The sequence below is a fragment of the Anaerococcus obesiensis ph10 genome, from assembly GCF_000311745.1.
Classification (GTDB): Bacteria; Bacillota; Clostridia; order Tissierellales; family Peptoniphilaceae; genus Anaerococcus; species Anaerococcus vaginalis.
This window is the reverse complement of the sequence record NZ_HE978531.1, coordinates 817,356-862,115: the sequence shown is the minus strand read 5'-3', so window position 1 is coordinate 862,115 and position 44,760 is coordinate 817,356. Positions and strand designations below refer to the sequence as shown.

Below are 44,760 nucleotides of genomic sequence, written 5' to 3'. Positions count from 1 at the left end.
CCTAGCCTTGGCACTAGGAGTAAGCTTATTAATTCCTAATGCAAAAGCAAATGAAGAAAAATCAGTAGAAAATGCCTTAAAAGAGCCAGTAAAAACAAGTGAAAATGTAAAAGCAGAAGAAAAATCAGCTGTAGTAAATGAAAAAATCACTATAAAGAAAGCTCCAGTAAATGAAAACGGAGAAGAAAAGCCAGATGACGAAACAGAAAAACCAGATGGCGAAACAGAAAAACCAGATGGCGAAACAGAAAAACCAGACGGCGAAACAGAAAAACCAGATGGCGAAACAGAAAAACCAGACGGCGAAACAGAAAAACCAGATGACAAAAAAGAAAATCCAGAAACTGATGAAGAAAAACCAAAAGACGAAAAGAAAGTAAAACCTAAAGAATTCAAAATGAGTGAAGTTTATAAAAATAAAGACTCTTTTGAAGTAATAAAAACTTGGATTATGTACTCTATTAGAGAGACACTTGGATTTGAACTAACACCCGAAAATGAAAAAAATTTAAAAGCAGAATTGGATAGAGTTGGAAAAGCAAAAAATTTAGAAGAGCTTATGGAAGCAACTAAACGAGATAAGGCATTTTTAGCAAAAGTATACTTATTTGCAAAAGATAAAATAACTTTTGATGAACTTTATAGTGATTTAGTAAAAATCATAGACGATATGGCAAATCAAAAACCACAAAATCCAAGCCAAAAAAATCCTAACAGAAAAAATAAAAAAACTGGTACAACAAATACAACAAATACAACAAACACAGCAAATACAGGCAATAAAGTAAATAATGCTGGAGAAAATGTACAAACAGGAGTTGGTAGCCTTTCAGCAATTTTGGGCTTATTAGGAGCATCAAGCCTAGGCTTATTTAAAAGCAAAAGAAAATAATAAAATTTAATATTTTAAAAAATTAAAAATTCAAAAATGAGTATCAAACTTGTCTTTGTGACTTGGTTTGATACTCATTTTTTTATCGAAATTATTGAATTTTAAATAAGAGCCTACTTTAAAGGAAAAATTAATTGATAATTTTTTTTAGAAAGTTCAATTTTAAATATAAATTCTTAGCTTAAAATTTCTGTGAAAAAATAATAGCTAATTTTGTAGTCTTATTTATTTTCTTTTATATACAAAATTAAATCTTCAATCAATTCTTCTTTTTTCTTATAAATTCTTGGTTTTTTGAATTTATTTCCATTTTTATCTACGTAAGAAAGTCCTGTTATGAGTTTGTTTATATATAAAAAATCATTTTGAAATATGTCTTTTTTCATTGGTGGAAATTTATCTTCTTTGTCATTTCCTCCAAGTCTTATATCTGTGTAGAGTTGAAAAATTTGAAGACCTTTTTCAAATGCAATTCCCATCTCTGCTGCAAGGCCTAAATCTTGTGTGTCCATCAATCCTACTAATATATCTGCATTTTTAAGTCTTTCGTAGTCTGCTAATAGTATATCGTAATTTGATGTAAAGCCTGCATCTTTATCATTTATTTCTAAATTTTGAGCGGGATTATAAATTTCTATATCTGAAAATTCATTTTGAAGTGCCTTTTGAATTTCTAGTGCTTGCCATCTTTGTCCTTCTGTAAATAAATCACAACCTAAATATATTTTCATATTACCACCTTTCATAAGTATATTATAGCACAAAAAAATAAGGGCGAACCCTTATTTAAATTGTATATTTATTGTATAATCTTCAAGACTATTGTCTATGTTGATTATATCTTTTATTGCTTTTTCACATTTTTTGTTGGCTTCTATCAAGATTCCTTTGTCTATTGCTCTTTTTTCTACTGATTTTTTTTGATTTTTGGCAAAGTCATTGTAGTCTTCAACTTTAATTGGATTAAAAATTGATGTTTTTTGGTCGAAAATTTTTAGGGAATCTTCGTAAATTTCGTGGGATAAAATTTTTGATTTTGGTAATTTTATATTTATTGTTTTTCCTGAAACCTTTACGTCCATTTTTTCAAGGTCTACTCCACAAGAAATCATTCCATCATAAGAAACTATAAATTTCTTTTGGGTAAATGGTATATCGTAGCCATAAAATTTATTTGAATTTTCAAATTGTCCCATATTTGTGTAGGAATATTTTAAACTTGTTAGCTCTTTTGCATTTTCTATTCTATTTTCTATTAATTTGTTGTCTATTTTATTTTCATTTTTTGAAGAAAAATAATTGAATGAAAACAATAAACAAACGGCTAAAAGAATTGCTATAATAATATTTTTTATTTTTGACATTTTTGCTCCTTTATTCATAATTAATATTATCTTATTATAAATATAATGAATTACAAGTCGTAAATGAAAAATATTAAAATTTATCAAAAAACTTTCTTGACAATTAAAATTTACCTTGGTATTATGAATTTGAACGAAGAATAGGCTCATTGAAATGGGCGAAAGTGTACCTAGGGATCTGTTTTTTTCAAGACCGAGCGGTACGGATATTTTTTAGTATTACACCAGAGGGACAAAAGCCCAGGAGGATAGGTTTCGTAGCCTGTCCTTCTGGGCTTATTTTTTGTAAAAATTTTTAAGGAGAAAAAAATGCATACAATCTACGAAGGTAAGACAAAAAATTTGGTTGAAAATGATGGAAAATATTTTTGTTTATTTAAGGATACTATGACTGGTACTGATGGAGTATTTGATACTGGTGGAAATCAAGTTGCTGGAGAAAAAGAAGGCGCTGGTCAAGAGTGTCTAAAAGTTTCTAAATTTTTCTTTGAAAAAATAAATGAGGCTGGTGTAAAAACTCATTATCTTGGAGCGGACCTTGATAAAAATCTTATGGAAATTGAAAAATGTACAGTTTTTGGAAAAGGTTTAGAAGTTATTACAAGATTTAAAGCAGTTGGATCTTTTATGAGAAGATATGGTCTTTATGCAAGTGAAGGACAAGATCTTGATGCTTATTCTGAAATTACTTTAAAAGATGATGACCGTGAAGATCCACTTATTACAGAAGACGCTTTAGTTGAATTAAATATTTTATCTCATGATGAATATAAAGAAATTATTAAAGAAAATAAAAAAGTTGCAAAACTTGTAAAGGATATCTTAGCAGAATATGGTCTTGATTTATACGATATAAAATTTGAATGGGGAAGACTTGCTTCAACTGGAGAAGTTGTTTTGATTGATGAAGTTTCTGGTGGAAATATGAGAGTTTATAAAGATGGAACTTATATTGAACCAATGGAATTGTCAAAATATTTAGGACTTTAATAAGGAGTTTATATGAAAGTATCTATAATCATGGGTTCTTTATCTGATAGCCCGATAGCTGATAAGGTTGTTTCAAAATTAAATGAATTTGGAATTGATTATGAAGTTAAGGTTATTTCTGCTCATAGAGCTTTAAAAAGTTTAGAAGAATATGTAGAAAAAAGCGAAAATGAAAGCGAAGTTTATATTGGAATTGCAGGAAAAGCTGCTCACTTATCTGGAGTTATTGCAGCGTTAACAACAAGACCTGTAATTGGAATTCCTGCAAAATCATCTCATCTTGGTGGACTTGAAGCTTTACTTTCTACAGTTGAAATGCCAAGTGGAGTTCCTGTTGCAACTGTTGCAATCGGAGGAGGAGAAAATGCTGCAATTTTGGCTACAGAAATTCTTGCAATAAAATATGATTCTTTAAGAGAAAAATTAAAGGATATGAGAATAAAAATGAAAGAAACTATAGATAATTCTGAATATGAATATAAGGCAAATAAATGAGTGGAATTGTAGGAATATTTTCAAAAAAGAAATATAAAAATGTTTTTCCCGAATTATACTCTGGCCTCTATGCAATCCAACATAGAGGTCAAGAGTCAATGGGAATATCACTTCTTGCTCATGAAAAATTATCAGAAATTAGAGGTAAGGGAGAAATTGCCAATAATATTAGCCTAGATAATATTTCAACTCTTGCAGGAAATGTTGGTCTTGGTTATGTAAAATATAGATTTGCTGAAGATGATAAATCTCTTATGCCTATGCCATGGTTATTTTATCCTGAAAATTCAAATTTTAAAAATTTGATTGCAATTGATGGAAAATTTCTTGATGAAACAAGTCCTGAAGATGTTGTAAATAAATTAAATTCAAATAATATAGATGAAATTATACAATTTATAAATAATTTAAAGGGAGCATATTCTATTATTCTCGTAAATGGAAATAGGATGATTGCGATTAGAGATCCTTATGGAATTAAAAATCTTTGCGTTGGTAAAAAAGAAGATTCTTATATAGTTGCAAGCGAATCTTGTGTGATTGAATCAATTGATGGGCAACTTTGTCACGAATTAAAACCAGGAGAAATTTATATAGTTGACGATAATGGAGAAGAATCCTATTTTGCAAAAGAGCTTTCTAATTCTCCTTGCATTTTTGATTTTGTTTATACTGCAAGACCTGACTCTTCAATAAATGGGGTTAGCGTCTATGATGCAAGAATTAAAATGGGAGAAATTCTTTACAAAGAACATCCTGTAGATGCAGATATAGTTGTTGGAAGTCCTGATAGTGGATTAATTTCAGCTGTTGGATTTTCGCGTGCATCAAATATAAAATACGAAAGAGCAATAGTAAGAAATAGATATATAAATAGAACATTTATTCTTCCAACAAATTCAATGAGAAAAAAAGGAATAAGAATAAAATTAAATCCAATAAAACATCTTATTGAAGGAAAAAGAGTTGTTCTTGTGGATGATTCTATTGTAAGAGGCAATACTATAAAAAGAGTAATAGAAATTTTGAGAGAATCAGGAGCAAAGGAAGTCCACATTAGGATTGCATCTCCTCAAGTGATAAAAGAAGAAACTTTTACTTTTGATGTGCCAGACAAAGATCATTTAATTAGCAACAACAGAAGTGTAGAAGAAGTTAGAAAAATTATAGGAGCAGATTCTTTGGGATTTATTTCCCTAGAAGGATTAAGACAAGCTTGTGGAAATAAAACATATTACGAAAATTGTTTTAATGGATATAACCCTTTAGAAAGGATATAAAATGCCAATAAATTATAAAGACGCTGGAGTTGATGTAGCTAACGGTCAAAAAGAAGTCGAACTTATAAAAAAATTAGTAGAAAAAACTCAATCAGAAAATGTTTTGAGCAAACTTGGAGGATTTTCTGGTCTATTTAGTTTGGAAAATTTAAATATAAAAAATCCAGTTTTGGTTTCAGGGACAGATGGAGTTGGAACTAAAGTTATGCTTGCTCAGATGATGGACAAGCACGATACAATTGGAATTGATTGCGTGGCAATGTGCATAAATGATATTCTTTGCCAAGGAGCAAAGCCCTTATTTTTTCTAGATTATATAGCATGTGGCAAACTTGTTCCAGAAAAAATGGAAAAAATTGTAAAAGGAGTAGCTGATGGCTGTCTTCAAGCTAATTCTTCTTTGATTGGCGGAGAAACTGCAGAAATGCCAGGTCTTTATAAGGAAAATGACTATGACCTTGCAGGATTTTGTGTGGGAATAGTTGATAAAGAAAAAATAATTACTGGACAAAAAATTAAAAAAGGCGATCATATTTTTGGTTTAAAATCTTCAGGAATTCATTCAAATGGATATTCTCTTGTAAGAAAAATTGTTTTAGAAAAAGAAAAATTATCTTTAGATGAAAAAATTGAAGGACTTGATACAAGTCTTGGAGAAGAATTATTAAAACCAACCAAAATTTATGTGAAAGAAATTTTAGATCTTCTTGAAAAAATTGAAATAAATGGCCTAAGCCATATTACTGGTGGTGGATTTTATGAAAATATTCCAAGAATGATTCCAGATGGACTTTGTGCAAAAATTGATGTGAGAAATATTCCTCTTCCAAAAATATTTTCACTATTAGAAAAATGGGGAGAGCTTGACAAAAAAGATATGTACGAAACCTTCAACATGGGCGTTGGACTTGTTTTTGCAGTCGATAAAAATGATATTGAAAAAGTTAAAGAAATAATTGATGAAGATGAGCTTTTAGATCTTGGAGAGGTTATAGAAAATGATGAAAAAATCGACCTCAAATTCTAAAAAAATTGCAGTTTTGATCTCAGGCTCAGGAACAAATCTTCAAGCTATAATTGATTCGTGCCAAAATAAAATTATTAATGGGAAAATATCTATAGTAATTTCAAATAAAGAAAATGCTTACGGGCTTACAAGAGCAAAAAATGCTTCAATTAAAACATTGGTTTGCAAAGATAATGATATTTTGCTCGATACTTTAATAAAAGAAAAAATCGATCTTGTTGTTCTTGCAGGCTACCTTAAAATTTTACCTCAAAAAATAATTGACAAGTTTGAGTCAAGAATTATTAATATCCACCCATCCCTTATACCATCATTTTGTGGGATGGGATTTTATGGAAGAAAGGTTCATGAAAAAGTCTATGAAAAAGGAGTGAAATTTACTGGAGCAAGTACTCATTTTGTTACAAAAGATGCAGATGATGGCCCAATAATTTATCAAGAAATTGTAAAAATTAATCAAGAAGATACAATCGATGATATAGCAAAAAATGTTTTGGAAAAAGAACACGAAATTTTGATAAAATCAGTAAAAGATTTTTGTGATGATTTATTTTACATAAAAAATAATAAGGTTTTCGTAAAAAAATAGGAGTTTTTGATGAAAGTTTTAATAATTGGAAATGGTGGAAGAGAACATGCACTTGCTTGGAAAATTTCACAATCAAAAAAAGTAGACCAAATATTTATGGCAAAAGGAAATGCTGGCACTAATTCTTTTTGCAAAAATATAAATATCGAACCAACAGATATAAAATCCTTGGTTGATTTTTCTAAAAAAGAAAAAATTGACCTTACAATTGTAGGACCAGAAGATCCTTTATGTATGGGAATTGTAGATGAATTTGAAAAAAATAATCTTAAAATATTTGGACCAAACAAAGAATGTGCAAAATTTGAAAAATCAAAAAAATTTACCAAAAATTTCCTAGAAAAATATAAGATACCAACAGCACAATATAAATCTTTTGAAAATTTTGACAATGCCTTAAATTCCCTAAAAGATTTTTCCTATCCTTTAGTTATAAAAGCTGATGGGCTTTGTCTTGGAAAAGGTGTTATAATTTGCGAAGATGAAAAAAAAGCTATAGAAAGTCTTGATGATATTTTTAATAAAAAAATATTTGGAGATGAGGGAAAAACTGTTGTAATCGAAGAATTTTTGAAAGGCGAAGAAGCTTCACTTTTGTGTTTGGTCTCAAACAATAAATTATTTCCGTTAGAAACTTGCAAAGACCACAAGCAAATTTATGATGGAAACAAGGGTCCAAATACTGGAGGAGTTGGAACATATTCTCCAAGTAAATTTTCACAAAAAACAGGGGAAAATATAGAAATAATTTTAAGGCAAATTGAAAAAGGACTTGATGATTCAAAACTTTCTTATAATGGAATTTTGTTTATTGGATTTATGATCGATGAAGATAAACCAAAAATATTAGAATTTAACGTAAGATTTGGAGATCCAGAAACAGAAACCCTAATGCCAAGACTTGAATCAGACCTTGTAGAAATTATAGAAAAAACTCTTGATAATAGTTTAAAGAAAGACGATATAAAATGGTCTAGTGATTATTCTCTATCATTAATTCTTGTTTCAGATGGTTATCCATTAAAATATGAAAAAAATAAAGAAATAAGTGGACTTGAAGATGTAAAAAATTCAATTATTTTTCATAATGGAACAAAATTAGAAGATGGAAAAATTTTAACAAATGGCGGACGAGTTCTTACAATAAACGCAAAAGCAAAAACTTTAGAACTTGCAAGAAAAATCGCCTATAATGATTGCGAAAAAATAAAATACGAAAATAAATATTATAGAAAAGATATTGGATTAAATTAGCTAGTTTAACTAGCTTTTTTTATTTGCTTAATTTATTTATTAATTTTTATGTAAGATAAAGAACAAACAAAAATGAAAAATAATTTGCAATATGTTATAATAAAACATATAATTGTTTTTTTAAAAAAAATATAGAAAGGAAAATTTATGAGAATTAATACAATTTGGATTACAGGAGCTCATGGAAGACTTGGATCGACTCTTGTAAGATATTTAGATCCTTTGGAAGCTGAAATAATTGCAACTGACAAAGATGAAGTTGATATTACAAAACAAGAAGAAGTAAATTTGTTTGTAGATAGAAATAGACCAAAAATAATTATCAATTGTTCGGGCATTACCAATAGATTAAAATGCGAAAATGATCCTGATAAAGCATATTTGTTAAATGCTTTGGGAGCAAAAAATATTGCCATTGCGTCAAATAGGGTTAGAGCAAAACTTGTTCAGTTATCTACAGCAGATGTTTTTGATGGACAAACAATTCATCCATACAAAGAAATTGATAAGGCAAATCCAAATACAGTTTATGGAAAAAGTAAATTTTTGGGGGAAGAATTTGTAAAAAATTTTGCTGATAGATATTTTATAGTTAGGGTTTCAAGACTTTATTCAAAAGAAAATAATTTGGTTGAATCAATTATTGAACAAGCAAAAAATGGTATTGTTAAAGTGCCAAAATCAAGATATGGTTCTCCAACATCAGCCTATGAGCTTTCAAAATTTTTGATTTCAATAATGGGAACTAATGCTTATGGAATTTATCATGCTTCATGTGAGGGGACTTGTTCCTTTAGAGCTTTTGCTCAAAAAATTATTGATATTACAAAAATTGATGCAAAGGTAGAAGAAGTTAGAGATTCTGATAGAATTGATTTTGAACCAGCCTTTAGGGGAATAGATAATTATTTTTTAAATCTTTTGGACAAAAATACTTTTTCAACTTGGGAAGATGCCTTAAAAGATTACCTGAGAAGGGAGTATGGTTATGAAAGCTAAATCTAATAAAAAATTAGGCTTAACTTCTAAAATTTTTATTGCCCTAATTTGTGGAATGATTCTTGGAATTGTAATGCATTATTTTGTTCCAAAAGGTCATATTAAAGATGACATTATAATTGATGGAATTTTTTATTTATTAGGTCAAATGTTTATAAGAGCTATGCAAATGCTAGTTGTTCCATTGGTATTTTTTTCAATAGCTGATGGCTGCAGAAATATGGGAGATACAAAAACTCTTGGAAAAGTTGGAATAAGAATTGTATTATTTTATCTTTTGACAACAGCCCTTGCAATAATTATTGCTCTTTCTTTGGCGTCAATTATAAATCCTGGAAAAGGAATGAATATGAAGTTGGGTTCAAATGAATTTAATATGGATGCTGGAGAAAAAACTTCAATGAAAGATACGCTTTTAAATATGATTCCAACAAATCCTATTGAAGCTTTGGCAAAAGGCGATATGCTACAAATAATTATTTTTGCAGTTATAGTTGGACTTTTGATTGCAGGAATGGAAGATAGGATGGAAACTTTGGGAAATATAATTACAGAAATGAATGATTTGATGATGAGTATGACAATGGCTGTAATGAAACTTGCACCAATTGGAGTATTTTTCTTAATAGCAAGAACATTTTCAAATCTTGGTTACGATGTAATTTTGTCTATGCTTTCATATATGATTTCTGTAATTTTGGGACTTGCTTTCCAACTTCTGATAGTTTATATGCTGCTTTTGACGATATTTGTAAGAGTAAATCCATTTGCTTTTCTAAAAAAATATTTTCCAGTTATGACTTTTGCATTTTCAACCGCATCATCAAATGCGACAGTTCCATTAAATATTCAAACTCTAGAAGATATTGGAGTTGATAAAAAAATTTCTTCATTTACAATTCCTTTGGGAGCGACAATAAATATGGATGGAACTGCAATAATGCAAGGAGTAGCTGTAGTATTTATTGCTAATGCTTATGGAATTGATTTAACGTTGAATGATTATTTAACTGTAATATTAACAGCAACAATTGCCTCCGTTGGTACAGCAGGAATTCCATCAGTAGGACTTGTTACTTTGTCAATGGTCTTGTCATCAGTTGGACTTCCAGTAGAAGGAATTGCTATGATAATGGGAATAGATAGAATTTTGGATATGGCAAGAACAGCAATAAACACAACAGGAGATGCATCTGGAACAATTATAGTTGCAAATTCTGTAAATGCATTTAATAAAGAAAAATTTAATAAAAGAGTTTAAAATAAAAAAAGTTGGTAAAGAATTTTCTTTATCAACTTTTTTGTTTATTTAATTTTTTTTGACACTGTGGGCAAATTCCTGTAAATTCAAAACTGTGTCCTTTAATTACAAAGCCAGTATCTTTTTCTATCTCTTCTTCAATTTCATGGATTGGGCAATTTTCTATTATAAATTTTTTATTACAAGAAATACACCTTATAAAATGTTTGTGATTGTTAGAATTTAATTGAAAATAAGAAATGCCATCTGTATTTGTATTTTTTAAAAGGAGATTTATCTCTTCCAAGGTATTTAAATTTCTATAAATTGTTGAAAGATCCATATTGATATTCTCTTCTTTTAAATTTTCTAAAATTTCTTCTGCAGAAATTGGATCATCATTTTCAATTATCTTTTCTAAAATTATTTTTCTTTTTTCAGTAACACGAATCTTATTTTGCTTTAGTAAATCTTCTGCTTTCACAATCTCACCTCTATAAATATATTACCATATTGACAAAAAATGAAACAGCTATATAATATTCTTTGCAAATGATTTGCAATAAAAGGGGGAAAAATGAAAAAGAAAATATTAGCAATGATTTTGGTTTTCGGAATTTTTGTTACAGGATGTGCAAAAAATAATGAAAAATCAAATATAAATTCAAATAATTCAAATCAAACAAGTCAAAGTGAAAATAAAGATAAAGAAACAATTTATGCTTCTTTTTATCCAATTTATAATTTAACAAAACAAATTGCAGGAGATAAATTTAATGTAAAATCTTTTACAAATTTAAATACAGAAGTTCATGATTTTGAACCATCTGCAAAAGATATGGCAGATTTGTCAAAGGCAAAAGTATTATTTTTAAATGGAGCAGGGCTTGAATCTTGGCAAGAAAAAATATCAGAATCTTCAAAAGTTGAAATTGTGGATACTTCTAAAGGAATTAATTTAATAGAAAATACGCATGAAGATGAAAAAGAACATGATAAAAAACGTGAAGATAGACCTAAATCTTGTTGTGATGCTCCTCATTATCACGAATCTTTAGATGAAGATGAAAAAGAGGACAAAGATAATCATGAAGATAATGAAAAACATGAAGATAGCGAAAAAGAAGAACACGAACATGAAGATGGAGAAGAACACCACCATCATGGAGCATATGATCCTCACGTTTGGTTATCTCCAAAAAATGGAATAATTCAAGCAAAAAATATAGCAGAAAAACTTTCAGAAATTGATCCGGAAAATAAAGATTATTATGAGAAAAATTTTGAAAAAATAAAAAAAGAGCTTGAAGAAATTGATAAAGAATATGAAAAAAAATTAGAAAATAAAGAAAATAAAAAATTCTTAGTAGACCACGAGGCATTTTCTTATCTTGCTCGTGATTATGGTTTAATTCAAGTTCCGCTTACATCAATAACTTCAACAAGTGAAACTGATGCAAAAACTATGAAAAATGCAATTGATTATGTAAAAAAAGAAAAAATTACTGCAATTTTTTATGAAAAAGGCGAGTCTGATAAAAATGTAAAGACTTTGGCAGATGAATTATCTCTTGACGCAAAAGCTATAAATACTATAGAATATGCAAGTGATGATGATTTAAAAAATGAAAAAACTTATCAAGAATTGATAAGAGAAAATTTTGAAATAATGGAAAGTAGTTTAAAATAAATTAAAGATATAGAAGTTAAAGATGTAGTCTTTTCTTATGGCAAGGATGAAGTATTAAACAAAGTTAGTTTTGATTTGAATAAGGGCGATTTTTTGACTATTCAAGGAGAAAATGGCTCTGGCAAATCAACTCTAATAAAATTAATTTTAAAGGATTTGAAAAAAGATTCGGGAGAGATTAAATTATTTGGGATAAATATAGAAGATTTTAATGCTTATTCAAAAATTGGCTATGTACCACAAGTAAATGATTTAAACAAACTTGCCTTTCCAGTAACGGGAGAAGAATTTGTAATTTTAAATTTGTATAAGAAATTTAATATTTTTAACAGACCAAGCAAAAAATGTTATCAAAAGGTTCGTGATATTTTTGAAATTTTAAATATAAAAAATCTTTTGCATATTCCTTTCAATCAACTTTCAGGAGGGCAGGCTCAAAAAGTTATGATAGCAAGGGCAATGGTAAATAATCCAGAGGTTTTGCTTTTGGATGAGCCAACAGTTGGCGTTGATGAAAAATCAAAAAGAGACTTTCTTAAACTTCTAGCTCACTTAAATGATAAACACAAAATTTCAATTTTGATGATAAGTCATGAAATGGATGTTGTTAGAGAATTTTCTAAAAGAGAAATAAGGATAAAAAATGGAAGGATAGTTGATGCTTAGTTATGAATTTATGCAAAGGGCAATTTTAGTTGGGCTTATGCTTGCAATAATAATTCCTATGATTGGAATTGTTATGGTAAACAGGAGAACTTCTATGATTGGAGATGCCTTATCTCACACAGCTCTTTCTGGAGTTGCTCTAGGTTTAATTATTGGAATAAATCCTGTTTTTACTTCAATAATAATTTGTATTGTTGCAAGTTTTGCAATTGAAATAATTAGGAAAAAATTTAAAAGTTTTGGCGATATGGCAACGGCTATCATTATGAGTCTTGGAATTGGACTTGCAGGAATTTTGTCAGATTTCACACCGGGTGGCACAAGTTTTGAATCATTTTTATTTGGTTCAATAACAAGTGTTACGAGTGATGATGTAATTATTGTAAGTGTAATTTTCATTCTTGTTCTATTTTTTAGCCTTTATTTATATTATCCGCTTTTGTATAATTCAATTAGCCCTTTGATGGCAAATCTTGCTGGAATTAATTCAAAATTAATTTCTAGCATTTTTACATTTTTGACAGCTATTACCGTGGCAATTTCTACAAAAACTGTGGGAGCTTTGATGATTTCGTCATTAATGGTTTTGCCAGTTGCAAGTGGGCTTTTGATTTCAAAATCTTATAAAGAAACTTTTATAAAATCAATTATAATCGCAATAATTTATATGATGGCAGGAATTAGTGCAAGTTTTTATCTTGGAATAAAACCAGGTGGTGCCATAGTGGTTATTGCAGTTTTTGGAATGATAATTTCTCTAATAATTCAAAAAATTTTAAAAAGATAGGTTCGCCTGTCTTTTTTTTGTGGAAATTTTCTATGATATAATTAATTTAGAATGAAAAATAGAAAGGTTTGATATGAAAATTATAATTTCGCCTGCAAAAAGGTTTAAACATTTTGAAAATGAAAAAACAGAGGGGCTTTTGTTTGAAGACGAAACAAAACAATTAGTTGAAAATTTAAAAAAATATTCAATAAATGATTTAGCAAATATGTTTTTTTGCAATGATGATCTTGCTATAAAAGCTTATTATGATTACAAGGATTTCGATTTTAAAAATTTAAAAAATCCAGCGATTTTTTCTTATGATGGACTCGTTTTTAAGCAATTTAAAAAAGAAGATTTTAATGACTTAGCTTATTTGAATGATCATGTTTATATTATTTCTGCCTTATATGGTTTGTGCAAGCCTTTTACAGGAATTTCTGATTATAGACTTTATATGGATTCAAAAGGAATCAATATGCACGAATTTTGGGCTGACAAAATTTACAAAAAAGCCTTTGAGGATGAAAATTTTATTATAAATTTAGCAAGTGCTGAATACGCTAAGCTCATAAAAAAATATTTGAAAAAAAATCAAAAATTTCTGACCTTGACTTTCAAAGAAGATAGAAATGGAAAAATCCGTTCAATTGTTTCATATACAAAACAAATGCGTGGGAGAATGTTAAAATATTTAATTAATAATAAAATTTCAGATATTGAAGAAATTAAAAAAATAAATCTTTGTGATTATATTTATGATCCAATTAATTCAACAAAAGATGAGTATATTTTTGTGAGGGAAAATAAATGAAATTATTACATTTATCAGATCTTCATATAGGAAAATCAATTGGCTCATATTCTTTGCTAAAAGATCAAAAATTTTGTCTTGAACAAATTTTAAAAATTATTGAAGATGAAAAAGTAGATATTGTTTTGATTGCAGGAGATATTTTTGATACATCTATTCCAAATAATGAAGCCATGAAGGTCTATTCTGATTTTGTGGATGAAATTATTTTTAATTTGAAGAAAAAAATTATAGCAATTTCTGGAAATCACGATTCTGGAAAAAGGCTTGAAATTTCTAAAAGTTTTTTTGAAAAAAATTCTTATTATATTTATGGAAATTCTTCTGATGAAAAAATTTCTTTTGATGATGAGTACGGAAAGGTTAATTTTTATCCGATTCCTTATATTTCCCTTGCAAGGGCAAAAAATGAAATCGATTCAAATATAGAAAATTTTACTGACCTTTATAAAGTTTTATTAAAAAATATAGATTATAAGGATAGAAATGTTTTGATAAGTCATTGTTATGCAAATGAAAAGCCGTTTGAAGATGAAAAAATAGAAGGGGAAAAACCTCTTACAATTGGTGGAAATGATGCTATGGATGCCCATTTATTTAAAAATTTTGATTATGTAGCTTTAGGTCATCTTCACAGAAAACACTTTGTCCTTGATGAAAAAATTAGGTATTGTGGGACTTTTATGAAATATTCATTTTCTGAAATAAATCAAAAAAAATCAGTAACTGTTATTGATTTAAAAGAGGATTTAAAAATAAAAGAAATTGAAATTAAACCTTTAAATGATTTTGAAAAAATTTGTGATTATTTTGAAAATATTTTAAAAATGAAAAATTCAAATGCTTATATAGAATTTACTTTAAAAGATGATAAGCCAATAGATTCTCCGATGGCAAAATTAAAAATGAAATTTCCTCATGCAGTTTCAATAAAGTACGAAAAATCAATAAATATTGAAAAGGATGAGGATATTGATATTGATTTTGAAAAATTATCAAGCATGGAAATATTTGAAGAATTTTATAAGTTTAAAATGAATGAAAAAATGACAGATTTAGAAAAAGAAATACTTAAAAAGGTGATACAATGAAGCCTGTAAAACTTGAAATGTATGGATTTATGACCTACAAAAATAAAACTTTTATAGATTTTACAAAAATATATGATTCTAAAATATTTATAATTTCAGGAGATACTGGAAGTGGAAAAACTACAATTTTTGATGCTATAAGCTTTGCACTTTTTGGAGAAATTCAAAGAGAAGGATTTAATTCAAACGATATTAGAAGTGATTTTCTAGGTGGAGATGATCCTATAACTTATGTAGATTTTTATTTTGAAATTGATGGAAAAAATTATAGGATAAAAAGAATTCCAAATCAAAAAGCAAAAAAAACAAGAGCAAATGTCAATGTTTCTCACAGCGTAGAATTTTATAAAATCGAAAATGAAAAGGAAATTCTAATATCTGATGGACCACAAAAAACAGATAAAAAAATAATTGAAGTAATTGGACTTGATTATAATCAATTAAATAGGGTTATGATTCTTGCACAAGGAGAATTTTCAAAATTTTTAAAATCAAATTCAGATGAAAAAGCTGAGCTTTTGTCAAAAATTTTTTCGTCTTATCTTTACAAGGAAATAGAAGAAAAATTGAAAGAAGCAAGCAAAAATTCAAAGAGAAATTTGGATATTATTTCTAATAGCTTGGAAAATGAAATTGTAAAAAATGAACTCTTAGAAGATAAAGTTGATGATGAGTTAATAAAGCTTAAAGATTTTCAAAAAATTATAGATATTATAGAAGATTTGCTTGTAGAAAGTGAAAAAAATCTTCAAATAAAAAATGAGGAGAAATTATCTTTAAATAAAAATCTAGAAAGTGAAAATTCCAAGCTAAATTTCTATGAAAAAGAAAATGAACAAATAGAAAATTACAAAGATTTACTTAAAGAAAAAGAAAAGCTTTTAGAAGATGAATCTTTTTATAAAAATTTAAAGAAAGATTTGGCTTACGCAGAAAAATCTATAGCAATAAAACCATATTACGAATCTTTTCTTGACTTAAATAAAAGCCAAAAGGATTTGAAAATAAAATTAGATTTTGAAAATAAAAATTTAAAGACCATTGAAGAAGAATTGAAAGAAAATAAAACTTATCTTGGAAATAAGGATGAGCTTTTAAAAATTATCGATCAAAAGAAAGAAAATATAGTAAAAAATCTTGAAATATTAAATAAATTTGAAAACTTACAAAAAATTAAAGATGAATTAGATAAAAATAAAAAAGCATTTGAAGATGGAAAAAATTATAAAAAATCCATAGAAAATAATTTAAAAGAAAAAGAAAAAATAAATGAAAAAATAAGAAAAAAATCAGATGAATTGCTAGATTTTTCTAGAAATCTTGAAAAAATTACAAAGAAAAGCCACAATGCCTACCAAAAAGTTTTTGAATGTCAAAATTTTTATGAAAAAGCGCTAATTAATGATGAAAAAATTAAAAATTTAAATGATGAAAAAATTCAATTTGATAAGGCAAATAAAGCTTATGAAAAGGCAAAAATCTTATTAGATAGGGCAAAAGAGAACAAAAAATCTATACAAATAAATGAATTTAGGAAAGATTTAAAAGAAAAAGGAATTTGTCCGATTTGCGGAAGGATTTATAAGGGAGAAATTGAGTTTTTAGAATCTTTTGAACTTGATATAGAAAAAATTGAGAAAGATTATTTTGATTTGGAATTAAAAATAAATCGTTCGAAAGATAAAATTTCAGATTTGGAAAAATCAATAGATTTTAATATGGAAAAGGCGGAAGATATTGAAAAAAATCTTCAAATTTATAAAAATGAACATAAAAAATTGAAAAAATCTTACGACAAATCCAATCAAGAATATAAAAAAGAAATAAGCTACAAAAAAGATTTAGAAAATGAAGTTTTTGAGATTGAAAAAATAATTGGAGATTTAGAGAATAAGTTAGAAAATTTAGGTAATTTGAATAATATAGAAGAGCTTGAAAATAAATTTAAAATAAAAAAAGAAGAGCTTGATGATTTTGATGAAAAAAAAGTTATTGAAAATGTAAATTTTGACAAAAAATTTGTCGAAAATGAAGAAGAAAGAATTAAAAAGATTGATGAGAAAATAAAAAACTTAGAAAAAGAAAAATCTTCATCAAATTCAAAGGTGGAATCACTTAGCTCTTATATAAAAATAAATCAAGAAAAAATTTTAAAGGCTGAAAATATTTTTAAAAATAAGATTAGGGAAAATTTTAAGTGTATAGATGAATTTTTGAAATACTTAGAAAAATCCAAGGACTTAATTGATAGAAAAGAAGAAATTCAAAAATATTTTGAAAACTTAAACAATATTTCTATAAGGCTAACAAGTCTTAAAGATTACGCAAACAAAGAAAAATTTGAAACGGAAAAATAAAAGAAAAAATTGAAAATTTAAAAAATATTTTGGAAGAAACAAATGATTCCATTTTTTCTCTAAAATTAGACGAAACAAGATTAAATGATAGCAAAAATGAAATATATTCGATAGAAAAAAACTTCAATAAATTAAAAAATGAGGATGGAATTTTATATAAACTTTCAAGAATAGCTGATGGTTCTTTGTCAAATGTTTCTGGAAGGGAAAAATTAAATTTTGAAACTTTTGTTCTTTCTTATTATTTTAGAAAAATATTAGCTCTTGCAAATATAAGGCTTAAAGAAATGACCGATGGTCAATTTACAATGATTAGAAAAAAACAAACTAGCGATAAGAGAAAAAATTATGGTCTTGATATAGAGATTTTGGATGCGAATACGGGAAAGATAAGGAGCGAGGCTTCTCTTTCTGGTGGAGAAAGTTTTATTGCATCACTTGCTTTGGCTCTTGGACTTTCTGATGAAATAAGTATGGAAAATGGTGGAATAAAAATCGACACGCTTTTTATTGATGAAGGTTTTGGAACTCTATCAGATGATTATTTGGAAAAAGCAATAAGAACAATTGAAAAATTATCCTATGATAATAAATTTATTGGTTTAATTTCTCATGTAAAGGAATTAAAAGATGCTATTGATGCAAAAATTGAAGTTTCATATTCAAAAACAGAAGGGTCAAGTTTGAAGGTGGTTGTATGATAAAAATTATAATGAGCAAATTTCCTAAAGAAAATTCATTTTATATTTACAAAGACATTGAAAAAAATTTGGATAAAAAAGAAAAAGCATTTCTTATAGTTCCAGAACAATATACACTTGAAAGTGATATGGATTTTATTGATTCAATAAAATATAAGTCGGTTATGGATGCAAAAGTTTTATCATTTTCATCTTTAATTTCATATATTTCTCAAAGGCTAAGTCTTAAAAAAAATGAAAATTTAAATCAAGTTTCTAAGGCAATTTTACTTACAAGCGTACTTGATGAAATAGATGATAAATTAAAACTTTTTTCAAATAAATCATTTGATATAGATTTTGTAAATAATCTTTCTGATTTTTTCTCAAATATTAAGGAATATTACTTTGATGATGAATTTTTTGGAAAAATTAATAAAAATGAAAATTTAGATCCAATGACAAAATTAAAATTTGAAGAAATCAAATTGATTTATGATTCTTATATAAAAAAGCTTGAAAATTCTTATATTGACAAAGAAGATGAGCTTGAAATTATAAAAGATAATATTAAATATTGCGATTTTTTTAAAAATGTTAATTTTTATTTCGATAAATTTGATTTTTTGTCTGACCTTAAAATAGATTTTATAAAAGAGTTAATAAAAATCGGAGCAAAAGTTACGATTTCAATTTGCCTTGATTGGAAATATTATGAAAATAATATGGCAGGCGATATGGATATATTTGATCAAGCAATTCGCTTTGTCGAAAGTTTAAAAAATATAGACAAAATAAAAATTATAAATTTAGAAAAAGAAAATGATCTTTTAGATATTAAGCACCTCTATGAAAATTTTGAAAAATATAATCCCCAAATTTATCAAGAAAAAACTAAAAATATAAATATTGTTGAATCAATTTCATCAACAAATGAAATTGAAAATATAAGCTTGATTATAGAAAAATTGATTAGAGAAGGTCATAGATATTCAGAAATTTCTTTGGTTTTGGCAAATAGTGATGAGTACGAAAATCTTGTAAAAAGAATTTTTGCAAGGAGCGAGATTCCTATTTTTGTTGATAAAACAAAAAAATTATCCGACAATCATATTTTAAAAACATGGCTTTCTATGATTAGACTTGTCGTTTTTGATTTTAGAAAAACAGACCTTGAGGCTTTTATAAGATCAAATATAATTGATTTTGGAGAAAATGCCTACGAAAGGATTTTAGATTTTCAAAATTATATTGAAAATAGAAAAATCAAAGGGGCTATGATTTTTGAGGATAAGTATTTTGTTTTAGATGAAAAATTTTATGAAAATGATGAGAAATTAAAAAAGAAAAAGAAGCTGAGCTTAAAAATGTAAATTCAATAAGAAAAATTTTAATCGACTTATTGTATGACCTATATAAAATTAGAAATGAAAAGATTAAGGCAAATGATCTTGTAAAAGAAATTTATAAGAGTTTTGATAAAAAAATAATAAAATCAGGTTTTAATCATTATCAAGAAAATATAAGGGAAAATAGGCTTGAAATTTTTGAAGAAAACAAACAAGTTTGGGATAAATTTTTGACGAATTTAGAACAAATAGCAACAATTTTGAATGATAGTCCTACAAAGCTTAAAAAAATTTACAAATTAATAGAAAATTCTTGTAAGGCAACATCAATTGGCATAATTCCTCCTGCAATCGATCAAGTTTTAATTGGAGATTTTTCTAGAGATAGGATAAATGATAGAAAAATTAAAATTTTTGTTGGAATGACAGATATTTATTTTCCAGGAAATAACAATAGTGAGATGTTAATATCAGAAAATGAAAAAACTGCTTTGGAAAATGAAGGCATTGACCTTAAAATTTACAAAGAAAAAAAGGATGATAAAATTCTTTTAAATTTACTTAGGATGTTTACATCATCGCAAAAAATTATTTTTTCATATTCTTTAATAAATAAAGAAAACGACCCAATGAATAGGGCAACAAGTATTTCTGATATTATAAATATTTTTCCAAATATTTCTTACAAAAAAATTGCCCAAAGTAAATTTGATTTTATAAAATATTCCACAGATCTTTTGGACTTAAAGGCATATCAAATTTTATGGAATATAAAAAACAAAGAAGATACAAAAAAATCAGAAAAGGAATTTGTAAAATCATATATTAAATTTAAAAAAGATAAGGTAGAAAATTACAATTATTCAAAAAATTCTTCTTATGACTTATTTATAAAAGGATTTACTTATTCTAATGATAAAAATTTATTAAGTTCTGAAATTTCAAAAAAACTCTATGATAAAAATAAATTTTCAGTTTCAGAAATTGAAACTTATGCAAAATGTCCTTACAAACATTTCATAAATTATGGGCTTAGGGCAAAAGAAAATAAAAAGTTGGATGTTGATAATTTAGAAATTGGAAATATTGTTCACTATAATATGGAAAATATTTCAAAGAAATTGATTGATATGGATCTTAAAGAATTTGATGATGAAAAAATAGAAAATCTAGTAAAAGAAAGTTTCAAAAAAGCAATCGAAAACTCTCTTGATTTGGGAAGGGCAAATGATAATAAAAATAAATTTATTTTATCAAATATTTATGAGTCAACTCAAAAATCATCTAAAAAAATAATCAACCAAATCAAAGAAGGAAATTTTAAAATTGATAGTGTAGAAGAAAAATATGGAAAGGGACAAAAATATCCAGAAGTTTATGTGGATGATAAAAACTATCTTGAAGGACGAATTGACAGGATTGATAAGTGCGATAATTTACTAAGAATTATTGATTACAAAACTGGCTCAAAAGAAATCAAAATTTATAATCTATTAAATGGCTTAGACCTTCAATTATTTGTATATATGTTGGCTGCAAAAGAAAAAAAATCCGAAAATTTATTTCCTGTTGCTAGTTTTTATTTTCCTTTAAAAGACGAGGTTAAAAAACTTGAAAAAAATTATGATAAGGATGAGATTAAAAAAATTTATGATGACAAAACAAAAATGAATGGACTTATTATAAAAATTGATGAGGAAATTTTAAATCTTTTGGATAAGAATTTTGACGGCAAAAAATCTGATATTTTTAAAATCACAAGAAGTAAAGATAATATTTTTTCTCTTGAAGAAGAAAAAATAGTTGAAAAATTTATTAAAAAATTAATTTCTTCTTATATAAGTGAAATTAAAAATGGAAATATTAAATTAAATCCACTTAGAATAAATCAAAATTCTTATGAATGCATAAATTGCCCTTATAAATCAATTTGCAAATTTGATTACACAAGAGATCAAGACAAATTTCATGATATAAATAAAAATATTTCCATAAATGATATTAAAAAGGAGCAATCAGATGAGTAAATTTAAGCCAACTGATGATCAAAAAAAAGCAATAGAATCAAGAGGAAAAAATATTATTGTTTCTGCTGCGGCAGGAAGTGGAAAAACTAGAGTTTTGGTTGATAGGCTTGTTTCAATTATGCTTGAAGAAAAAATTCCCATAAAAAATATGATTATCGTAACTTTCACAAACAAGGCATCTGCTGAAATGAAAGATAGAATAAGACAAAAATTAAATGAGCTTATGAAAGAGGGAAACTCTGACAAAATTTTCATAAAAAATCAAATAAAATCTATAAATGATGCTTTTATAAAAACCCTCCATTCATTTTGTGCAGATATGCTAAGGGAAAATTTTTATTTGTCTGATAATCTTTCTCCTTCTTTTAAAATTGCTGCTGATTCTAAACAAGCACTTTTGAGAAAAGATGCTATTGATGAGCTTTTTGAAGATGAATACGAAAAAAATGATTCAAATTTTATAAATTTTTTGCATAATTTTGCTTCATCAAAAGATGATAAGGATGCAAAAAATATAATTTTGGACTTATATGATTTTTCAAAAAGTCAAATAAATCCACATCAATGGCTTTGTGATAATACAAATAATAATTTTGATTTTGAAAAATTTAAATTTTATATAAAAGAAAGAATCGAAACAATTATTTTAAATGCAAGAGATTTGGAAAATTATATAAAAGAAAAATCAATGAGGGATAAGTATTTTATAATGATTGAAAAAGATTTATCCTATTTAGAAAAAATAAAAAATGCCATAGAAGAAAAATCTTGGGATGAGGTCATAGAAATTTTTGAAAATGGATTAGCTAATATGGTTACAATTTCAAAAAAATTAGATGATCCAAATGAAAATGCCTATGTAAAAGCAAAAAAAAATGCCTACAAAGAAGAATTTAATATTGTAAAAGATTTTGTAAAAAATACAGATTCTATTACTAGGGGATTTTTTAATCCTTTGGAAGAAAAAATTTTAAATGAATTAAAAAATCTTGTGTTTTCTTTTGAAAAAATTTATACAAATAAAAAAAGAGAAGAAAATTATTTGGATTTTTCTGATATGGAACATGAATTTATTAAATTATTGGACAATGAGAAATTACAAAGCAAATTAAAAAAGCAATTTAAATATATTTTCTTTGATGAATATCAAGACTCAAACGACATTCAAAATTATATAGTAGAAAAATTAAAAAATGAAAATAATTTATTTTTTGTAGGAGATGTTAAACAATCAATTTATGGTTTTAGAAATGCAAGGCCAGAATTATTTTTAAAAAAGCTTGAAGATTATGACACAGATTCAAATTGCCTAAGAATTAATTTGTCCAAAAATTTTAGGACTGATAAGGACTTGATTGATTTTAATAATTATATATTTGATAGGCTTATGACAAGAAAAAATTCTGATATAGCTTACAAAGACGACAACCACAGATTAAATTATCATTTTGAATTTGACGAAAAATATCCAAAAGTTTCAATCAAGGCTCTTGCAAAAAATGTAAGCGAAGAGGCTTATTTGACAAAAGAAATAAATAATTTAATAAATTCGGGTTTGGAATATAAGGATATTGCAATTTTACTTAGAGCATCATCAAAAGCATATTTATTTGAAAATGAATTAAAAAAAGCAGGAATTCCATTTTCATCTGATATTTCAAAAATTTCATTTGAAACAGTTGAAGTAGAATTTTTCATAAATATTTTAAAATATATAGCCAATCCAAACGATGACATTAGCCTTCTTTCAGTTCTTAGGAGTGAAATATTTAATTTTTCTGAAGATGATTTGGCAGAAATTAGTTTATCATCCGAAAAATCTCATTTTTACAAAAAATTTAAGGAGTATGAGAAAGAAAATGAAAATAATCTTTCTCAAAAAATTTCTGATTTTAATACGATTTTTACAGATTTTTCTTATATTTTAAATTTTTCAACCATGTATGACTTTGCAAATATTATTTTTGAAAAATCTGGTCTTTATGATTTTTTGAAAGCAAGGGACAGGGGAGAAGAAAGAGTAAAAAACATTGAGGCTTTTATTGAATTGATGGATGATTATGATAAAAATAATGAAAATTCTTTATTTGGATTTTTAGCTTACATTGATAATTTGAAAAATCAAAAAAAAGATAATTTAAAAGCTTCAAGAAATTTATCCGACGATGAAAATTTAGTGAGAATTATGACAATTCACAAGTCAAAAGGTCTTGAATTTAAGACTGTAATTTTACCAGATTTTTCTAAAAGGTTTAATACTCGCGACAATTCAAAAGATATGGTTTTGGATAAGGATTTGGGAATTGGAATTAATATTGCCGATTGGGAAAATAAAATAAAAATTTCGTCTATAAAAAGAGATTTGATTTTAGAAAAATCTAATCTTAATGATAAAAAAGAAGAAATGAGAGTTTTATATGTTGCGCTAACTCGTGCTGAAAGAAAAATTTCTATAATTGGAAAAAAAGATTTAAATGAAAAAGGGCTTGAAAAAATTTTAAATGCAAACTCAGTTTTGGATTTATCATCTTATATGGATTGGATTTTAAAAATTTTGTGCGATGATAAAATAATGAGTGATTTTGTAGATATAGATTATAGGACAGATGCTTTTAATAAGGGATTTTTGGAAATAAAATATATTGAAGAATTCAAAGAAGATTATAAAAAAGATTATACAGATGTTGAAAAACTTATTGGGACAGCTGATTATAATCAAAAAATTTATAATGATATAGAGGAAATTTATAATTTTTCTTACAAAAATAAGCAAAATATAAATAAATCTTTGAAAAAATCTGTAACAGAGATTGCAAAAAATTATGATTTATCAAAAGATGGCTACGAAAAATCTTCTTTTGAAGGAAATGAAGATTTTTATGAATTTAGAAAGCCAAATTTTGAAGAAATAAAATTATCAGCAACTGATAAGGGAACTTTAATCCACAAAATTTTCCAAGAATTAGAATTTAAATCTTACGATTTAAATTTATTAGAAAAAGAAATAAATAAATTAGTCGATTTAGGAAAAATAAAAAAAGAATATCTCCCATATATAAATTTTGAAAATATTTTAGGATTTTTTAATTCTAAAATCATTCAAGATTTAATGAAAAAATCACCAAAAATTCGAAAGGAAGAATCATTCCTTAGAAAAATTGATGATTTTTATGTAAATGGTCAGATTGATATAATGTTTGAATCCCAAAATGAAGTTGTACTTATGGATTTTAAAACAGATTCTTTAAAAAGAGAAGGATTTTATGATAAGCAACTTGAAATTTACAAGGACTCCATAGAAGAAGCTCTTGGAAAAAAAGTTATATCATCTTATATTTATTGGTACAATTTTAAAGAATTTGAACAAGTTAATAAAAACCACCGTTAATATCAAAAATAGAACCTGTAATATAAGAGCCTTTTTCAGATATTAAAAATTCAACGAGATTTGCAATTTCTTCGGATTTTGCAAATCTTTTTTCTATTAAATCTTCTTTCAAAGATTTTTTATCATCTTCAGACAAATCAAATTTAGTCATATCAGTATCAACAATTCCTGGAGAAATTGCATTTACCCTAATATTTGATGGCAAAAGTTCTTTTGAAAGAGCCTTTGTAAAAGAATTTACTCCGCCCTTACTTGCAGAATAAGCAACTTCAAAACTTGCTCCCAAACTTCCCCAAATTGATGAAATATTTATAATAACTCCAGATTTTTGACCAACCATATTTGGAATTGCTCTTTTTGAAGTTAAAAAAATTGAGGATAAATTTGTCCTTAAAATTTCATTCCAATCGGACAAAGTCATATCTTGAATTAAACCAAAATAAGAAATGCCTGCATTATTTATTAAAATATCAACATGAGAAAAATTTTTCTCAGCAAGATCAAATAAACTATTTATTTCATCTTCATTTTTAACATCACATTTTACAGCAATTACATTTGGATTTTCTTTTCTCAAATCTTCTAATAAATTTAAAGCTTTATCCTTATTTTCCTTATAAGTTAAGATTAAATTGTAGGATTTATTTAATTTTTTTGCAATGGCAGCACCAATTCCTCTTGATGCGCCCGTTATTAATACAGTTTTCATAAAATGATTATATCATATATTTAAGGGTAAAACTTAAAACAGGAGGATGATATGAAATATTACAAACTAAATGACGGAAATAAAATACCAGCTTTGGGTTTTGGTACTTATAAAATTACTGACAGAAATGACATGGCAAATGCAATTGAGGCATTTTTTGAAAATTCTTATGAATATTTAGATACAGCAAAAATTTATAATAACGAAAAAATGGTAGGAGAAGAACTTAAAAATTCTGGCAAAAAAAGAAATGAATACAAAATAGCAACCAAAGTTTGGCCAAGTGATTTTGGCTATGACAAAACTAAAAAATCTCTTGACGAATCTTTGGAAAAATTGCAAACAGATTATTTGGACGTGGTTTTACTCCATTGGTTTGGAAAAGATTTTGAAAAATCATGGAAAGTTTTTGAAGATTATAAAAGACAAGGGATTGTAAAAACAATAGGAGTTTCAAATTTTGAAATTTCTCAATTAAAAAAACTTTTAGAAATTGGAGAAAAACCAGCAATCGACCAATTAGAATCTAGTCCACATTTTCAAAATGACGAAACAGTAAGATTTTTAAAAGAAAATAATATTATTCATCAATCTTGGTCGCCAATTGCTAGGGGAAGAAGTGAATTATTAGAAGAATTTGTAATAAAAAAACTTGCAAATAAATACAATAAAACTCCAGCTCAAATAGTTTTGCGTTGGCACATTGAAAGAGGCTCAATGCCAATTCCAAAATCAACAAATCCAAAAAGAATAAAAGAAAATATAGAAATATTTGATTTTTCACTTGACGAAAAAGATTTGAAAGCAATAAAATCAATTGACCTTAAAAAAAGATATTCATCAGATCCTGAAGATGAAAATTGGTTAAAAGATTTATTAAAAAGAATATAAAGAAAAAATAAAAATTCTGCAGTTTAATGCAGAATTTTTTTATGGGGCATATTGTCTGATTTTTATTTTATCTATTTTCAAAAATTTCTTTTATTTCGTCTTCATTTATTCCAACCATAGCTTCGCCTAAATCTTTTGAAACTTCTAAAAAAATTTCTGGTTTATCAAAATTTTCTACGGCTTTTACAATTGCATTTGCTCTTTTTTCTGGATTTCCAGATTTAAAAATTCCACTTCCCACAAACACACCGTAAGCTCCAAGTTGCATCATCAAAGCAGCATCGGCAGGAGTTGCAACTCCACCAGCAGAAAGATTTGCTACAGGAAGTTTTTTATTATCTCTTACATATTTTAAAAGATTTACATCAACAGCTAATTCTTTTGCGTATGAAAAAATTTCATCATCAGTTAAAACAGAAATTCTTTGGATTTCCCTGTTAATTTCTCTCATGTGTCTTACAGCTTGGACAATATTTCCTGTTCCAGCTTCTCCTTTTGTTCTAATCATTGAAGCTCCTTCAGAAATTCTTCTCAAAGCTTCAGAAATATTTCTTGCTCCACATACAAAAGGTGTTTTAAATTTCTTTTTGTCGATGTGATTGTAATCGTCAGCCACAGTCAAAACTTCAGACTCATCTATGTAATCAACTCCCAAGGCTTCAAGAATTTGTGCCTCAACAAAATGTCCAATCCTTACCTTTGCCATTACAGGAATTTTTACAGCATTCATTATCTCTTCAATCATTTTTGGATCGCTCATTCTTGAAACGCCACCAGCAGCTCTTATATCTGCAGGAACTCTTTCAAGAGCCATAACAGCACTTGCACCAGCTGCCTCTGCGATTTTTGCTTGTTCAACGTTCATTACATCCATAATAACTTTTTTTTCAAATTTAGCATTTATATTTTTTTCAATCATTTTTTTCTCCTTAATATTTATCTTGATTCTATTATATGATAAACTGTAACTAATAAAAGTAACAAAAAATAAAAAAATGAGGGTTACAGATGTATTTAAATTTACCAAATGACAAAAAATATTTATATGAACAAATATATGAAATTATAAAAAATAAAATAATTAATGGAGAAATAAAAGAAGACGAAAAGCTCCCATCAATTAGAAATTTATCAAAAGATATTAATGTTTCAAAAAATACAATAAAAAAAGTTTACTATAAACTTGAAGAAGAAGGCTACATTTATGCAAAAGATAAAAGTGGATTTTATTGTCGAAAAATTGATGATTTAATTATTTTGAACAAGAAGGAATTGAAAAATAATAAAATAGATGATGAAAAAATAAAATATGATTTTTCAATTAGCGGTGTAGATTATGATAATTTTCCCTATAAAGTTATGCAAAAATATATGAAAGAGGCAATAGATAAGGATGATATAAAAATTTTGGACAAAGGCTATTATAAAGGATACGAGCCTTTGAGAAAGGCTATAAAGACTTATTTAAAAAATTCTAGAAATATAAATACAAATTCTAGAAATATAATTATTTCATCATCAACTGAACATTTATTTTCTATGATAAAAAAACTTCTCACAGACCAGACTCTTTTTGCCTTTGAAAATCCTGGTTATGCTTTTGGAAATAAATTTTATACTTATGATTTAAAAAATCCAATTCCTTTGGATTTGGATGATGAGGGGGTAAAAATTGATAAGCTAACAGACCTAAATGCTTTGTGTTTATTTGTAACCCCTTTTCATCAATTTCCGATGGGTACAGTTATGTCGATACAAAGAAGAATTGAATTATTAAATTGGGCTTCGCTGTCAAAAGATAGGTATATAATTGAAGACGATTATGATAGCGAATTTAAATTTAAGGGTTATCCAATAGAAAGTTTAAAAGCAATGGATAAAAATTCTGATGTAATTTATTTCGGTTCTTTTTCAAAATTGATTGCTCCATCAATGAAAATTTCTTACATGGTTTTACCTGATGATCTATTAAAAAAATATGAAAATAATTTTAAGGATTTATCAAATACAGTTTCAAATTTTTTGCAAAAAGCATTGGCAGCTTTTATAGAAAGCGGGGAATTTGAAAAGCACATAAACAGAATGAAAAATATTTATTATAAGAAATTTAATTTTATAGTAAAAAAATTAGAAGAAATTGAAGAAATTTCTTTTCCAACAAAGGCAGATTCTTTAAATTTGCTTATAAAAATTGATGAGTCTGTAGATATAAGAAAATTTAATGAAGTTTTAAATGAGAAATCTTTAAGACTAATTAATTTGAATAGATTTTCTTTTAGAAAGGCTGGAAAAGAGAATTATTTTATTTTAGGGTTTGCGAATTTAAATAAAAAAGAAATTGATGAAGGAATAGAAATTATTAAATTTGCCATAAAAAAATCAAAAATGTATTAAACAAAAGCTTGATTTCATAATGTTTTATGTAATAATAAAAAATTTAAAATTTTTTACAAAAAAAGTTGAACATTGTTCAGAAAGTTGTATCATATAAATGTAGCAACGAATGAACGGTGTTCATTTTATATTATTATATAGGAGTAGATTAATTTATGAGTGATGTAGAAAATAAAAAAGAAAAAATTATGGATGCAGCCCTGAAAATTTTTCAAGAAAAAGGTGCTGAAAAAACTTCTGTTAGAGATATTATGACAGAAGCTGGATATGGTTTAGGTACTTTTTATTTGTATTACACAGATAAAAATGATTTGGAAGAAAAAATGGTTTTAAATATTGGGACAGAAATTATTTTAAATGCTGAAAAAATGTGCAAGGAAACTGATCCAATTGAAAGATATATTTCTTTTGTAAACTATATAATTGATTATTTAATTTCTCATCCTTTTGAGCTAGATCTTTTGAGCAAAAATATTACTTGGACTCTTTATACAAAAATTGAAAATGATTATGGTCTTAGCGAAGCGGATTCGACTTTAAAATATATTTTAAATAAATATGATAATCTATTTTTAACAAATCATACGGAGTCGCAAAAACTTTATATACTTTCTCTAACTCTTGAAATTATGATGTCTACTTGTAAAAGTGCTGTATTGGAAGAGTCGATTTTATCAATTGATGAAATGAAACCAGTTTTATTTGCTATTATTAGAAAAATTTTCGATAGAATAGGAGAGAATAAATGAAAAAAATAACGAAATTTATTTCGCATCATCCTAGACTTGTTTTATTAATAATGACTTTATTATTAATACCTTCTTGGTTTGGATACAAGAATACTGGCGTAAATTATGATATTTTGTCATATTTGCCAGCTGACTTAGAATCAACTCAAGGGCAAGAAATTCTTGATAAAGATTTTAAAAATGCTGCCACGGGCATGCTTCTTTTGAAAGGCGATGATTATGATGCTGATAAACTTAAAAATGAAATTTTAAAGGTTGATGGTGTTGAAGATGTAATTTCAAAATCATCAATTGTTGGAGATAGCATTCCAAATGAGTTTTTACCTGATGAGATAAAAGATATTTTTTATTCTGAGGATTGTACTTTGCTCATGGTTAAATTTAAAGAAAGCTCATCATCTTTTAGGACTATGAAAGCTATTGAAAATATTAAAAAAATAGAATCCAAGGAAAAATTTTTAAGTGGTATGAGTTCACTTGTAAAAGATACAAAAGATTTAATAGATCACGAAACGCCAATTTATGTTGCCTTGGCAGTAGCTTTGGCTTTGATTATTTTATCTCTTACAAATGAATCTACTATCATACCATTTTTATTTATTTTGAATATTGGATATGCAATTTTATATAACTTTGGTACAAATTTATTTTTGGGAGAAATTTCTTATATAACAAAAGCTATTGCGGCTGTTTTGCAACTGGCTGTAACTACAGATTATTCTATATTTTTATATCATAGATATGTTGAAGAAAAGAAAACTAATGATGATAAAAATGATGCTATGGATATAGCTATTCAAAAAACTATATCATCAATTTTTGCATCATCACTTACAACTTTTGCAGGATTTATTGTATTAATTTTAATGCGTTTAGGACTTGGAAAAGATATAGGCCTTGTTATGAGTAAGGGTGTTTTATTGGGACTAATTTCAACTGTTGTAGTTCTACCACCAATGATTTTGATTGTAGAAAAAATAGTTGCAAGATTTAATCATAGAATATTTTTGCCATCATTCGACAAGACATCAAATTTTGTACTAGGTCATAAAAATGGATTATTTATTGCATTTTTGATTTTGTTTATTCCTGCTATATATGGAGCAAGAAACGCAGATCTTTATTACAATCTTGATAGGTCTTTGCCACAAGATTTGGATTCAATTGTTGCTTTAAATAAAATGAAAAAAGATTTTAATATGGCTTCTACACATTTCGTAGTTGTTGATGATAAATTAAGCAAAAAAAATGTAAATGGACTTGTAGATGAATTAAAAGATGTTGATGGAGTAAATAGTGTTTTAAGTTTAAATTCATTTACAGGACTTATTTTACCAGATAGCGTATTGCCAGATAAAATAAAAGATAATTTCAATAAAAATGGCTACCAAATGATTATGATAAATTCAAAATATCAAACAGCATCTGACAAGGTAAATAATCAAGTAGATAAAATAAATAAAATTGTAAAAGAACATGATAAAAATGGATATTTAACGGGAGAAGCTGTTTTAACAAAAGACCTTACGATTTTATCAGATAGGGATTTTAAAATGGTAAACATTGCATCAATTATTATAGTTTTTCTAATAATTGCAATAGTGTTTAAATCATTTGCTATTCCTGTGGTTTTAATTGCAGTAATTGAGCTTGCTATTCAAATAAATATGGGAATTCCATTTTATTTATGTCAAACTATTCCTTTCGTAACATCAATCATTATTGGAGTAGTTCAATTAGGTTCAACTATAGATTATTCAATTCTTATGATGGATAGGTTTATTGCAGAATATAAAGAAACTAAAGATGTGGATATGTCTTTAAAATTGACAGTAAAAGAAACATCAAAATCAATTGTAACATCTGCTTTGTCATTTATGGCAGCAACTGTTGGAGTTGGTTTATATTCAAAAATGGAAATTGTTTCAACTATTTGTATGTTCTTGGCAAGAGGAGCAATAATAAGTATGCTTGCAATAATATTGTTCCTTCCAGCCATAATAAAAATAGCATTTCCATTTATTAAAAAGACAACAAAAGGATTAAATTAGGAGGAAAATATGAAAAATAAATTAATGAAAGGATTCTCATTAGTTCTTGCAAGTTCATTATTGATGACAAATGTGGCTTATGCCAAAGATTTAAATGTTAAAAAAAATGAGACAATATATGTTACAAAAGAAGCTGATAAAATAAAAGATAAAACTGGTTCAATTTGGATAAATTCCGATAATAATATCAAAGTAAAAGATAAAACCAATTTAAAAGAAATCAAAAATTTAAAAACAGACAAAAAAGTAAATTTAGAGAATGGATATATTAATTGGAATGAAGACAGCAAAGATATTTACTATCAAGGAAAAACAAATGAAGATTTGCCAGTTGATATAAATGTAAAATATTTTTTAGATGGAAAGGAAATGACCTTTGATAAATTAAAAGGAAAATCTGGACATTTAAAAATACAAATTGAAGCTGTAAATAAGAAAAAACAAAGGTAAAAATTGATGGCAAAAATAAAGAGATATATTCTCCATATCTTGCCCTTGCAGAAATGAATTTCAATTCAGATAAGGTAAAAAATCTTACAACAAAAGATGGAAAACTTGTAAAAGATGGTAAAAATGAAATAGTTGCAGCGATTTTAACACCAGGGCTTAAAGAAAATTTCCAAGGAATTATTGAGGCAGATAAACTTGATAATTTTAAAGACAAAGTAGAAATGGAAATGGATGTTAAAGATTATGAACCAACAGAAGTATACGCTCTTATAACTAACGAATTTTTCCAAGAAGATGCAAAACTTGATTCCTTAGATGAATTAAAAAATGGAATAAACGAATTAGAAGAAAATGCAGCAAAACTTGTTGATGGTTCAAACAAATTGGATGAAGGAAGTAAAAAATTAAATGATGGAATTGGAAAATTAAATGACGGAGCAGAAAAGTTATCCCAAGGCTCAAACAAAATAGTAAGCTCATTTGACCAATTATCAAGTGATTTTTCAAGTTTGCCAGGAAAAATTCAAATAGTAAATTCAGCAGTAAACCAACTAAATAACGGAAGCTCAAAACTTTATACAGGAGTAAACCAATACACAATGGCTGTTGGACAAATAAATAATAATATGGCAAAATTACAAGATGGATCAGTAAGTTTAAATAATGGAGCAAACGAATTAGATTCGTCACTTTTGAAATTAAATAAAGGAACAACAAGCCTAAGAAATACTTTGTTACAAGCAACAAATGGAGAAGATATAGGAAAATTAACAGCTTCAATGAATCAATTATCAAATGGACTTGAAGAATTGTCAAAAGGAATTAGTCCACTTGCAGATAGCGTTAATCAATTAAGTGGGGGACTTTCAAAAATTGAAGAATCTTCAAAAACATTAAATCAAGGAATAAATAATCTAAACCAAAGTGCTCAAAATGTGCCAAGCATTGATTCATCTATTCAAAATATAAATGCTCAAGCAAGCTCAATTGACCAAGTTATAGCAAATTTACAAGCAAAAAATGAAGATGGCTCACTTTCAGCAGAGATTGAAAATTTAAAAGCAGTAAAACAAGGATTAAATAATGATGTAGCTTCATTAAGTGCAAATAATCAAGCAAATACTGCTATAAAAGCTGGACTTGGACAAGTAGCAAAAGGCTCATCAGATCTTACAACATCAATTGGACAAGTAAATGATGGATTATCCCAAGTAAACACTAAATTAAATGATTCAAAAACAAAAATACAAACATCATCAGAAAAACTTGCACAAGGAAGTAAAAAAATAGGCGAAGCTTTGTCAAAAAGCAATATTAAAAAATTACAAGATTCAGTAGTAATGCTTGATGAGTCAACAAAACAAATTAAAGCTGGATCAGAAAAATTAAAAAATGGAACACAACAAAATCAAGATGGAGTTAATAAACTTTCTAATGCAATTAGCCAATTAGACTCAAATTCAGAAGAATTAAGAAATGGATCAGCATCTCTTTCTAGTGGCTTAAAACAATTCCAAGAAAGATCAAAATCTCTTTCTCAACTTGCAAATATAAATGAAACAGCAATAAATCCAATGGCAAATGGAATCAAACAATTAGATAATGGAATTAATAAATTGAGCAATTCCACAGGTCAACTTAAAAATGGAAGTGATGAATATGTTTCATCATTTGGAAAGTTCAAAGAAGGACTTAGCGATTACAAGACAAAAGGAATAGATAAATTAGCTGATAAATCAGAAGATGTAACAGAAATTAGCGAAATTCTAGACCAAATGTCAAAAATAGCAAAAGAAAATAAATCAATAACAGGAACAAGTGATAATTTCGAAACAAAATCAAGAATAATCGAAAAAATCAAATAAAATATAAAAGAAAAATCCGATTACACGATAAATAATCTGTGAATCGGATTTTTATTTTTTCTAAAATATCATTAAAAAATTTTAAAATTAAAATATCTAGAGATGATATAAAATTAAAAATTTAATTTGGATTTTAAGATTTCATCATAAGCTAGGTTTAAATTTATTTTGCTTTATTTTTTATATATTTATCAATATTTTCAGCAGCTTTTTTACCAGCTCCCATTGCAAGAATTACAGTTGCAGCACCACTTACGGCATCTCCTCCTGCAAAAACTCCATCCTTACTTGTCATTGTAGAATCATCAATTATAATTCCACCCCAAGATTCAGTATTTATATCATCATTTGTTTGTTTAATAAGTGGATTTGGAGATTGTCCTATTGAAACAATTACAGAATCAAAATCAACTTCTTCATATTTTCCAGTTGGAACAGGACGTCTTCTTCCAGATTTATCTTCTTCGCCTAATTCCATTACTTCTAATTTAACTTTTTTAACCCAACCATTTTCTCCTTCAATTTCTACAGGATTATGGAGGTTCATAAAGTTAATTCCTTCTTCTTTTGCGTGGTGACTTTCTTCAGCTCTTGCTGGCATTTCTTCAAAACTTCTTCTATAAACAACAGTTACGTCAGCGCCCATTCTTTTTGCACTTCTTGCCGCATCCATTGCTACGTTTCCACCACCAACTACACAAACTTTTTTTCCTATATGAACTGGTGTGTCATATTCTGGGAATTTATATGCTTTCATCAAATTCATTCTTGTTAAAAATTCATTTGCTGAATAAACTCCGTTTAAATTTTCTCCTTCAATTCCCAAGAATTTTGGAAGACCCGCTCCAGTTGAAACATAAACTGCTTCAAAGCCTTCTTCAAATAATTCATTAATTGTTTTTGTTCTTCCGATAATTGTATTTCTTTGAAGTTTAACTCCAAGACCAATTACATTTTTTAATTCTTTTTGAACTAATGTTTTTGGAAGTCTAAATTCTGGAATTCCATACATCAAAACTCCGCCTGCTGTGTGGAAAGCTTCAAACATTACAACTTTATAACCTAATTTTGCAAGATCAGCTGCACAAGAAAGTCCTGAAGGACCAGATCCAACAATGGCAACTTTTTTATTTTGTCCTGTAACTTCTGTTGGTTTATTATATTCTTTATTCATGTGATAGTCTGCTACAAATCTTTCAAGACGACCAATTCCAACTGGCTCGCCATTTCTTCCTCTTGTACAAACTCCTTCACATTGATTTTCTTGTGGACAAACTCTACCACAAATTGCTGGAAGGTTATTTGTTGATGAAATAATTTCGTAAGCTTTATCCAAATCTCCTTCAACTACTTGATGAATAAATTCTGGAATTCTCACAGAAACAGGACAGCCTCCCATACAAGGTTTATTTTTACATTGAACACATCTAAGTGCTTCTTCTTGAGCCATTTCTAAATCATAACCAAGAGCAACTTCCTCAAAATTTTTATTTCTAACATTTGGATCTTGTTCAGGCATAGAAACCTTTTGTTTATTCATATTAAATTTTGCCATTTCTCATATCTCCTGTTAGTCTACAAATGTGTTCTCTTTCTTCTTGTTGGTAATTTCTTCCTCTGTTCATGGCTTCATCAAAATCAACTTCAAAAGCATCAAAATCTGGTCCATCAACACAAGCAAATTTCATTTCGCCACCAACTGTAATTCTACAACATCCGCACATGCCAGTTCCATCAACCATAATTGAGTTTAATGAAACAATAGTTGGTATGTCATATTTTTTTGTTACAAGGGCAGTATTTTTCATCATAATCATTGGGCCAATTGCCAAAACAAGATCATATTTTTTTCCATTTTCAATATTTTCTTTTAAAACTTCAGTAACAAATCCTTGTTTGCCATAAGAACCATCGTCAGTTGTGATGTATAAATTGTCAGAAGCTTCTTTTAATTCATCTTCAAGAATTACTATGTCTTTATTTTTAAAGCCCATTATTACATCTGTGTGGGCTCCAATTTTATGTAAATATTTTGCTTGAGGATAGGCAATAGCTGTTCCCAAACCTCCACCAATTACACAAACATTTTTTCCTTTATATTGGTCAAGTTCAGTTGGTTTTCCTAAAGGACCAACAAAATCTAAAAATCCATCGCCTGCTTTTAATTCATTCATTCTAATTGTTGTTCCACCAACAATTTGAACAATTATTGTTACATTTTCATCATCAGTTTCTGAAATTGTAAAAGGAACTCTTTCGCCTTTTTCATCTATCCTTAAAATTATAAATTGACCAGGTTTTGCTCTTTTTGCAATATCTGGAGAATTTACAACAAATTTAATGGTTGAGTCATTAAGATTTGTTTTTTCAATTATTCTTGCCATTATTCCTCCTTATGTGTCTTTATTAATATTTTAACAATTAATCTAAAAAAATCAAGTGAATAAGTTTAAATTAATAGTAAAATACTATAGTATAAAAATTTTAATAAGGAGGAGAAATGGAAAAAAGAACTTATTCTGATAAAGAATTAATTAAAAAATTTATTCCTTATTACAAGGATTACAAAAATATTTTGGCTATTGATTTATTTTCTGCATTTTTAACAACTGTTTGTGAATTGATTTTACCAATTATTTTATCATCACTTACAGATCACGCATCAAATTCTAGCCTAACATATTCAATTATTTTAAAATTAACTTTAATATATACTCTTACAAAACTTGTAGAAGTTTGTGGAAGATATTTTATGCAATCTTACGGCCACATAATGGGAGCTCACATTGAAAAAGATATGCGACGTGATATTTTCAAACATTTTTTGACAATGTCTACAGCTTTTTTCAATGAAACAAAAATTGGGCAACTTATGAGTAGGATGACGACAGATTTATTTGATATTACAGAATTTTCTCATCATTGCCCTGAAGAATTTTTTATCGGTTTTATAAAACTTACGATTTCTTTTGTAGTTTTGATGACTATAAATATTCCTTTGACTTTAGTTTTGTATATAATAATTCCACTTATGGTTTATGCTGCAAGAATTAAAAGAAGAGCTTTTTCAAAATCTGTTAAAAGTGAGAAAAAACAAATTGGAGAAATTAATGCAAGCATTGAGGATTCTCTTTTGGGAATAGACGTTGTAAAATCTTTTGCAAATGAAAATTTAGAAAAAGAAAAATTTAAAAAGGGAAACGACAAGTTTGTAGATATTAAAAAAGTAAAATATTACAATATGGCATCTTATAATATGATTAACCAATTATTTGCGGGAAGTATGTATGCGGTTTTAATTATTATTGGAGGAAATTTTGTAATAAAAAATTTAATGAGTCCAGGAGATCTTGTTGCTTTCGTTTTATATTTAAATACAATAATTGCAACTGTAAACAGGCTTGTAGAATTTACAGACCAATATCAAAAAGGAATTACAGGAATTGAAAGATTTTATGAAGTGATTAATTTGAAATCTGATATTTTTGATAAAGAAAATGCGAAAGAACTTACAGATGTTAAGGGAGAAATTTCCTTTGACCACGCTTATTTTAAATATCCAGACCAAGATGAAAAAGATTCTTGGATTTTGGAAGATATTAATTTTAACATAAATGTTGGAGAAAATGTAGCTCTTGTTGGCCCATCTGGAGCAGGCAAGACTACTGTTACAAAACTTATTCCAAGGTTTTATGAAATTAATAAGGGAAAAATATTAATCGATGGCAAAAATATAAATGATTTAACTCTAGATTCTTTGAGAGATAATATTGGAATTGTTCAACAAGATGTGTATTTGTTTGGAGCTACAATCAAAGAAAATATTTCTTATGGTAAAAAAGATGCCAGTGATGAAGAAATAATAAGAGCAAGTAAGCTTGCAGGAGCTTATGATTTTATTATGGAACTTTCAGATGGCTTTGACACTTATGTTGGAGAAAGAGGAGTAAAACTTTCTGGAGGTCAAAAACAAAGAATTTCTATTGCAAGAGTATTTTTGAAAAATCCTCCAATTTTAATTTTGGATGAGGCGACTTCATCTTTGGATAATACAAGTGAGGCTATAGTTCAAGATTCTTTGGAAAAATTATCAAAGGGAAGAACAACTTTAACAATTGCCCACAGGCTTTCTACAATTATTAATGCAGATTCAATTTTAGTTTTAACAGAAGATGGGATTGTTGAAAGAGGAAATCACAAAGACTTACTTGATAAAAAAGGAATTTATTATAAGCTTTACAATTCTAATAATGAGGAGCTTTTTGGCTAGTAGACAGATAAAAATAACTTGGGTATAATCAAAATAGATTGGAGAAAAAACGTGAAAAAAATATTTGGAAAATTTATCCATGGACTAGCAAGCGTATTAAATTCAATATTTAATTTTTTAATAAATATTTTAAATGCAATAGTTACAGTCTTTGAAGGTTTAAGCCAAGTTATAATGTTGATTGGATGTTCAGTAATATTTGTACTTCCTTTGTTTTTTATAGCTATACCGCCTGAACTTTTTACTATTTTTTTGATAATAGCAGTAGTTCCATTTCTAGGAAAATCTTTCATTTCTCTTTTGAGATATGGAAATTATACTTTGATAGAATGGATGTACGATAAAGCTGATACTTTAATTTCTGGAGAGAAAAAAGGCTTTGATAATTTATCAGATTATGCAAAAAAATATAAGCTAGACCAAGAAAGAGAAAGAAGAAGACAAGCTGAAGAAGAAAGACAAAGAAGACAAGAAGAAATGAATCAAAGATTTGAGGAATTTTTTCAAGGCTTTAATTTTTCGGGATTTGATTTTGACGAAAGAAATTATAATGGAGGATACAATACAGGTTCTTATCAAAATGGCGGTTTTGTAAATGACCTTGGTTTTAAAGAAAAATATCAAAAAGCTTGTGATACTTTGGGAGTATCATATACAAGCGATCAATATGAAATAAAACTTGCCTACAGGAAACTTGCAAAAAAATATCATCCAGACATAAGTCAAGATCCAAATGCAACTGAAAAATTTCAAAAAATAAATGATGCTTACGATTTTCTTTCATCAGATAATATAAATAAATACAAAAATATGTAAATTTTTTCAAGTAACTTTCCTTCAATTTTGGAAAGTTACTTTTGTATTAAAAAGGATAATAAAATGTATAAAGAAGATGATATAAATAAATTACTTGAAATAACATCAAGGGCGGGAGCTATGATGTTAAAAAATGGAGCAGAAATTTATAGGGTTGAAGATACAGTCGAAAGAATAATAAGATCGATTTATGATGCAAGCGACATAGATGTTTTTGCGACCTTTAATGCTTTAATGTATTCCTTTAATGTTGATGGTAAAACTTATGCAAATGTTAAAAGAGTAAAAAATAGGGGAAATAATTTAATAGTTGTAGATAGGGTTAATTCATTTTCTAGAAAATTTTGTAATCACGAATTAAATCTTGATCAGGCTTTGATGGAACTTGATAATATAAAAAAAACCACAAAAGCAGACATAAAATTAAAAATAATAGGAGCAACCCTTGCATCAACAGCCTTTCCTTTGTTAGTAAATTCGAAAGCTCCAAATTTTTTGGATTTGCCAGTAACCTTTGTTGTCTCCTTACTAACATATCTTATTTTTATAAAAATAGAAAAGAAAATGTACGGATATTTTATAGAAAATTTTTTAGCAGGAATTATGGTTTCACTTTTTGCCCATATTATAGGAAAATTTGTTTTTGGATTTAATATGGCAAATGTAATTGTTTCATCAATGATGCCCTATGTTCCAGGATTTTTGCTAACAAATTCTATAAGAGATCTTATGAGTGGCGATGCAACAAGTGGACTAACAGGACTTGCTATGTCATTTTTTGTATCCCTTGCCCTAGCAATTGGCGTTGCCTTTCCAATGACTTTATTTTAAGGAGGAAGTATGCACTTAATAATAGGTTTTATATCTTCATATTTATCAGCCGTAGGCTTTGCTATGTTTTTTTCTTGCCCAAAAAGATCAATTGGATTGTCCTCGCTTGCAGGAGCAATAGGATTTTTGATTTATATGATAGTTGGAGATTTTTTTGAAGGAGTATTTTTGCCAGCACTTGCAGGAGCATATTTTACAGGAATTTCTGGAGAAGTTTTTGCAAGAAAATGTCACATGCCGGCGATTTTATTTATAGTACCAGGAATTATAAATTTAGTACCAGGAAAAGGGATTTACAATACACTTTTTTATTTTGTAGATGGAAAAAAATCACTTGCCATTGTAAATTTATTTGATACCCTTGCAGTTGCATCAGCAATTTCATTTGGAATTTTGTTGGCATCAGTTTTATCAAAATCACTTAGAGGATTTAAATTTAGAAAACCAAGTAGAAGATATGATTGGAGAAAGAAAAAATGAAAAAAATATATTTAGCAGGCGGATGTTTTTGGGGAGTTGAGGCATATTTTAAAGACATAAAAGGAGTAGAAAAAACTCTTGTAGGATATGCAAACGGAAATAGTGAAAAAACAACTTACGAAAATTTATACCTAACAGACCACGCTGAAACTGTAGAAATAAGCTACGATGGGAAAGAAGAATCATTAGAAAGAATTTTGGAATATTTTTATTATATAATCGACCCATTTTCAATAAATAAGCAAGGAAATGATGTAGGTCGTCAATACAGAAGTGGAATCTTTTCAAAAGATGAAAAAGATTTAGAATTTTCAAAAAAATTTTTGGAAGAAAAACAAAAAAACGAAGAAAGAAAAATCCAAATACAAGTCGAAAAATTAGAAAATTTTGTAAAAGCAGAAGATTACCATCAAGATTATTTAGAAAAAAATCCAAACGGTTATTGCCACATTGATTTATTAGATAAACCAAACCTAGATTAAACTAGGTTTTTTCTTTTGGAAAAATTTATAAAAATATAATATGAAAATTATAAATTGATTTTTAAAAACTTTATAATACAATCCTTGTAGAAGAAAATATTCTATGATATTATACTCAAAGGAGAGGATAATATGGATCTTATTGATGAAAATAATTTAACTAAAAATCAAAAAAATTTGTTGGATTTAAAAATTCGTCTTATCAAGGCTGAGTATGAATTAAATTTTTATTTGACTGGATATGAAAATCTTAGTCAATTTTATGATGACAAGGAAAAACTTGATAGGATTTTTGTTGATTCTTATGTTTCATTGAGAGACCATAATCTCTATGATTTTGTTGAAAAAATCGATAGAATTAAAGAAAGTGATTTTTCCTATAAAACTGACGATAGGAAAATTCAAAATTTTCTTAAAAGTTTAGAAGATATTAAAAATTTAGATGATGATGAGATTATAAAACAAAAGGGTAGAATAAAAAACAGAATTCGTAAAATGGAAATGGCGACAAGTGAGATTGAATATGTTTTGCTTGGGTCTTTGCCAAGAAATTATTATAGTTAGGAGTTTATATGGCAATAAAATATGATATAGTAGAAAATTTGGGAGTTCTTTCAACAAATGCAAAAGGATGGACAAAGGAATTAAATCTTGTTTCTTGGAATGATAGGGATCCTAAATATGATTTGAGAGATTGGAATGAAGATCATACAAGAATGAGTAAGGGAATTACTTTTACAAAGGAAGAAGCTGAAGTTTTAAAAGAAATTTTAAAAGAAGAATTTGACGACTAAGACCTAAATTTTTAGGTCTTTTATAAATTAAAAGGAAATTTTAATGATATATTTTGATTATGCAGCTACATCAATAAAAAGAAAAGAAATCTTGAAAGATATTTTTGAAAATATGGATGATTTTGATGGAAATCCTGATTCTTTGCACGCTTTGGGAAGGGCTGGAAAAAAAGTTTTGGAAGAATCAAGACAAGAAATTGCAAAATCTATTAATGCAAATCCAAACCATATAATTTTTACTGCATCTGCAAGTGAGGCTAATAATACAATTTTGTCAAATTTTAAGGATGATTTTGTTATTACTTCAAAAATTGAACATGATTCTATTTTAAATACTGTAAATAAAGAAAAAACAATTTTTCTTGATGTTGATGAGGATGGATATTTTTCCCTTGATGAATTGAAAGAAAAACTTACAGATGATGTAAAATTGGTTTCTTTGATGTTTGTAAATAATGAAATAGGGGCAATTGAGCCAGTTTATGAAATTGGAGAATTTTTAAAAGACAAAAATGTATTTTTTCACGTAGATTGTGTTCAAGCTTATTCTCATGTTGATATTGATGTAGAAAAACTTCATTGCAATTCTCTTTCTCTTTCAGGGCACAAAATTGGTGGGATTAATTCTTTTGGTGTTCTTTATTGCAATAAAAAAATCAAGCCTTTTATTAAAGGCGGTGAGCAAGAAAAAGATAGGCGCGCAGGAACTTCTTTTACAATGGGAGCTTATTCTATGGCAAAATCTTTTCCAAAAGCTTGTAGCGAAAGAGAAAAAATCAAAGAATTAAAATCTTATTTTGTAAAAAAATTAGAAGAATCAAATTTCTTATATGAAATAAATGGAAGTTTGGAAAATTCAACTGACCATATATTAAATTTATATTTTCCAAATGTTAAAAATGAACTTCTTCTTACATATTTGGACATGAATGGAATTTGCATTTCCGTTGGTTCTGCTTGTAGGGCTGGAAGTGTTGAAGCAAGTAATGTTATAAAAAATATGTACGATGAGAATAGAGCAAGACATTCCGTAAGATTTTCTTTTGGTTTTACAAATACAAAAGAAGAAATTGACTATACATTTGAAGTTTTGAAAAAATTAAGGGGGATAGATGGAAAAGAAAGATAAAAAAGATATAAAAGTTATCGTTGGTGTAAGTGGTGGAGTTGACTCATCTGTTGCTGCCCTCTTATTAAAAAAAGAAGGCTATGATGTAAGCGGAATTTTTATGAAAAATTGGGACGAGGAAGATGAGAATGGAGTTTGTACTGCAGAAGTTGATTACGAAGATGCAGTTAAAGTTTGCAATCAAATAGGAATTCCATATTATTCAATAAATTTTGAAAAAGAATATTATGACAGGGTATTTTCATATTTTCTTGATGAATATAAAAAAGGAAGAACTCCAAATCCTGATATAATGTGTAATAAGGAAATAAAATTTAAGGCCTTTTTGGATTATGCAAAAGATTTGGGAGCAGATTATCTTGCAACAGGTCATTATGCAAGAGTTGATAGGTCATCTGATGAAACAAAAATGCTAAGAGGAGTCGATTCAAACAAGGATCAAACATATTTTCTGTCCCAACTATCCCAAGATCAAATAAAGGATGTTTTATTTCCAGTAGGAGATTTGGATAAAAAAGAAGTTAGAAAAATTGCTAAAGAAAATAATTTGGTAACAGCCGATAAAAAAGACTCAACAGGAATTTGTTTTATAGGAGAAAGAAATTTCAACGAATTTTTATCTCACTATCTTCCAGCAAAAGAAGGAAATATTGTTGATACTGATGGAAATATTATGGGAAAACACTATGGACTTATGTATCATACAATTGGACAAAGAAGAGGACTTGGAATTGGTGGAGAAGGTGAAGCTTGGTTTGTTTGTGGAAAAGATTTAGAAAAAAACGAACTAATAGTTTGCCAAGGAAAAAATAACGAAAAATTATTTTCAAATAGATTAATAGGATCAAATTTATCATCAATTTCAGCTAAGGGACTAAAAAAAGAATTTGATTGCACATGTAAATTCAGATACAGGCAAAAAGATATAAATTCTCATGTAAAAATTTTAGATGATGGAAGAGTGGAAATAACCTACGATAAAACAAAAGCTGTAACCCCAGGTCAAGCTGCAGTTTTTTATGATGGAGAAGTTTGCTTGGGATCTTGCATTATAGATGAAGTTTATAATGGAGAAAAAAGATTAAAAGTTTAAAAAAATCGGAGTAAAAAATCTCCGATTTTTTAGTTTGTATTTAAAAATATTTTTAAAAATTTAAATTTAAATTATATATGTCTTTTTGACTATCTTTTTATATCTTCTTAAATGTCCGCAAAGCCTTATTTTATCGGCTCTACGGGCATTTTGCTTTTGTGGTAAACCTCACATATCTAGGTCTATCTTCTTATATTTTCACTATCAAGCAGTTGATACAGCGTCAAAAACTGGAAGGCATGATAAAAGTACATAAGTAAATGCGAGGGTTAGACCGATACAGAGAACAGCCCAAAGAGTATAAATACCATGCCCCTTATGATGATTGGATATTTCGTCAGCTTGCGGATATAGACAACAGAAACAACATTCCCGACACTTCTCCACAAGTAGACTTCAATGAAGCAGACTATGAAGATTATCTAAAGGCAAAATGGAACAGAGGTCTTTAATTTCCTCTTGCATGGAAGATACAGCAAACAAAAAGCCCAGTAAAGAGTGCAAAGCACCACCAATGGTGGCAAGGCTATTGACAGGGCTTTTTCTTTTCTGTTGTGGGGTAATCAAGAGGAAGAAAGAAAAAGTGTACATTTTTGTTCCATAAATGCTAAGGGTATGCTGATTTTTATTGTGGCGGATATATGGAACTGTTATAATATGGATATGAAGAAAGCGACAAATTTGAAAGTGTTAATAATTTTCAAACAGCCTCATTGCATGGAAATAAGAAACAGACTATCCTTAAAGTAGGAGGTGGCACAAATGGCAAATGAAGATAAAAAAGATTTTAATGCT

Annotated in this window: 42 protein-coding genes (1 of these 42 cut by a window edge); 35 read left to right on the top strand and 7 right to left on the bottom strand. The window is 27.3% G+C overall.

From position 1 onward, the window contains the following. Nucleotides 1-892: prolipoprotein diacylglyceryl transferase (locus tag HGAG_RS10580; RefSeq protein ID WP_019118082.1), on the top strand; the 892-nt coding region annotated here is incomplete at its 5' end. Nucleotides 893-1,113: 221 nt separating this feature from the next. Here HGAG_RS10580 and HGAG_RS04360 read toward each other — a convergent pair. Beyond that, nucleotides 1,114-1,623 (bottom strand): nucleoside 2-deoxyribosyltransferase, encoded by a 510-nt coding sequence (locus HGAG_RS04360; RefSeq protein ID WP_019118081.1) that lies wholly within the window; start codon nt 1,621-1,623, stop codon nt 1,114-1,116. A gap of 51 nt (nt 1,624-1,674) precedes the next feature. Continuing rightward, a complete protein-coding gene (locus tag HGAG_RS04355) occupies nt 1,675-2,256 on the bottom strand; it encodes a DUF4230 domain-containing protein (RefSeq protein WP_019118080.1) in 582 nt (193 codons plus the stop codon). 309 nt (nt 2,257-2,565) lie between these two features. On the opposite strand from HGAG_RS04355, the gene HGAG_RS04350 reads away from it, so the two are divergent. From HGAG_RS04350 to HGAG_RS04315, 8 genes are all read left to right on the top strand, one after another. Next, entirely contained in the window at nt 2,566-3,246 is a 681-nt protein-coding gene (locus tag HGAG_RS04350) for a phosphoribosylaminoimidazolesuccinocarboxamide synthase (RefSeq protein ID WP_019118079.1), read from the top strand. 12 nt (nt 3,247-3,258) lie between these two features. Next, nucleotides 3,259-3,741: a 5-(carboxyamino)imidazole ribonucleotide mutase gene (gene purE, locus HGAG_RS04345; RefSeq protein ID WP_019118078.1), complete on the top strand. Its 483-nt coding sequence runs from the start codon at nt 3,259-3,261 to the stop codon at nt 3,739-3,741. Continuing rightward, nucleotides 3,738-5,021 carry an amidophosphoribosyltransferase gene (locus tag HGAG_RS04340; protein ID WP_019118077.1) on the top strand — a complete coding sequence of 428 codons (1,284 nt, stop codon included), beginning with the start codon at nt 3,738-3,740 and terminating at the stop codon, nt 5,019-5,021. Before purE ends, HGAG_RS04340 begins: the two co-directional genes overlap by 4 nt. 1 nt (nt 5,022) lies before the next feature. Beyond that, nucleotides 5,023-6,048, top strand: coding sequence for a phosphoribosylformylglycinamidine cyclo-ligase (gene purM / locus HGAG_RS04335; protein WP_019118076.1), 1,026 nt, complete (start codon nt 5,023-5,025; stop codon nt 6,046-6,048). Continuing rightward, the gene (gene purN, locus HGAG_RS04330; RefSeq protein WP_019118075.1) at nt 6,020-6,637 is read left to right on the top strand and encodes a phosphoribosylglycinamide formyltransferase; all 618 of its coding nucleotides are present in this window, start codon (nt 6,020-6,022) and stop codon (nt 6,635-6,637) included. Before purM ends, purN begins: the two co-directional genes overlap by 29 nt. Nucleotides 6,638-6,646: 9 nt before the next feature. Continuing rightward, entirely contained in the window at nt 6,647-7,891 is a 1,245-nt protein-coding gene (gene purD / locus HGAG_RS04325) for a phosphoribosylamine--glycine ligase (RefSeq protein ID WP_019118074.1), read from the top strand. 147 nt (nt 7,892-8,038) lie between these two features. Beyond that, on the top strand, nt 8,039-8,890 hold the full coding sequence (locus tag HGAG_RS04320; RefSeq protein WP_004838306.1) for an SDR family oxidoreductase: 852 nt from the start codon (nt 8,039-8,041) through the stop codon (nt 8,888-8,890). After that, nucleotides 8,880-10,151 (top strand): dicarboxylate/amino acid:cation symporter, encoded by a 1,272-nt coding sequence (locus tag HGAG_RS04315; RefSeq protein ID WP_026074047.1) that lies wholly within the window; start codon nt 8,880-8,882, stop codon nt 10,149-10,151. The genes HGAG_RS04320 and HGAG_RS04315 overlap by 11 nt, the downstream gene beginning before the upstream one ends. 31 nt (nt 10,152-10,182) lie before the next feature. On the opposite strand, the gene HGAG_RS04310 is transcribed toward HGAG_RS04315, so the two are convergent. After that, the gene (locus HGAG_RS04310; protein ID WP_019118072.1) at nt 10,183-10,614 is read right to left on the bottom strand and encodes a Fur family transcriptional regulator; all 432 of its coding nucleotides are present in this window, start codon (nt 10,612-10,614) and stop codon (nt 10,183-10,185) included. Nucleotides 10,615-10,707: 93 nt separating this feature from the next. Here HGAG_RS04310 and HGAG_RS04305 point away from each other — a divergent pair, with 93 nt between their 5' ends. The 10 genes from HGAG_RS04305 to HGAG_RS04265 all read left to right on the top strand — a co-directional run bounded on the left by HGAG_RS04305 (nt 10,708) and on the right by HGAG_RS04265 (nt 24,961). Further along, a complete protein-coding gene (locus HGAG_RS04305; protein WP_019118071.1) occupies nt 10,708-11,820 on the top strand; it encodes a metal ABC transporter substrate-binding protein in 1,113 nt (370 codons plus the stop codon). After that, nucleotides 11,821-12,486, top strand: a complete 666-nt coding sequence (locus HGAG_RS04300) for a metal ABC transporter ATP-binding protein (protein WP_026074046.1) — start codon at nt 11,821-11,823, stop codon at nt 12,484-12,486. It begins immediately after the preceding gene. Beyond that, nucleotides 12,479-13,273 carry a metal ABC transporter permease gene (locus tag HGAG_RS04295; protein ID WP_019118069.1) on the top strand — a complete coding sequence of 265 codons (795 nt, stop codon included), beginning with the start codon at nt 12,479-12,481 and terminating at the stop codon, nt 13,271-13,273. Before HGAG_RS04300 ends, HGAG_RS04295 begins: the two co-directional genes overlap by 8 nt. A gap of 73 nt (nt 13,274-13,346) precedes the next feature. Further along, a complete protein-coding gene (locus HGAG_RS04290; RefSeq protein WP_019118068.1) occupies nt 13,347-14,069 on the top strand; it encodes a YaaA family protein in 723 nt (240 codons plus the stop codon). Beyond that, nucleotides 14,066-15,160 carry an exonuclease SbcCD subunit D gene (locus HGAG_RS04285; RefSeq protein WP_019118067.1) on the top strand — a complete coding sequence of 365 codons (1,095 nt, stop codon included), beginning with the start codon at nt 14,066-14,068 and terminating at the stop codon, nt 15,158-15,160. Before HGAG_RS04290 ends, HGAG_RS04285 begins: the two co-directional genes overlap by 4 nt. Continuing rightward, complete coding sequence (locus HGAG_RS04280) at nt 15,157-17,517, top strand: AAA family ATPase (protein ID WP_026074045.1); 2,361 nt, start codon at nt 15,157-15,159, stop codon at nt 17,515-17,517. The genes HGAG_RS04285 and HGAG_RS04280 overlap by 4 nt, the downstream gene beginning before the upstream one ends. 29 nt (nt 17,518-17,546) lie before the next feature. Next, nucleotides 17,547-18,218, top strand: coding sequence for an SbcC/MukB-like Walker B domain-containing protein (locus tag HGAG_RS12000; RefSeq protein WP_026074044.1), 672 nt, complete (start codon nt 17,547-17,549; stop codon nt 18,216-18,218). Beyond that, nucleotides 18,215-19,570, top strand: a complete 1,356-nt coding sequence (locus tag HGAG_RS11995; protein WP_244263816.1) for a PD-(D/E)XK nuclease family protein — start codon at nt 18,215-18,217, stop codon at nt 19,568-19,570. Before HGAG_RS12000 ends, HGAG_RS11995 begins: the two co-directional genes overlap by 4 nt. A 29-nt stretch (nt 19,571-19,599) precedes the next feature. Beyond that, nucleotides 19,600-21,573: a PD-(D/E)XK nuclease family protein gene (locus tag HGAG_RS11990; RefSeq protein WP_244263815.1), complete on the top strand. Its 1,974-nt coding sequence runs from the start codon at nt 19,600-19,602 to the stop codon at nt 21,571-21,573. Continuing rightward, the gene (locus HGAG_RS04265) at nt 21,566-24,961 is read left to right on the top strand and encodes a UvrD-helicase domain-containing protein (protein ID WP_019118066.1); all 3,396 of its coding nucleotides are present in this window, start codon (nt 21,566-21,568) and stop codon (nt 24,959-24,961) included. The genes HGAG_RS11990 and HGAG_RS04265 overlap by 8 nt, the downstream gene beginning before the upstream one ends. Here the strand turns inward: HGAG_RS04265 and ymfI are convergent. Next, entirely contained in the window at nt 24,942-25,670 is a 729-nt protein-coding gene (gene ymfI, locus HGAG_RS04260) for an elongation factor P 5-aminopentanone reductase (RefSeq protein WP_019118065.1), read from the bottom strand. The two genes, HGAG_RS04265 and ymfI, sit on opposite strands and share 20 nt — an antisense overlap. A gap of 51 nt (nt 25,671-25,721) precedes the next feature. On the opposite strand from ymfI, the gene HGAG_RS04255 reads away from it, so the two are divergent. Then, on the top strand, nt 25,722-26,561 hold the full coding sequence (locus HGAG_RS04255) for an aldo/keto reductase (protein ID WP_019118064.1): 840 nt from the start codon (nt 25,722-25,724) through the stop codon (nt 26,559-26,561). A gap of 67 nt (nt 26,562-26,628) precedes the next feature. Here HGAG_RS04255 and pdxS read toward each other — a convergent pair whose 3' ends face one another. After that, nucleotides 26,629-27,495: a pyridoxal 5'-phosphate synthase lyase subunit PdxS gene (pdxS, locus tag HGAG_RS04250; RefSeq protein WP_280101255.1), complete on the bottom strand. Its 867-nt coding sequence runs from the start codon at nt 27,493-27,495 to the stop codon at nt 26,629-26,631. 74 nt (nt 27,496-27,569) lie between these two features. On the opposite strand from pdxS, the gene pdxR reads away from it, so the two are divergent. From pdxR to HGAG_RS10570, 5 genes are all read left to right on the top strand, one after another. Next, entirely contained in the window at nt 27,570-28,955 is a 1,386-nt protein-coding gene (gene pdxR, locus HGAG_RS04245; RefSeq protein WP_019118062.1) for a MocR-like pyridoxine biosynthesis transcription factor PdxR, read from the top strand. Nucleotides 28,956-29,110: 155 nt separating this feature from the next. After that, nucleotides 29,111-29,704, top strand: coding sequence for a TetR/AcrR family transcriptional regulator (locus tag HGAG_RS04240; protein ID WP_019118061.1), 594 nt, complete (start codon nt 29,111-29,113; stop codon nt 29,702-29,704). Beyond that, nucleotides 29,701-31,755 (top strand): efflux RND transporter permease subunit, encoded by a 2,055-nt coding sequence (locus HGAG_RS04235; protein ID WP_019118060.1) that lies wholly within the window; start codon nt 29,701-29,703, stop codon nt 31,753-31,755. Before HGAG_RS04240 ends, HGAG_RS04235 begins: the two co-directional genes overlap by 4 nt. A gap of 9 nt (nt 31,756-31,764) precedes the next feature. Next, nucleotides 31,765-32,205 (top strand): hypothetical protein, encoded by a 441-nt coding sequence (locus tag HGAG_RS11985; RefSeq protein WP_244263814.1) that lies wholly within the window; start codon nt 31,765-31,767, stop codon nt 32,203-32,205. Nucleotides 32,206-32,258: 53 nt separating this feature from the next. Next, nucleotides 32,259-34,070 carry a YhgE/Pip domain-containing protein gene (locus HGAG_RS10570; protein WP_244263813.1) on the top strand — a complete coding sequence of 604 codons (1,812 nt, stop codon included), beginning with the start codon at nt 32,259-32,261 and terminating at the stop codon, nt 34,068-34,070. Nucleotides 34,071-34,233: 163 nt separating this feature from the next. On the opposite strand, the gene gltA is transcribed toward HGAG_RS10570, so the two are convergent. Then, nucleotides 34,234-35,625 (bottom strand): NADPH-dependent glutamate synthase, encoded by a 1,392-nt coding sequence (gene gltA / locus HGAG_RS04225; protein WP_019118059.1) that lies wholly within the window; start codon nt 35,623-35,625, stop codon nt 34,234-34,236. Beyond that, nucleotides 35,612-36,454: a sulfide/dihydroorotate dehydrogenase-like FAD/NAD-binding protein gene (locus HGAG_RS04220; protein ID WP_019118058.1), complete on the bottom strand. Its 843-nt coding sequence runs from the start codon at nt 36,452-36,454 to the stop codon at nt 35,612-35,614. Before HGAG_RS04220 ends, gltA begins: the two co-directional genes overlap by 14 nt. Nucleotides 36,455-36,570: 116 nt before the next feature. Between HGAG_RS04220 and HGAG_RS04215 the strand changes: the two genes are divergently transcribed. The 10 genes from HGAG_RS04215 to HGAG_RS04160 form a co-directional block, all read left to right on the top strand. Next, nucleotides 36,571-38,340: an ABC transporter ATP-binding protein gene (locus tag HGAG_RS04215; protein ID WP_019118057.1), complete on the top strand. Its 1,770-nt coding sequence runs from the start codon at nt 36,571-36,573 to the stop codon at nt 38,338-38,340. 51 nt (nt 38,341-38,391) lie between these two features. Next, nucleotides 38,392-39,156: a J domain-containing protein gene (locus tag HGAG_RS04210; protein ID WP_019118056.1), complete on the top strand. Its 765-nt coding sequence runs from the start codon at nt 38,392-38,394 to the stop codon at nt 39,154-39,156. Nucleotides 39,157-39,219: 63 nt separating this feature from the next. Next, nucleotides 39,220-39,987 (top strand): threonine/serine exporter family protein, encoded by a 768-nt coding sequence (locus tag HGAG_RS04205; RefSeq protein ID WP_019118055.1) that lies wholly within the window; start codon nt 39,220-39,222, stop codon nt 39,985-39,987. Between the two features lie 9 nt (nt 39,988-39,996). After that, entirely contained in the window at nt 39,997-40,467 is a 471-nt protein-coding gene (locus HGAG_RS04200; RefSeq protein ID WP_019118054.1) for a threonine/serine exporter family protein, read from the top strand. After that, on the top strand, nt 40,464-40,949 hold the full coding sequence (gene msrA / locus HGAG_RS04195) for a peptide-methionine (S)-S-oxide reductase MsrA (RefSeq protein ID WP_019118053.1): 486 nt from the start codon (nt 40,464-40,466) through the stop codon (nt 40,947-40,949). Before HGAG_RS04200 ends, msrA begins: the two co-directional genes overlap by 4 nt. Before the next feature lie 132 nt (nt 40,950-41,081). After that, nucleotides 41,082-41,513 (top strand): hypothetical protein, encoded by a 432-nt coding sequence (locus tag HGAG_RS04190; RefSeq protein ID WP_019118052.1) that lies wholly within the window; start codon nt 41,082-41,084, stop codon nt 41,511-41,513. Nucleotides 41,514-41,521: 8 nt separating this feature from the next. Next, nucleotides 41,522-41,743, top strand: coding sequence for a YdbC family protein (locus HGAG_RS04185; protein ID WP_004838352.1), 222 nt, complete (start codon nt 41,522-41,524; stop codon nt 41,741-41,743). A gap of 43 nt (nt 41,744-41,786) precedes the next feature. Further along, a complete protein-coding gene (locus tag HGAG_RS04180) occupies nt 41,787-42,872 on the top strand; it encodes a cysteine desulfurase family protein (protein WP_019118051.1) in 1,086 nt (361 codons plus the stop codon). Beyond that, nucleotides 42,856-43,965 carry a tRNA 2-thiouridine(34) synthase MnmA gene (mnmA, locus tag HGAG_RS04175; RefSeq protein WP_019118050.1) on the top strand — a complete coding sequence of 370 codons (1,110 nt, stop codon included), beginning with the start codon at nt 42,856-42,858 and terminating at the stop codon, nt 43,963-43,965. Before HGAG_RS04180 ends, mnmA begins: the two co-directional genes overlap by 17 nt. A 762-nt stretch (nt 43,966-44,727) precedes the next feature. After that, nucleotides 44,728-44,760, top strand: the 5' end (the start) of a protein-coding gene (locus tag HGAG_RS04160) for an MGMT family protein (RefSeq protein ID WP_002322212.1). The gene runs 447 nt beyond the window's last position; only the first 33 of its 480 coding nucleotides appear in the window; its start codon is at nt 44,728-44,730; its stop codon lies beyond the right edge, outside the window.

Bases quoted from the DNA above. Each gene is read 5' to 3' on its own strand.
- purN (WP_019118075.1), top strand. From the start codon at position 6,020: ATGATGAAAAAATCGACCTCAAATTCTAAAAAAATTGCAGTTTTGATC.
- HGAG_RS04240 (WP_019118061.1), top strand. From the start codon at position 29,111: ATGAGTGATGTAGAAAATAAAAAAGAAAAAATTATGGATGCAGCCCTG.
- purD (WP_019118074.1), top strand. From the start codon at position 6,647: ATGAAAGTTTTAATAATTGGAAATGGTGGAAGAGAACATGCACTTGCT.
- HGAG_RS04295 (WP_019118069.1), top strand. From the start codon at position 12,479: ATGCTTAGTTATGAATTTATGCAAAGGGCAATTTTAGTTGGGCTTATG.
- HGAG_RS04355 (WP_019118080.1), bottom strand. From the start codon at position 2,256: ATGTCAAAAATAAAAAATATTATTATAGCAATTCTTTTAGCCGTTTGT.
- HGAG_RS11985 (WP_244263814.1), top strand. From the start codon at position 31,765: ATGAAAAATAAATTAATGAAAGGATTCTCATTAGTTCTTGCAAGTTCA.
- HGAG_RS04185 (WP_004838352.1), top strand. From the start codon at position 41,522: ATGGCAATAAAATATGATATAGTAGAAAATTTGGGAGTTCTTTCAACA.
- HGAG_RS04180 (WP_019118051.1), top strand. From the start codon at position 41,787: ATGATATATTTTGATTATGCAGCTACATCAATAAAAAGAAAAGAAATC.
- mnmA (WP_019118050.1), top strand. From the start codon at position 42,856: ATGGAAAAGAAAGATAAAAAAGATATAAAAGTTATCGTTGGTGTAAGT.
- HGAG_RS04290 (WP_019118068.1), top strand. From the start codon at position 13,347: ATGAAAATTATAATTTCGCCTGCAAAAAGGTTTAAACATTTTGAAAAT.
- msrA (WP_019118053.1), top strand. From the start codon at position 40,464: ATGAAAAAAATATATTTAGCAGGCGGATGTTTTTGGGGAGTTGAGGCA.
- HGAG_RS04205 (WP_019118055.1), top strand. From the start codon at position 39,220: ATGTATAAAGAAGATGATATAAATAAATTACTTGAAATAACATCAAGG.
- HGAG_RS04215 (WP_019118057.1), top strand. From the start codon at position 36,571: ATGGAAAAAAGAACTTATTCTGATAAAGAATTAATTAAAAAATTTATT.
- HGAG_RS11995 (WP_244263816.1), top strand. From the start codon at position 18,215: ATGATAAAAATTATAATGAGCAAATTTCCTAAAGAAAATTCATTTTAT.
- HGAG_RS04350 (WP_019118079.1), top strand. From the start codon at position 2,566: ATGCATACAATCTACGAAGGTAAGACAAAAAATTTGGTTGAAAATGAT.
- HGAG_RS04340 (WP_019118077.1), top strand. From the start codon at position 3,738: ATGAGTGGAATTGTAGGAATATTTTCAAAAAAGAAATATAAAAATGTT.
- purE (WP_019118078.1), top strand. From the start codon at position 3,259: ATGAAAGTATCTATAATCATGGGTTCTTTATCTGATAGCCCGATAGCT.
- HGAG_RS04320 (WP_004838306.1), top strand. From the start codon at position 8,039: ATGAGAATTAATACAATTTGGATTACAGGAGCTCATGGAAGACTTGGA.
- purM (WP_019118076.1), top strand. From the start codon at position 5,023: ATGCCAATAAATTATAAAGACGCTGGAGTTGATGTAGCTAACGGTCAA.
- HGAG_RS04285 (WP_019118067.1), top strand. From the start codon at position 14,066: ATGAAATTATTACATTTATCAGATCTTCATATAGGAAAATCAATTGGC.
- HGAG_RS04305 (WP_019118071.1), top strand. From the start codon at position 10,708: ATGAAAAAGAAAATATTAGCAATGATTTTGGTTTTCGGAATTTTTGTT.
- HGAG_RS04360 (WP_019118081.1), bottom strand. From the start codon at position 1,623: ATGAAAATATATTTAGGTTGTGATTTATTTACAGAAGGACAAAGATGG.
- HGAG_RS04255 (WP_019118064.1), top strand. From the start codon at position 25,722: ATGAAATATTACAAACTAAATGACGGAAATAAAATACCAGCTTTGGGT.
- HGAG_RS04200 (WP_019118054.1), top strand. From the start codon at position 39,997: ATGCACTTAATAATAGGTTTTATATCTTCATATTTATCAGCCGTAGGC.
- gltA (WP_019118059.1), bottom strand. From the start codon at position 35,625: ATGGCAAAATTTAATATGAATAAACAAAAGGTTTCTATGCCTGAACAA.
- HGAG_RS04315 (WP_026074047.1), top strand. From the start codon at position 8,880: ATGAAAGCTAAATCTAATAAAAAATTAGGCTTAACTTCTAAAATTTTT.
- ymfI (WP_019118065.1), bottom strand. From the start codon at position 25,670: ATGAAAACTGTATTAATAACGGGCGCATCAAGAGGAATTGGTGCTGCC.
- pdxR (WP_019118062.1), top strand. From the start codon at position 27,570: ATGTATTTAAATTTACCAAATGACAAAAAATATTTATATGAACAAATA.
- HGAG_RS04280 (WP_026074045.1), top strand. From the start codon at position 15,157: ATGAAGCCTGTAAAACTTGAAATGTATGGATTTATGACCTACAAAAAT.
- HGAG_RS04235 (WP_019118060.1), top strand. From the start codon at position 29,701: ATGAAAAAAATAACGAAATTTATTTCGCATCATCCTAGACTTGTTTTA.
- HGAG_RS04220 (WP_019118058.1), bottom strand. From the start codon at position 36,454: ATGGCAAGAATAATTGAAAAAACAAATCTTAATGACTCAACCATTAAA.
- HGAG_RS04265 (WP_019118066.1), top strand. From the start codon at position 21,566: ATGAGTAAATTTAAGCCAACTGATGATCAAAAAAAAGCAATAGAATCA.
- HGAG_RS04190 (WP_019118052.1), top strand. From the start codon at position 41,082: ATGGATCTTATTGATGAAAATAATTTAACTAAAAATCAAAAAAATTTG.
- HGAG_RS10570 (WP_244263813.1), top strand. From the start codon at position 32,259: ATGAATTTCAATTCAGATAAGGTAAAAAATCTTACAACAAAAGATGGA.